The following is a 57,671-nucleotide window of genomic DNA, read 5'->3' on the forward strand; positions in this document are numbered from 1 at the left end:
TCCGGCATGCGAGCGGTCATTTTCGACTTCTTCGGTACGCTCAGCGACCCCTCCGCCGAGGCCGAGCGGCTCGGCACGTTCGCCGTCACCGCGGCCGCCCTGGGGGTGCCGGCCGACCGGTTCGGCGCGGTGATGGCGGCGACCTTCCGGCGCCGGGCGACCGGCGAGCACGGCGGGACCCGGGACACCCTGCTGGCGATGGCCCGGGCGTGCGGGGTGGAACCGGGCGAGGCGCAGCTCGACGCGGCGCTGGCGAGCCACCGCGCGGGCGCTCAGATCGTCCGCAGGCCCCGTCCGGAGGCGCTGGCGGTACTGGACCGGGTACGCGAGCTCGGTTACGTCCTGGGGCTTCTCAGCGACTGTTCCAGTGAACTGTGCGAGGCGTGGGCGGAAACGCCGTACGCGGCCCGGATCGACGCCCCGGTCTTCTCCTGGCGCGAGGGCCGGCTCAAGCCCGACCCGCGGCTGTACGCCACGGTCGCCGAGCGGCTCGGCGTCGCCCCGGCGGAGTGCTGGTTCGTCGGCGACGGCGGCGGCCGGGAGCACCACGGCGCCCGGCAGGCCGGGATGCGGCCGGTGCTGATCACCAACGACGCCTACCCGGAGGTCCGGCACCTGCGCGCCGACCCGGACAGCTACCTGCCGCCGGACCGGCTGCCGGACCTGACCGGGCTGCCCGCACTGCTCGGACCGGCCTGACCACTCTCGGTCAACGGTGACTCACCGTCGTCGATCCACTGCGTGGCGCACCGGACCGGAGACGCGCGAAAGCCCCGCTCCGGCTCGCGGAGCGGGGCTTTCACCGATCGTCAGGCGGGCGCTACCGCGCGCGTGCGACGCATCGTCAGCACATACTCGACGAGCGAGATGAGGACGTTTTTCGTCGACTCACGGTTGCGGGCGTCGCAGCTCACCACCGGCACGTCGCTCGAGATCGCCAGCGCGTCCCGGACGTCCTGCGGGTTGTGGTACTGCATGCCGTCGAAGCAGTTGATCGCCACCAGGTACGGCAGGCGACGGTGTTCGAAGAAGTCGATGGCGGCGAAGCAGTCGGCGAGCCGACGCGTGTCCACCATGACCACCGCACCGATCGCGCCCCGCACCAGCTCGTCCCACATGAACCAGAACCGGGTCTGGCCGGGGGTGCCGAACAGGTACAGGATCAGATCGCGATCGATGCTGATCCGGCCGAAGTCCATGGCGACGGTGGTGGTCATCTTGCCCGGCACCTGCCGGTTGTCATCGACGCCCACACCGGCCGAGGTCATGATCGCCTCGGTCGTCAGTGGGGTGATCTCCGAGACCGAGCCCACCAGCGTCGTCTTACCGACGCCGAAGCCACCGGCGATGACAATCTTCGCCGATGTCACGCGTCCGCCCGCAGCGGGACGTTGCGACATGTCAGAGCCTGCGAAGTCCACTCAGCACCCTTTCCAGCAGTTCCGTGCCTACCGCGTCGGTCTCGTCCTCTAGCGAGGTGGGCTCGTACACCGCGAGCAGGCCGTCAGAGGCCATGTCGGCGACGATCACACGTGCCACACCGAGCGGCAGTTGCATGCGTGCGGCGATCTCGGCCAGCGACTGAACTCGGCCGCCGTCGCACATCGCCGCGATGTACTGATGCTCGCTTCCACCCTGCCCGCCGCGGATCATTCCCGATCGCCCGCGCACGGTTGTCTCGACCAGCGCTTCCAGCGCTATCTCAAGTTTGGGCCGGGTTCGACCACGGGTCACGGCATACGGCCTGACCAGCGCGCCGGTCGGCTCATCGCGTTCAGGCATTGTCACCGTCAACCCCTCCCTCGGCCACTCGAAGTGTATTGGTTCTCAAGTTTTTGGACAGTAGCCGGATGGGCCGGCTCACCGCGCCTTCAGCCCAGCACCCCGGCCGCGGAACGCGGCGCGGGAGTCAGCGCCTCGCCGACGCGGTCGACCAGCAGGGCCATCTCGTAGCCCACCTGCCCGACGTCGCAGCTGCGAGCCGCGAGCACCGCGAACGAGGAGCCGTCAGAAATGGACATCAGGAACAGGAACCCATTGTCCATCTCCACGACCGTCTGGAGAACAGCACCGCCCTCGAAGCACCGGGCCGCGCCCTGGGTCAGGCTGACCAGGCCGGACGCGATCGCCGCGAGCTGGTCCGCACGGTCCCGGGGGAGGTCCCGCGAGGCCGCCAGGAGCAGGCCGTCGGCGGAGACCGCGATCGCGTGCGCGACCCCGGGAACGCGGTCAGCAAAGTTGGCGAGAAGCCAACCGAGATCCTGCGTAGATGTCATGCCTCATGCTCCTTGCCAGCCTGCGAGGGCTGCTGCCCTCCCGGAGTCTCCTCCAGGTTGGTCGATTGTTCCTTGGTGCGACCGCGCTGCACACCCCGGTGGTACGCGGACAGCAGACCGCGGACCCCCTCGGGCGTACGGCGCTGGACGGAGTTACCGCCCCGGTCAACACCGCCGGGGACGAGTTGCGCCATCGGCGTGCGCTTCGGAAGGCCCGCCGTGGTGGTCGTGTCGATGGCGACTTCGGACGCCTTGCGCGCGGCCGACCAGCCTTCGTCGGCCGCGGTGTGCCACGGGTTGGAGGCCGGGGCCCCGCCACCGTAGGAACCGGCACCGGCCGCCGCGGGGGCGCCGACCGTGGCCGTGTCGAACTCCCGGGCCTCCGGGGAGGCCGCCTGCTGCGGCACGCCCGCGGTCCGAGCCGGCTCGCCGGTCGGGATCCGCTGCGAGACCACCGCCTCGTCCCCGCTGCCGGAGACGGACGGCTTGCCGCTGGTCGCCTGGGTCGTGGTGAACCAGGCCGACTCGAGCTCCCGGAAGATCGGCAGCTCCATGGTCTCGTCGGCGAACGGCACCGCGCCCTCCCGGGCCGGGGCCTGCGCCGCCGCGATCTGAGCCGCCGCGGCGGCCTGCGCGTCGGCGGCCGGAGCGCTCACCGGAGCGACCGCGTCGTAGGCCGGCGGGGCCGACGCGGGCAACGCCGCCATCGGCGGGTTGACCGGACGGGCCACCTCGGGCTGCGGCTCGGCGTTCTCCGGACGGTACCGCGGGATCTCGGCGGTCATGTCGAGCGCCGCGGCGAGGTTCTCCGGGACGTGCGGGGTGGCGCTCTCCCGGTCACCGGCGACCGGCGGCCAGGCCGGCGGCGCCGAGGCGAACGGGTTCGCCGAGACCGGGTCGACCGGGGCCGCGGAGACCGGCGGCGCGGACGGGACCGGCGGGGCCGAGGTCACCGGCGGCGCCGAGGTGACCGGCGGGGCCGACGGCACCGGCGGCGCGGACACCGGCGGCATGAACGGGGTCCGGCCCTGGCTCTCCGGGTTGGCCGGGAGCTGGCGCGGAATGGTCGCGCCGAAGCCGTTCATCTCCCCGTCGGGACGCTGGTAGTCGTTGCCGTTGCGGCGCTGGGCCAGCTCGTCCAGCCCGGCGAAGCCCTGCGGGCCGGTGCTGATCGGGCCGGACGGGAGCGGCGGCAGCGGCTCGTTGCTGCGCGGGCCGAAGCCGTTCGCGCCACCGAAGCCGTTGGCGCCACCGAACCCGTTGGCCGAGCCGTTGAAGCCGTTGGAGCCGTTCGACCCGTTCAGCCCGCCGCCACCGAAACCGTTGGACGGCGCGGCGCCGGTCAGGTCGGACCAGGCCGGGACGCCACCGTTGGTGCCGTTCGCGGCGGGGTCGTACGGCCGGTTGCCGGGGAAGCCGCCGCGGCCGCTCTCCAGGGCCAGCGGCTCGCCGAACGACGGCATCGCGGCCGGCGGCGGCGCGTCGTAACCACCCGGGATGCGAGCGGAGCCGGCGCTGGCCAGGACGGAGACGGGCAGGCCCACCTCGGCGACGGTGCCACGCTCGCGGTCGGCCGGGCGGAGCTCGACCCGGACCGCGTGCCGGTTCGCCAGCCGGGCGACCACGACCAGGCCCATCATCCGGGAGACGGCGACGTCCACGGTCGGCGGGTTGGCCAGCCGCTCGTTCAGGTCGCGCAGCTGCTCGCGGCTGATGCCGATGCCGTGGTCCTCCACGGTGAGCACCGCGTTGTCGCCGACCCGGCGGGCCTCGACGAGCACGTTCGAGTTCGGCGGGGAGAAGGCGGTGGCGTTGTCGAAGAGCTCGGCGACCAGGTGGACCATGTCGTTGACGGCGTGCGCCGCCACCTCGATCTCCCGGTCGATGACGCCGAACTCGATCCGGGTGTAGTGCTCGACCTCGGACTGCGCGGCGCGCAGCACGTCGATCAGAGCGGCCGGCTCGCGCTGCACACGGGTGGAGTCGGCGCCGGCGAGGACCAGGAGGTTCTCGTCGTTGCGCCGCATCCGGGTGGCCAGGTGGTCGAGCTGGAAGAGCTCGGCCAGCCGGTCCGGGTCCTCCTCGCCGCGCTCCAGCCGGTCCAGGTGACCGATCAGCCGGTCGACCAGGATCTGCGAACGGCGGGCGAGGTTGACGAACATGGTCGCGACCGAGGCCCGCAGGGCGGCCTGCTCGGCCGCGGTCCGGACCGCCTCCAGGTGGACCGCGTTGAACGCCTCGGTCACCTGCCCGAACTCGTCCCGGCTGCGCACCGGGAGGGGCTCGGCGATCTGGTCGGCGACCTGGGCCGGCGTGAGCGACGCGGAGAGCGCCGGGTCACGCAGCCGGGACACCGCGTGCGGCAGGCCGAACTGGGCCACCGCGAGCGCGCCCTGCCGCAGCTCCCGCAGCGAGCGGGCCATCGACCGGGCGACCAGCCAGGCGAACAGGATGGCCAGCAGCAGCATGCCGAGCAGGATGCTGGTCTCGACGAAGACCCGGCGGTTCGTGGTGTTCCGCAGCTCGGTGGCCTTGGCCACGATGTCCTTGTCGAGCTTCGACTCGACCTGGCGGAACGTGTTGTTGTAGCCGGTCATCGCCTTCTCGTACTCATCCGTGGTGAGCACGTTGCGGTCGATGGTGGTGCCGGTGCTGCCGAGCAGCGGGCCGGTGAGGTTGGTGGCCTCCCGCTGCGCCGCGTTGTGGTCGGTGGTGTTGGTGAAGTACTCGAACTCGCCCTCGGCGGAGACCGACTCCAGCGTGCTCTTGGCCAGCTTGAAACCGGTGTCCGCGCTCAGGAACGCCTGACGCAGCGTCGGGGTGAATTCCTGGGCGCCGATCACCTGGTGACCGAGGTAGCGCTCGATGGAGATGTACTCCTTGGCGCGGGCCACCTCGGCGACCGCGCGGAGCCGGTCGCTCAGCGTGGTGTCGCTGGCCTGCTGGGCGGCCACGTCCCGGACCGCGAGCAGGTCGTCGATCAGCTTGGTGTACGTCCCGTCGACGCTGGTCGTGCTCTGCGTCTTGTTGGCCACCTGGCTGCGGAACGCGGCGAGGTCGGCCAGGTTGTGGTCCAGACGGGTGAGCAGGATGTCGACCCGGTCCGGCACGTCCTCCAGGGCGGCGCGCTGCTGCGCGTACGGCTGGTTGGCGGCCTCGACCTTGGGGTGCTCCTCGTTGTACTTCGCGATCCCGTACTTGAGGAGCTCGTCGTCGGGCTTGCCGCCGCGGAACTTCTTGTTCAGGTTGTCGTCGGTCGCGACGGCGATCATCATCGCGTAGGACCGCTCGGATTGAAGCTGGTCGACCAGCCCGCCGGCCGCCTCGGACAGTGCAGCGAGCGTCCGGGCGTTCTCGGCGTTGTCAGCCTCCTCGATGTGGTCGACCAGGCCGTTGACGCCGACGATGATCGTCGCCACGGTCGGGACCAGCATGATGAGGCCCAGCTTGGACCAGATGGGTAGGTCTCGCAGCCGACCCGTGGGTCGACGCAGACGCGACATGACGCCGTCCGCCTCACTAGGGCGCTTGCTCACGTCACCGTCCTCCTGATTCGGACCCGGCATTCGGCTCGCCGGGCACCGCGCACGACCGACTCGCCGGGTCGGGCCCCCGAGATTCCATCACGACGAGTGTCAAAGAGAAAGACCAGGCGGACACGGACCGGTTGTGTGACGCGATGTTGCAACGTCGCAGTTGGACATCGCCGGTCTGAAATCACTACCTGTAGAGGTGCAGGTCTCTCAAGGTCACTCACGATGTCGGCGCGGCGTTGGGGGGTGGGCGCAGGCCGACGGGTCAGATCGTAGTCGATCGCGACAGGAACGACGATGGCTCGGTGCCCCGCGATCGGCAAGGCAAGATGCCGGATTATGCCGAGTTTGTAGGCGGGAGTGTAGCCGAACGGTGGACCCGGAGAACCGGACAGGCAATTTCGACCGACGTACGTTCGCCCGTATCCCGGAAAAGCGGAATACGGGGAAAGTCGGATTTTACGCGAGCAACTTGGCGTACGCCGGCTTGATCACCTCGTTGATCAGCACCAGTCGCTCGTCGTACGGGATGAACGCCGACTTCATCGCGTTGATGGTCAGCCACTGCAGTTCCGCCCAGCCCCACCCGAACGACTCGGCGAGCAGGCTCATCTCCCGGCTCATCGAGGTCCCGCTCATCAGCCGGTTGTCGGTGTTCACGGTGACCCGGAAGCGCAGGTCGTGCAGCAGCTTGATGGGGTGCTCGGCGATCGACGCGGCCGCGCCGGTCTGCACGTTCGACGACGGGCAGAGCTCCAGCGGGATCCGCTTGTCCCGGACGTAGGCGGCGAGCCGGCCGAGCACCGGCGGGGCGGCCTGGGTTCCCCCGGTCGGGGTCACCGAACTGGGGCCGGAGGCCGCCACGGTGATGTCGTCGACCAGCCGCACGCCGTGCCCGAGCCGGTCGGCGCCGCACCACTGGATCGCCTCCCAGATCGACGGCAGGCCGAACGCCTCGCCGGCGTGGATGGTGAAGTGGAAGTTCTCCCGCTGCAGGTACTCGAAGGCGTCCAGGTGCCGGGTGGGCGGGAACCCGGCCTCGGCGCCGGCGATGTCGAAACCGACCACCCCGGTGTCCCGGAACCGGACCGCCAGCTCGGCGATCTCCTGGGACCGGGCGGCGTGCCGCATCGCGGTCAACAGGGTGCCGATCCGGATCGGGCGGCCCTGCGCGGCTGCCTCGGCGCAGCCGTCGCGGAACCCGGCGTGCACCGCCTCGACCACCTGGTCCAGCGTCAGACCGCGCTCCAGGTGCTGCTCCGGGGCATACCGCACCTCGGCGTACACCACGCCGTCGGCGGCCAGGTCGAGCGCGCACTCCCTGGCCACCCGGTGCAGGCCCTCCTCGGTCTGCATCACCGCGACCGTGTGCGCGAAGGTCTCCAGGTACCGTTCCAGCGAGCCGGAGTCGGCGGCCGCGACGAACCAGTCGCCCAGCCGGGCCGGATCGGTCTCCGGCAGCTCGTGGCCCACCGCCGCGGCCAGCTCCACGATCGTCGCCGGGCGCAGCCCGCCGTCCAGATGATCGTGGAGGAGAACCTTGGGAGCCTTGACGATGTCCGAGTGTGCGATGCCTGCCATCAGCGAAGCCTAGAGGGAACCGACCGATGATCGATGGCGCATTGCCGTACTTGTCGTGCCCGGTGTGTCGACAACCACTGGATCGACACGACCGGGCCCTGCGTTGCGCCCGCGGGCACAGCTTCGACATGGCCAAGCAGGGTTACGCCGACCTGAGCGCCGGCCGCCTCCCGCACACCGGCGACAGCGCCGAGATGATCGCGGACCGCGCCGCCTTCCTGTCCGCCGGCCACTACCGGTTCATCGCCGACGCGCTGGCGCGCGAATCAAGCCCCTTGACGGTACGCCCGGAGCCGTCCCTGATCGTCGACGCCGGCACCGGCACCGGGGACTACCTGGCCCACGTGCTCGACGCCTGCCCGGCGGCCACCGGCCTGGGCCTGGACGTGTCGAAACCGGGCCTGCGCCGGGCCGCCCGGGCGCACCCGCGGGCCGCGGCCGTGCTCACCGACCTGTGGCGCCCGCTGCCGATCGTGGACCGGGCGGCCACCGTGATCCTGAACGTCTTCGCCCCGCGCAACGGCCCGGAGTTCCACCGCGTGCTGCGCCCGGACGGCGTGCTGCTGGTGGTCACCCCGGCCGCCGACCACCTGGCCGAGCTGGTCGCCGCGCACGGCCTGATCCAGGTCGACCCGGACAAGGCGGCCCGGGTCAGCGGCGCCCTGGAGGACCACTTCCAGCCGGTCGCCACCGGCACCCACCGGCACGTGATGCGACTGACCGCCGCCGAGGTCCGCACGCTGGTCGGGATGACGCCGAGCGCCCGGCACGTCCCGGTGGCCGACCTGCCCGCCACCGACCTGACGGTGACCGCGGCGGTGGAGCTCACCGCGTACCGAAAGAAGGGTGTGGCCTAGACCGACAGGTCGACCTCTTCCCATTCCGGGGGTTTCTCGTGGTAGGGGCCGTGGAAGATGACCGCCCACTCGAGCGCCCACCGGCGCTGCCCGATCGCGTTGCTGTCCACCTCGCCGGGCAGCGGCAGGCCGGCCTGCTCGGCCTCCTGGAAGGCCCAGTCCAGGCAGTAGTAGAGATCGAGCAGCACCGCCGCCTCGGCCGCGTCCCGGACCGCGACCAGCGACCGGGACCGCCAGCGGCCGAAGGTCTCCCCGGCCGGCAGATCCGGCATCTGCGCCATCAGCTGGTCGTCCGGCGGCACCGTCGGGTCCAGGTGCCGGCCCAGGCCGAGCAGCCAGGCCAGCGCGAACACCGCGTCGTGGTGCAGCACGAACGAGCGGTGGTCACCCTTGGCCCCGATCACGAACTGCCACTCCGGCGGGGTGACCAGCTCCACCAGGTGCGACGCGAGCAGCCAGCTCATCGCCGCCTCGGTGGGCATCCCGAAGCAGCGCGCGACGACCACGTGCAGCACCGCGGCACGCGCCTCCAGCTCGGCGACCGGCCGCAGCTCGACCGTGTCGCCGAGCTCCCAGACCAGCGGGAAGCTGGGCGGCGGCAGGGGCAGCGCGAGCCGGGACAGTTCGTCCAGGCTGGCCTCGCGAACCGCGCGTGGGTCGGGGGCGGCCTTCGTCATGGTGCGTCAGGCTATGCGGTCCAGCAGGAGGCCGGCCGAGGCGGGTGCCGCCGTCCCGATCTTGATCGCGGCGGCCGCGTCGGCCCGGGCCGCCTCGATCCGGGAGGCGTCGTCGGTCCGCAGTTCGAGCAGCACGTCCCCGGCCGCCACCCGGTCCCCCGGCTTGACCTTGAGCTGCACCCCGGCGCCGAAGCTGACCGGGTCCTCCTTGCGGGCCCGGCCGGCGCCGAGCCGCCAGGCGGCCACGCCGATCCCGTACGCGTCCATCGTGGTGACCACCCCGGCGGACTCGGCGCGCAGCACCTCGGTGTGCGCCGCGGTGGGCAGCGCCGCGTCCGGATCCCCGCCCTGCGCCCGGATCATCGCCTTCCAGCTGTCCATCGCCGCGCCCGAGGCCAGCACCTTCTCCGGGTCGGCGTCCACACCGGCGGCGGCCAGCATCTCCCGCGCCAGGGCGAGGGTGAGTTCCACCACATCGGACGGTCCGCCGCCGGCCAGCACCTCGACCGACTCGGCCACCTCGTTGGCGTTGCCCACGGCCAGGCCCAGCGGCGTGCTCATGTCGGTGAGCAGCGCGACCGTGGTGACCCCGCTGTCCTTGCCGAGCCGCACCATGGTCCGGGCCAGTTCCCGCGCCTGCTCCAGGTCCTTCATGAACGCGCCGGAGCCGACCTTGACGTCCAGCACCAGCGCGCCGGTGCCCTCGGCGATCTTCTTGCTCATGATCGAGCTGGCGATCAGCGGGATCGCCTCGACCGTGCCGGTGACGTCGCGCAGCGCGTAGAGCTTGCGGTCGGCCGGGGCCAGGCCCTCACCGGCCGCGCAGATCACCCCGCCGACGTCCTGGAGCTGGGCGAGGAACTCCTGGTTGCTCAGCCGGGCCCGCCAGCCGGGAATCGACTCCAGCTTGTCCAGCGTGCCACCGGTGTGCCCGAGGCCCCGGCCGGACAGCTGCGGGACGGCCACCCCGCACGCCGCGACCAGCGGGGTCAGCGGCAGCGTGATCTTGTCGCCGACGCCGCCGGTGGAGTGCTTGTCGGCGGTCGGCCGGGACACCGCGGACAGGTCCAGCCGCTCGCCGCTGGCGATCATCGCGGCGGTCCACCGGGCGATCTCGGCGGGGCTCATGCCGCGCAGCAGGATCGCCATCGCCAGGGCGGACATCTGCTCGTCGGCGACCACGCCCTTGGTGTACGCGTCGACCACCCAGTCGATCTGCGCGTCGGACAGCGCGTGCCCGTCCCGCTTCGCCCGGATGACGTCTACGGCCGCGATGCCGCTCATGAATCCTCTTTCCAGCGCTGCGGGAACCCGCTCACGCCTGTTCCTGTTTTTTCCAGCGCTGCGGGAGCCCGCTCACGCCTGTTCCTCTTTTTTCCAGCGCTGCGGGATACCCTCCGGCAGCTCGCCCTCGCCTGCCCAGGACAGTCCGCCCTCGGCGTCCACCACCACGATCCGCGGAGTGCGGACCAGACCCCAGGCCACCGCGGCGGAGGCGGTCGGGAAGTTCGGCCCCTCCTCCAGGATGCCCTTGTCCTCGCCGGTGCCCGGGGCGCCGGACGAGCGCTCCCAGTACCCGGTCCAGATCGTCGCGCCGCCGGACAGGTCCGGGTGCACGAAGACGGTGCCGCGGCCGCGCCACTTGGCCAGCTCGGCGGGGACCTCCGGGCCGCCGGCCGGGCCGGTGACCTTCTCCATGTCCACCCAGCCGAACGCGTGCGGCAGCAGCTCGTCCATCCGCAGCGGCCGGGGCAGCGCCTCGACCAGCATGTCCGGGCCGCCGTGCTCCCAGAGCAGCTGACGGCAGCGCCCGCACGGCATCAGCGGCGCCCCGGTGGCATCCACGCAGGACATCGCCACCAGCTTGCCGCCGCCGCTCGCGTGCAGCGCGCTGACCAGACCGCACTCGGCGCACAGGGTCATCCCGAGCGAGGCGTTCTCGACGTTGCAGCCGACGATCACCCGGCCGTCGTCGACCAGGCCGGCGACGCCGACCGGGAAGTCGGATGCGGGCACGTAGGCACGACGCATCACCTCGATGGCGGCTGCTCGTAGAGCCGCCCAGTCGATCTCCATGATCTCGATTCTGCCCCACTGTCCGGTCCGTCAACGACGGATGCCCGGGCCAGGCCCGGGCATCCGTGGAGAAAAGCTCAGCTCTTGATGTACGGGATGCCGTCCGCGGCGGGCGCCCGCACCCGGCCGACCAGACCGGCCACCGCGATGATCGTGGCGATGTACGGCAGCATGCTGAGGAACTGGTTCGGCACCGGGCTGCCGATCGCGGCCAGGTAGAACGCCAGCTTCTGGGCGAACCCGAAGAACAGCGCCGCGCCGAACGCCCCGATCGGCGAATACCGCCCGAAGATCAGCGCGGCGAGCGCGATGAAGCCGGCGCCGGCCGTCATGTTCTTGGTGAAGCTGCCGGTCGCCACCAGCGTGAAGTACGCCCCGCCGAGACCGGCCACCACGCCGCCGAGCAGCACGTTCAGGTAGCGCAGGCCGCGCACCCGGATGCCCACCGTGTCAGCCGCGGTGGGGTGCTCGCCGACCGCCCGGGTCCGCAGGCCCCACCGGGTCCGGTTGAGCCCGAAGTGAATCACCACGACCAGCGCCAGGGCGATCCAGAGCAGCAGCGTGGCGTGGAAGAACACCGGGCCGAGCACCGGGATGTCGGCCAGCCCCGGGATGCGCCAGCTGGGCATCTGCGGCGGGGTGTTGTACTTCGCCGCGTCGGGCTGCATCAGCCGCTCGTAGAGGAAGCCGGTGACCCCGAGCGCGAACAGGTTCAGCACGATGCCGACCACGGTCTGGTCGACCAGGTAGCGGATCGACAGCACGGCCAGGATCGCCGCGATGATCACACCGCCGACCGCGGCGCTGATCAGGCCGGCCCAGACGCTGCCGGCCATGGTGCCGATCAGGGCGCCGCCGAACGCGCCCATCAGGAACTGGCCCTCGATCGCGACGTTCACCACGCCGGACCGCTCGCCCAGGACACCGGCCAGGGCGCCGAGGATCAGCGGCAGGGCGAGGTCCATGGTGCCGCTGAGGGTGTCCTCCAGGGCCAGGAACTGACCGGCCACCTGCCAGCACAGGAACGACAGCACGAAGGTCACGATGCCGATCACCAGCAGCGCGTTCGACCAGCGTTTGAGCAGGCCGGACACCAGCAGGCCGCCGGCCACCACGGTCAGCACGCCGAACAGCACCGCGCCGAACTGGCCGTTGATCGAGAGTGCGGCCCCGGTGGCGTCCTCGGTGAGCGTGAACCGGGCGTCCTCGCTCGGCGCGAGCGAGCCGAACAACAGCGCGGCGACGACGCCGAGCAGGGTCAGGGCCACCCCGAGGCGGCGCTGCCGGGTCCAGAACGGCTCCGGCGCGGCGACCTCGGCCAGCTCCTCCACAGTCGTGGTCGACATGTCCTCAGCCCTTCGCCGTGGTGCGCGCGGCACGGAGTTGGAAGATCGCCTTCACCAGTGCGGGGGCGGCGATGAAGATGACGATCAGGGCCTGCAGCACGGTGACCAGTTCCAGGGAGATACCGGTGAACGACTGCATCCGGTTGCCACCGGCCCGCAGCGCGCCGAACAGGATCGCGGCGAGCAGGGTGCCCCACGGGCGGTTGCGGCCGAGCAGCGCGACCAGCAGGCCGTCGAAGCCGATGTTGCCGGCCACCGACGGGGTCAGCGCGTACGCCGTGCCCAGCACCTGGGTCGCCCCGCCGAGCCCGGCCAGGCCACCGGCCACCGCCATGAGCAGGGTGTACGTCTTGGCCACGCTGATCCCGGCGGTCTTCGCGGCGTGCGCGTTGGAGCCCACCGCGCGCAGCTCGAAGCCGAACGCCGACCGGTTCAGCAGCCAGGCCACCCCGGCGGTGACCAGCACCGCCAGCACGATGCCCAGGTGCACCCGGAGCACGCCGCCGAACGACGGCAGCTGGGCCGACTCGGCGACCGCCTTGCTGATCGCGTCGCTGCGGCCGGGCTGCTGGATGCCCTTCTGGATGACCAGCCAGGACAGGAAGAGCCCGGCGATGTAGTTGAGCATGATCGTGGTGATCACCTCGTGCGCGCCGGTCCGGGCCTTGAGCAGGCCGGGCAGGAAACCCCACAGGGCGCCGCCGAGCGCGCCGGCGACCAGCGCCACGATCAGGTTGAGCACGATCGGCAGGCCGAAGCTGAACCCGGCGACCCCGGCCGCGATGCAACCGAGCACCGCCTGACCCTGCGCGCCGATGTTGAACAGGCCGCCGCGGAAGGCGAGCGAGACCGACAGGCCGGTGAAGACCAGCGGGGCGGCGTAGGTCAGCGTCTCGGAGATCGGCGAGAACGCGTCCTGCCAGGAGCCGGAGCCGGAGAGCCAGGCGCTGATCGCCTCCGGGTCACCGAGCGCGCCCTTGAGCAGGTCGGCGTAGGCCGAGCTGATCAGCGCCCAGCTGGCCTCGATCGCGTCACCCGGGCGGGCGGTGAAGTAGCCGAACTTCGCCAGCACCGCCGCGTCCGAGATGACCACCAGCACCGCGCCGATCAGCACGGCCAGGAAGATCGACAGGACGGTGACCGTGACGCTGTTCGACGCCCAGAGGTTGCGCAGGAAGGCGTTGAGGAACGTCTCCTTCCCGGCCGGCGCCTCGTCCTTCTTCGGTGTGGTCGTCTCGGCGGTCACTTCTTCTCCTCGTTGCCGCCGGTGATGCCGGCCATCAGCAGGCCGATCTCCTCGCGCGGGGTGTCCGGCGAGACGATCGCCAGGATCCGGCCGCGGTACATCACCGCGATCCGGTCGGCCAGCCCGACCACCTCGTCGAGCTCGCTGGAGACCACCAGCACCGCGGTGCCCTGGTCCCGCTCGTGGATGATCTGGCCGTGGATGAACTCGATCGAGCCGACGTCCACGCCGCGGGTCGGCTGGGACGCGATGAACAGGCGCAGCGGCCGGGACATCTCCCGGGCGATGACGACCTTCTGCTGGTTGCCGCCGGAGAGGGTGCCGACCGCGGACTCCGGTGACTGGCACCGGATGTCGAACTGCGTGACCCGCTCCTTGGCGTTCCCGCCGATCTTCGTGAGGTCCAGCCGGAACGCGTTGCCGAACGGCTCCCGGTCGTACATGTCCAGGATCAGGTTCTCGGCGACGCTGAACTCCTTGACCACGCCGTCGTGGCTGCGGTCCTCGGGGACGTAGCCGACGCCGGAGCGCAGGATCTTCTTGGTGCTCTGCCCGGCCAGGTCCTCGCTGTCCAGCTCGATCGTGCCGGCGCGCACCTCGCGCAGCCCCATGATCGCCTCGACCAGCTCGGTCTGCCCGTTGCCCTGCACCCCGGCGATGCCCATCACCTCGCCGGCACGGACCTCCAGGTCGACGCCGTCGACCGCGCGGATCCCCCGGTCGTCGTCGACGACCAGGCCGGCCACCTGGAGCACGGCGCGGCCCGGCTCGGCCGGCTGCTTGTCCACCTCGAGGCTGACCGCGCGGCCGACCATCAGGGCGGCCAGCTCGTCCTCACTGGTGTCCGGGCTGGCGGTGCCGACGATCTTGCCGCGGCGGACCACGGTGATCCGGTCGGCGATCGCCTTGACCTCTTTGAGCTTGTGGGTGATGAAGACGATCGACTTGCCCATCTCGGTGAGCGAGCGCATCACCGCGAGCAGTTCCTCGGTCTCCTGCGGGGTGAGCACCGCGGTCGGCTCGTCCAGGATCAGCAGGTCGACGTCGCGGGTCAGCGCCTTGACGATCTCCACCCGCTGCTGGGCGCCGACCGGCAGGTCCTCGACCAGCGCGTCCGGGTCGACCGGCAGGCCGAACTTCTTCGAGGTCTCCAGCACGTCCCGGCGGGCGCGGCGGCGGTCCAGCCAGCCGAGCGGGCCGCCGCGGGTCTCCTCGGCGCCGAGCGCGATGTTCTCCGCCACGGTGAAGACCGGGACCAGCATGAAGTGCTGGTGCACCATGCCGATGCCGGCCGCGATCGCGTCGCGGGGGCTGCGGAAGACCGTGGGCTCGTCGTTCACGACGATCTGGCCCTCGTCCGGCTGCAGCAGGCCGTACAACTGGTTCATCAGGGTGGACTTGCCGGCGCCGTTCTCGCCCAGCAGGGCGTGCACCTCGCCGGGCTCGACGGTGATGTCGATGTGGTCGTTGGCCACCAGGTCGCCGAAGCGCTTGGTGATGCCGCGCAGTTCCAGTTTCAGCGGAATCTCCCGAGTCTCGGTGCTGGTCCTGGTGGGGGGTGGTCTAACGCGAGCCGCCGCCGGTCACGAGCTGGGAACCCGTGGCCGAGCGGCGGCCGACATGCTACTACTGCAAGGTCACTTCGGGGCGCTGGCCGACTCGGCCTTGACCGTACCGGCGACGATGTCCTTCTTCAGCTGCTCCAGCTCCGACTTCAGGGTCGCGTCGACCTTGCTCTCGAACTGGTTGAACGGGGCCAGGCTGACGCCGTCGTTCTCCAGGGTGCCGATGTAGCCCGGGGTGGCCTCGAGCTTCTCGCCCTTGGCGCCCTTGACCACGGACTCCTTGACCGCCTCCTGGACGTTCTTCACCACGGTGCTGAGGAACACGTCGCAGTACTGCGCGGCCGACTTGCAGCCGTCCTGGTCGACCCAGATGACCGAGACCTTGCCGGCCGAGTCCTTGGCGACCTGGGCGGTGCCCAGACCGGTGCCGCCGGCGACCGGCATGACCACGTCGGCGCCCTGCGAGACCAGGGTCTGGGTGATCGTCTTGCCCTTGTTCTGGTCGATGAAGCTGTCGGCGAAGGTGCCGTTCTGCTTCGCCTTGTCCCAGCCGAGGACCTGGACGGTCTTGCCCTTCTTCTGGTTGTAGTAGGCGACGCCGTCGGCGAAGCCGTCCATGAAGATGGTGACCGGCGGGATCTTCAGGCCGCCGTAGGTGCCGACCTTGCCCGACTTCGAGTAGCCCGCGGCCAGGTAGCCGGCCAGGAAGGCGGCCTGCTGGGTGGCGAACTGCATCGGGTAGACGTTGGCGCCGGAGCTGCTGCTGTCCACGATGGCGAACTGCGAGCTGGTGCTCTCGCCGGCGACCTTCTTGGTCGAGTCGCCCATCAGGCCGCCGACCGCGAGGATGTAGTCACACTTCTGCGAGACGAAGTTGCGCAGGTTCGGCTCGTAGTCGGCCTCGGAGGACGAGGCGACGTACTTCGGGTCCACGTTGCTGGCCTCGGCCTTGGCGGCCTGGATGCCGGCCCACGCGGAGGCGTTGAACGACTTGTCGTCGATGCCGCCGGTGTCGGTCACCATGCAGGCCTTGTAAGCGGCGGCCGCGCTGGAGCTGGCGCTGCCGGACGAGGTCTCCTCCGGAGCGTCACCACAAGCCGCGGCTGCGAGCGTCAGCCCACCTGCCGCGAGAATCGCCACGATCCGCTTCCCACGTACTGGGCGCAAGACGCCCTCCTTCCACTGCTCACCGCACTGTCGGCAAGTCTCAGGTCGGCAGCGTATCCGGGGGTCATGGGGTCGGCAGGCGTTCGGTACGGACTGTTGGCGCACCGTTATCGCGCCGCAATCACCAGGGATTTTGCCTGCCGCTTTCGGTGGGATCCCAGCGGAATTGCCCGGCGGCCGCGTAACCGGGGATTAATCTTCGCCGTCGGCAACCCCATGCGATCACGATTCGCTTCGGTTGCGGTCACTTTTCGGTCACGGCCGCGTTCTCTGTCAAGACCCTTTTCGGTACGGCCCGCCACGCGCGCACGCCGAGCACGCCCACCACCGTCCCGATCGTCAGCGACGCCGCGATCAGCAGGGCGTGCACCCAGAGGAACGAGGTCGGCGACCCGCCGTCGAAGGACCGGTCGTCCCGGTAGATCGCCAGAGCGAACCGGGGCCAGATCACCCAGGTCCAGACGCCGACCGCCATCAGGAACGCCGCCCACCGTCGCGTGATCACCACCGGGTCAGTATCGCAGCGCGGCTAACCGGTCAGCCGGGCGGCTATCCGGCGCCACCCGGCGCGGACCAGCTCCGGATCCGGCTCGTCCGGCGGCGGACCGGACCCGGCCGGCTCGGCCAGCAGGTCGTCGGCCGGGTCGGTGTCGTCCTGCGCCTGCGCCCGGATCAGCGCGATCTCCTCGCGGATGGCGTCCGCCCCGGCCAGCGGCAGCATCGGCTCGACCACCGCCATCAGGTCGGCGTCGGCCACCACGGCACGGGCCAGCGCCACCGCGTGCTCCCGCTCGTACGGCCCGCAGACCACCGGGTCCCAGTCCTCCCGGTCACCGAGCGAGCCGATGGTGATCACCCAGGGCTGGTCGGCCAGCGGCGAGCCGGGCGGCAGGTGCAGCGTGACGAGAGTCCCCACGCAGCACATCATCGCGGCCGGGCGTCCCGGATCCACAGGTTTTGGCCCACCGGAGCGGTTTTGTCGTCGGCGGACAGATCCACCACCCGGCCGTGCGGGCTGGTCGCCGCCCAGGCCGCGCCGAACAGCAGCAGCTGGTGGAAGACGTAGAGGTAGACCAGCGCGCCGACGGCCGAGCCGACCAGGCCGTACGCCGGGTTGCGCTGGACCATCGCGACGAACGACTTGCCCACCGTGTTGAGCAGCATCAGCCCGATCCCGACCTGCAGCACCGGCGGCGTCATCCGCCGCGCGGTCATCCGCAGCCGGGGCACCGCGGTCAGCAGGGCCGCGGCCAGCAGCATGTTCACGCCCAGCGTGAGGATCAGGCTGACCACCGTGAGAGTGTTCTGGAAGCCGCCGTCGGCCATCCAGACCAGCACCTTCTCCAGGCCGTAGACGGCCAGCTGGGTGAGCGCCAGCAGGATCAGGATGCCGACCAGCACCAGCAGGTCCAGCCCCTGCCGGATGCCGAAGTAGCCGGGCTGCTCGCGCAGCTGCCAGATGTGCCGCTGCGAGGAGCGGATCGCCTCCACCCAGCCGATGCCGGTGAAGGTCAGGCCGACGATGCCGACGATGCCGACGGTCTTCTTGCTGTCCAGGATCGCCTGCACGTCGAGGAACGGCAGGTTCTGCCGGAGGAAGTCGTGCACCGCGTGGAACAGCTCGGGATTGCTGGTGAGCAGGAACCCGAAGACCGAGTAGCCGATCAGCAGCAGCGCGAAGACGGCGAAGAACGCGTAGTAGGCGCTCGCGGCGGCCAGCCGGCCGCCCTGCACACCGTCGTACCGCAGCAGCGTCCGGCACAGGTGGTCGAAGTAGCGGGAGCGGTACCGCACCTTCATGATCCGGGCCGCCACCGCGTCGTAGGCCCGATCGATGGGGTTCACCGCGCGACCGTAACCGACGGATCAGCCGCCGAGCGGGAAGTCACGCCGCGGCCGCCAGGGTCCCTCGCCACCGTGCGAGAAGAGCGTGAACGACGACACCGGGAATCGCGCCGAGAACCCGGCGAGATCGTCGAAGACCGCGTCCAGCGCGTCCGGCGCCACGTCCTGCGCCACGGTGACGTGCGGGTGGTAGGGGAACCGGCTGTCCCGGCGGATGTCCTCGGACCGGGTGATCGCCTCGGCGAGCAGCTCACACTCGCTGATGCCCATCGCCAGGCTGACGAAAACCACCTCGGTGACCGGCCGGAACGTGCCGGTCCCGCGCAGGTGGATGGTGAACGGCGGCTGGGCCGAGGCGACCGACTCCAGGTGTTTCTCCACCGCCGGCAGCACGTCGGTGTCCACCTCGGTCGGGCCGAGCAGGGTGACGTGCGCCGGCGTCCAGGCGGCCTGCGGGTCGCCGGCCTCCGCGCGCCGGCGGGTCAGCATCGCGCCCCAGGGCTCCGGGATGTCGATGGCCACGCCGATCCGGGTGCGGGCGGGGTCGGACACCGGGGTCAGGCCCCGCGGGCGGGGCTGAGGAAACCCACGTTCTGGTACGTCTTGGCGAGCGTGCGGGCGGACACCGCGCGAGCCTTCTCCGCGCCGATCGCCAGCAGCTTGTCCAGCTGCGCCTTGTCGTCCAGGTACGCCTTGGTCTTCTCCTGGATCGGCTTGACGAACTCGACCAGCACCTCGGCCAGGTCCTTCTTCAGGTCGCCGTAGCCGCGGCCGTCGTACTGCTCGAGCAGGTCGTCGATGGTGCGGGTGGTGAGCGCCGCGTACATGGTCAGCAGGTTGCTGATGCCGGGCTTGTTCACCTCGTCGTACAGGATCTCGCGGCCGGTGTCGGTGACCGCCGACTTGATCTTCTTGGCCGAGCGGGCCGGGTCCTCCAGCAGCTCGATGATCCCGTTCGGCGAGGAGGCCGACTTGGACATCTTGATCGTCGGGTCCTGCAGGTCGGTGATCTTCGCGGTGTCCTTGACGATGAACGCCGACGGCATCGTGAAGGTCTGGCCGAACCGGGTGTTGAACCGCTGCGCCAGGTCCCGGGTCAGCTCCAGGTGCTGCCGCTGGTCCTCGCCGACCGGGACCTGGTCGGCCTGGTAGAGCAGGATGTCCGCGGCCTGCAGGATCGGGTAGGTGAACAGGCCGACGCTGGTGCTGTCCTGCCCGGCCTTGGCCGACTTGTCCTTGAACTGGACCATCCGGCCGGCCTCGCCGAACCCGGTGATGCAGCTGAGCACCCAGCCGAGCTGGGCGTGCTCCGGCACGTGCGACTGGACGAAGAGGGTGCACCGCTCCGGGTCGAGCCCGAGCGCGAGCAGCTGGGCCACCGAGATCCGGGTACGGTTACGGAGCGTCGCCGGGTCGTGCCCCATGGTGATCGCGTGCAGATCGACCACCATGTAGAACGCGTCGTGGGTCTCCTGCATCGCGACCCAGTTGCGCACCGCGCCGAGGTAGTTGCCGAGGTGGAAGGAGTCGGCGGTCGGCTGGATGCCGGAGAGCACTCGCGGGCGGCGGGCAACGTCGGACATGGGGGTCATTGTGTCAGTCCCGGCCCGGATCCCGCGAACCCCCTCACCACCCTCGCGTCATGTTCGAACCTGTTGACTTATGAGCGTTTCTGGACGATTCTAAGATCGCGTCCGCGAAGCTTGCCCGCGGCAGAAGAACACCAGGACACCCGCACCTTTCAGAAAGGTCCCTGAGCCGTGAAATTGCTCGTCACCGGCGGCGCCGGTTACGTCGGCAGCGTGACCAGCCGGCTGCTGCTCGACGCCGGCCACGAGGTCGTGGTGCTGGACAGCCTGCGGACCGGGTTCCGCGAGGCGGTCGCCCCGGACGCCACCTTCGTCGAGGCGGACATCGCCGACGCCGGCCGGGTGCTCACGCGGGCGGCCGGCTTCGACGCGGTGCTGCACTTCGCCGGGCTGATCGCGGCCGGCGAGTCGATGGCCAGGCCCGAGCTGTACTGGCACGAGAACGTGGTGAAGTCGCTCGCCCTGCTGGACGCGGTCCGCGCCGCCCAGGTGCCCCGGGTGATCTTCTCGTCCACCGCCGCGGTCTACGGCAACCCGGTCGAGATCCCGATCAGCGAGACCGCCGCCAAGGCCCCGACCAGCACCTACGGGTCCACCAAGCTGGCCTTCGACCTGGCCCTGACCTCGGAGACGTTCGCGCACCGGCTGGCCGCCGTCTCGCTGCGCTACTTCAACGTGGCCGGGGCGTACATCGCCGGCGGGCACGAGATCGGCGAGCGGCACGACCCGGAGACCCACCTGATCCCGATCACCCTGCAGGTGGCCGCCGGCAAGCGGGACAAGCTGCAACTGTTCGGCGACGACTACCCGACCGGCGACGGCACCTGCGTGCGCGACTACATCCACGTCGAGGACCTGGCCCGGGCGCACCTGCTGGCGCTGGAGGCGGCCACCCCCGGCGCGCACAAGATCTACAACCTGGGCAACGGGAACGGCTTCTCCAACCGGCAGGTCGTCGAGGCGGCCCGCGAGGTGACCGGCGCCGCCATCCCGGTGGAGATCGCCCCGCGCCGGGACGGCGACCCGGCCACCCTGGTGGCCTCCTCCGACCGGGCCTGCGCCGAGCTGGGCTGGGTACCCCGGAAGAACACCCTGCAGGCGATGATCGGTGACGCTTGGACCTTCTACCGGAAGCACGTGGCATGAGCATTCGCGACGAGGCCGTCAAGGCCTTCACCGAGGCGTACGGCGCGGACCCCGCCGGATTGTGGGCCGCCCCCGGCCGGGTCAACCTGATCGGCGAGCACACCGACTACAACGACGGCTTCGTGCTGCCCTTCGCGCTGCCGCAGCGCACCGTCGCGGCGGCCGGCCCGGCCCCGGACGGCGTCTTCTCGATCTGCTCCACGCTGGCGCCCGAGCCGGTGACCTTCGGCCCGGAGACCGCGCCCGGCGAGGTGACCGGCTGGGGGGCCTACGTGGCCGGGGTGGTGTGGGCGCTGCGCGAGGCCGGCTTCGAGCCGCCCGCCGCGCGCATCGCGATCGCCTCGGACGTGCCGCTCGGCTCCGGCCTGTCGTCGTCGGCCGCGCTCGAATCGGCGGTGCTCACCGCGCTGGCCGACCTGGGCGGGCTGGACGTGCCGCTGGAGCGGCGCCCGGCGATCGCCCAGCGCGCCGAGAACCTCTACGTCGGCGCGCCCACCGGCATCCTCGACCAGTCCGCGTCGATCCGCTGCGAGGCCGGCCGGGCGCTGTTCCTGGACTGCCGGTCGTACGCCATCGAGCAGATCCCGTTCGACCTGGCCGCCGCCGGCCTGGCCATCCTGGTGATCAACAGCAACGCCCCGCATCAGCACGTCGACGGCGAGTACGGCGCCCGCCGCAAGAGCTGCGAGGAGTCCGCCGCCGTCCTGGGCGTGCCCGCGCTGCGCGACGTCGGCGTCCCCGAGCTGCCCGCCGCCCTGGACCGGCTCGGCGACGAGGTGCTACGCAAACGCACCCGGCACATCGTCACCGAGAACCAGCGGGTACTGGACACGGTGGCGCTGCTGCGCGCCGGCCGGGTCCGCGAGATCGGCCCGCTGCTGACCGCCTCCCACACCTCGATGCGCGACGACTTCGAGATCACCGTGGCCCAGGTCGACGTGGCCGTGGAGGCGGCCCTGGCCGCCGGCGCCCACGGAGCCCGGATGACCGGCGGCGGCTTCGGCGGCTGCGTCCTGGCCCTGATCGACGCCGGCCGAGCCGAGGAGACCGCCGCCGCGGTCGCCGCCGCCTACGCCGACCACGGCTTCACCGCCCCGACGAGCTGGGTCGCGGTAGCCGGCCCCGGCGCCACCAAACTCCCCTGATCCACACGCGGCCGCCCCGGCCGCTTTTCGAAGCTTCCTGGGCGGCCGGCAGTATCCCGCCACCCCACGAAGTTGCTGAGGCGGCCGGCACCACCCGGCCACCCCACGAAGCTACTGAGGCGACCGGCACCACCCGGCCACCCCACGAAGCTGCCGAGGCAACCGGCACCACCCGGCCACCCCTCCAAGTTGCTGGGGTGGCCGGACACCGTCCGGCCACTCCACGAGGCTCCTGGGGCAACCGGCACCACCCGGCCACCCCTCCGAGTTGCTGAGGCGGCCGGCCGGACACCATCCGGCCGCCCGTCGGCGCTGCTGCGCGGCCGCCCACCATCTGGCCGCCCGTCGGCGTTGCTGCGCGGCCGCCCACCATCCGGCCGCCCGTCGGCGCTGCTGCGCGGCCGGACACCATCCGGCCGCCCGTCGGCGCTGCTGCGCGGCCGGACACTACCCGGCCGTCCCTCGGAAGTGCTGGCGGCCGGGCTCCACCCGGCCGTCCAGTCGCGCACGACGGCCCAGCCGAACCGGCGCGCACCCTGTCACCAGCACAAACGAAAGATCGCGGACCCCGCCCTTCCCTGGGGGAGCCCCCGCTGAACAGTGTGGCGGACAAGTGGGGCGGCCTGTGGGTGGGCTGTGGACAACGGCGCACTGTGGGTTTCCTGTTCGGCGACCGGAGACCGGCGATGACGTTCGGCGACCGGGGACCGGCGATGCGACGGGGCACGGGCAATGACGTTCGGTGACCGACCGCGGACAATGAAGAGGGTGGCGATCGCTTTGGACGCGCAGCGGCCAGATCGCCGCCCTCGGCCCGCGCTACTTAAAGAGAATTTGGTGTACGACCGCGGCCCGGCCAGGCTTGGTCGAGGTGATCGGTAGGGTGCTCAGGCCCGCGCTGCCCACTCATATGGCGGGGTGTGGCTCTCTCCCGGCTTGGACCCTGCCGGTCACCGTGGCGCGGAGTGGCTGAAGAGGGGTTTGCCCAGCTGTAAGTAGCGTTGCCCTCCCGCTGGTGTGGTTCTGCCGCGACGACGGGAAGGTCAACGGGTACATGGGTCAGCTGATCATTGGAGTCGATCCGCACAAGCGGTCCGCGACGATCGAGATCATCAACGAGCGTGAACAGGTGCTGGCCCGTGGCAGGTACGGCACCGACACCGGTGGCTACCAGCAGATGCTCGCCGCCGGCCGCCGTCACGCCGGCCGGGTGTGGGCGGTCGAGGGCTGTAACGGCATCGGCCGGCACCTGGCCCAGCGGCTGGTCGCCGACGGCGAAACCGTGCTGGACGTCCCGGCGAAACTCGCCGCGAAAGCCCGCAACTTTGACACCGGGCACGGCCGTAAAACCGACGGTCACGACGCGCACCACATCGCGGTGACCGCCCTGCGCACCCCGGGCCTGCGCCGCGTTCACGCCGACGGCGCCACCGTCGCGCTGCGGCTGCTGGCCGACCGCCGCGACCAGCTCGGCGCCACCCGCACCGAGACCATCAACCGGCTGCACCAGCTACTGCTCGAACTGATCCCCGGCGGCGCGAAGAAGAACCTGACCACCGACCAGGCCCGCACCCTGCTCGAACGCGTCAGCGTCCCGGCCGGCGACATCGTCACCGCCACCCGCTATCAGCTGGCCGGCGACCTGGCCGACGAGCTCACCACCCTGGACACCAAGATCAAAGCAGCCAACCGGCAGCTGAAGACCGTGCTGGCCGCCACCGGCACCCAGCTGACCAGCCTCAACGGCATCGGCCCCTCCGGCGCCGCCCGCCTGCTCGGCGACATCGGCGACATCAGCCGCTTCCCGACCCGCGGGCACTTCGCCACCTGGAACGGCACCGCCCCCATCGACGTGTCCTCCGGCGACAACCATCATCACCGGCTCAACCGGGCCGGGAACCGGCGCATCAACCGGGTCCTGCACATCATGGCCATCACCCAGCTCCGCTTCGACACCCCCGGCCGCGCCTACTACCAGCGCAAACGCGCCGAAGGCAAAACCGCGATGGAAGCCATGCGAGCGTTGAAACGACGCCTGTCCGACACCGTCTACCGCCAAATGATCAAAGACGACCACACGGCACAACAGACAGCGACGGGTCCGGGAGGACACACGGGGGCGACTCTGAACTCCAGCGCGGCCGACCCAAACCCCAAGATCGACACTTCGGAAAAGTCACAACCCGGACCCGCCAACCACCACCCTAAAACACCCCTCACACCAACCCCTTGACAGAGGGGTGCCGGGAGCATGCGATCCGCACCCCGGCGGACGTGCGCACATCAAGATTTTGATCTTGGGGTTGATCGGGTATGGCTCAGGCATGACGACTGAGCCCACCGCGCGTGACGAAGAGAACGAGCCGAACGAGTTCGGCTTCTCCGGCGAGCCGAGCCTGCCCGAGCCGCACCAGGTGCCGCATCTGGCGGAGGGTGAGGGCGAGCGGATCGCGGTGCCCTCCGGCGACCTCACCGGGGCGATCACCGAGGCGATCGAAGAGGTCTCCGAGCAGCGGCGCGACGACAAAAACTGAACGACCGGCAGGGCGACCCGCCGACGTGAACAGTGCACGCCGGATCGGCTCGGCCCGCTTGAGCAGAGGCTGGACCGGGACGGCCCGGCTGAGCAGGGACTGACCGGGCGACCCGGTTGAGCAAAGGCTGAACCGAAGCGGCCCGGCTTGACCGCGGCACGGTTGAGCAAAGGCTGGACCGAAGCGGCCCGGCTTGACCGCGGCACGGTTGAGCAAAGGCTGGACCGGGATGGCCCGGCTGGGCACGGACTGACCGCGGCGGCTCGGCTGAGCGGAGGCGACGCAGCCGAGCCGCCCGCCCACGCGCGGACCCGGCTGAGCGATACCGGAACGGCCGGGTGCGGGAGCCGGGGCGACCCGAGCGGACGACCCCGGGCGACTGCGGCCAAGAGCGGGCGACAACCCCGCTGAGCAGCGCCGGATCGACGGGACGAGGGCCCGCCGGCGCATCCGGCCGAGCCATTCGGGCCTCCCCCACCTGGCCTTTCGCCCGATCACCCGCAGGAGCGAGACCAGGGGGACCCCGGCCGACCGGCGGTTATGGTGTGGGCATGGGGGTCAGCCCACCGTATCTTCACGATGACACCGAGCAAGGTGTCTCCGTCCGCGTCGACATCGCCGCCGACGCTGCCGTCTCGCTGCTCACGGTTCGCGGGCCCTGGGACGACCGGCTCCGGCAGAACACGTCGGTCTCGCTGCGCCGCTGCTTCACCGAGCATCCGGACGCGCTGATCGTCGACCTGAGCCGGCTGCGCGACCCGCGCAGCGAGAGCGTGCCGACCTGGACCACGGCCCGGACCGTGGCGGCCGGCCTGCAACCGCCGGTGCACCTGGCCCTCTGCGTGCCGCCGGACCTGCCGCTGGCCGACCGGATGCAGGGTCTGGGCGCCGGGCGGTTCCTGCCGGTCTACGCGAAGGTGCGGCAGGCCCGGGTGGCCGTCGCCGGCCGGATCCCGGACGCCGAGCGGCTGGTGGTCACGCTCCGGCCGGACACCGACGCGCCGAGCCTGGCCCGGAACCTGGTCAGTGACGCCTGCCTGGGCTGGGGTCTGACCGGGCTGCTGCACCGCAGCCGGCTGGTGATGTCCGAGCTGGTGACGAACGCGGTCGAGCACGCCGGCACGGAGATCCGGGTGGTGGTGACCCGGCGCGGCGCCGGGCTGCACCTGTCGGTCGGTGACGGCGATCCGCGGATGCCGCGAATGCTGCGCCCGGCCCGGCCGCGCAAGGGGATGCCGCTGGACGAGCGGGGCCGCGGCCTGCAGACCGTGCACGAGACGGCCGAGCTGTGGGGTGCGGTGCCGACCCCGAGCGGGAAAGTGGTGTGGGCGACGGTCCGGGAGCGCCGGACCGCCGCCTGAGGTGACGCTAGGACGCCTCGATGATCATGCCGGCGGCGACCGTACGGTTGGTCGCCTCGTCGATCAGGATGAAGCCGCCGGTGGTGCGGTTGCGCCGGTACTCGTCGGCGAGCAGCGGCACCGTGGTGCGCAGCCGGACCCGGCCGATCTCGTTGAGCGCCAGCGCCTGGGCCGACTCGTCGCGGTGCAGCGTGTTCACGTCCAGCCGGTACTGCAGGCCGCGGACCACGGTCCGGGCGGTCCGGGTGGTGTGCTTGATCGTGTACTTGCCGCCGACCCGGAGCGGGGCGGTCTCGTCCATCCAGCAGACCATCGCCTCGATGTCCTGCGCGGGGGTCGGGGCGTTGTGCGGCCGGCAGATCATGTCGCCGCGCGAGATGTCGATCTCGTCGGTCAGCCGGACCGTCACCGACATCGGCGGGAACGCCTCGTCGACCGGGCCGTCGGCGGTGTCGATCGACGCGATCTTGCTGGTCAGGCCGGACGGCAGGACCATCACGTCGTCGCCGGGCTTGAGCACGCCGGAGGCGACCTGACCGGCGTAACCCCGGTAGTCGGTGACCGTGGTCGACTGCGGACGGATCACGTACTGCACCGGGAAGCGGACGTCGACCAGGTTGCGGTCGCTGGCGATGTGCACGTGCTCCAGGTGGTGCAGCAGGGACGGGCCCTCGTACCACGGGCTCTTGTCCGAGCGGGAGGCGATGTTGTCGCCGTTGAGCGCGGAGATCGGGATGATCGTCAGGTCGGGGGCGTCGAGCTTGGCCGCGAACGAGGTGAACTCGTCGGCGATCCGGTCGTACACCTCCTTGTCCCAGTCGACCAGGTCCATCTTGTTGATGCAGAGCACCAGGTGCGGGACCCGCAGCAGGCTGGTCAGGAACGCGTGCCGGCGGGACTGCTCGACCAGGCCCTTGCGGGCGTCGACCAGGATCAGCGCCAGGTCGGCGGTGGAGGCGCCGGTGACCATGTTCCGGGTGTACTGGATGTGCCCGGGCGTGTCCGCGATGATGAACTTGCGCTTGGGCGTGGCGAAGTACCGGTACGCCACGTCGATCGTGATGCCCTGCTCCCGCTCGGCACGCAGGCCGTCGGTGAGCAGTGCCAGGTTGGTGTACTCGTCGCCGCGGGACGCGCTGGCCGCCTCGACCGCCTCGAGCTGATCCGCGAAGATCGTCTTGGTGTCGTAGAGCAACCGCCCGATGAGCGTGGACTTGCCGTCGTCGACGCTGCCCGCGGTGGCGAAGCGGAGCAGGTCCATGGTGCGGGCGGCGCCGGCCTCAGGCTCGAGAATCGCCTGGCTCATCAGAAGTAACCCTCTCGCTTACGGTCTTCCATCGCGGCCTCGCTGACCTTGTCGTCGCCGCGGGTCGCGCCCCGCTCGGTGATCCGGGTGGCGGCCACCTCGTCGATCACCTTGTCCACGGTGTCGGCGTCGGAGAGCACCGCCGCGGTCTGCGACGCGTCGCCGACGGTGCGGTAGCGCACCTGGCGGACCTGCGAGGTCTCGCCGTCGCGCAGCCGGATGAACTCGTTGACCGCGTAGAACATCCCGTCCCGCTCGACCACCTCGCGGTCGTGGGCGTAGTAGATGCTCGGCAGCGGGATCTGCTCCTTGGCGATGTAGTGCCAGACGTCCAGCTCGGTCCAGTTGGACAGCGGGAACACCCGGATCGACTCGCCCGGGTGGTGCCGGCCGTTGTAGAGCGCCCAGAGCTCGGGACGCTGGTTCTTCGGGTCCCACTGGCCGAACTCGTCGCGGAAGCTGAACATCCGCTCCTTGGCCCGCGCCTTCTCCTCGTCGCGGCGGGCGCCGCCGAAGAGGGCGTCGAACCGGTATTTCTCCACCGCGTTGAGCAGCACCGGGGTCTGGATCCGGTTGCGGGTGCCGTCCGGCAGCTCGCGGACCAGGCCGGTGTCGATCGCCTCCTGCACGCTGGCGATCACCAGGTTCAGCCCGAGGGCGGCGACCCGGCGGTCCCGGTATTCGAGGACCTCGGGGAAGTTGTGCCCGGTGTCGACGTGCATCACCGGGAACGGGATGCGCCCGGGGGCGAACGCCTTCTCCGCGAGGCGGAGCATGACGATCGAGTCCTTGCCGCCGGAGAAGAGCAGCACGGGGCGCTCGAACTCGGCCATGACCTCCCGCATGACGAAGATGCTCTCCGCTTCGAGAGCATCCAGATGCGAGACGCGATAGTCCTTCGTCTGGCTCATCAGTTCAAACCCCAGCTCATTCTGCGATTTTCCACGGCCGCGGCCGGATCGTCATTGTGGCGGAAGATGCTTGCTGATCGCAGCAAGCAACCGAGGAGCGAGATCTTTGCGACAGACGACCAGGTCAGGCAACTTCGGATCGGCCTGGTTATAACTCAGCGGCGTGCCGTCGATGCGTGACGCGTGCAATCCCGTGGCCAACGCCACAGCGACCGGCGCCGCCGAGTCCCACTCGTACTGCCCGCCGGCGTGCACGTAGGCGTCCGCCTCGCCGCTGATCACCGCGGCGATCTTCACCCCGGCCGAGCCCATCGGCACCAGCTCGGCGCCCAGCTCCTCGGCGAGCGCGGTGACGAAGGCCGGCGGGCGGGTGCGGCTGGCGGCGATCCGGATCGCGCCACCGGTGGCCGACTCGAGCGGCATCGGCGGGTAGGCCGGCGGGTTGTCGGTGGCGATGGTGCGGTGCCGGGCCGGCATCGCGACCGCGCCGGCGGAGAGGCACGAGGCATCCGACTTGCAGGCGTCGGCGGTCCAGAGCGCCACGTGCACCGCCCAGTCGGTACGGCCCTCCTCCGAGTACTCCCGGGTGCCGTCCAGCGGGTCGACGATCCAGACCCGGGAGGCGCTCAGCCGGTCCGGCCGGACCATGCCCGGCTCGCCGTCACGCCACGCGACCCGGGCGTGCTCGTCCTCCTCGGACAGCACCGCGTCGGCCGGGCGCCAGCGGGCCAGCTCGGCCCGCAGCAGGTCGTGCGCGGCCTTGTCGCCGGCCGCCTTGAGCGCCTTGCCGTCCGCATGGCCCAGCTCGGCGCGGACCCGCAGCAGCTCCTGGCCGGCCCGCTCGGCGAGCCAACGAGCGAACGCGGCGTCGATGACGGGTGGGGCGCCGCCCTCGGCACCGTCCCGGGGCCCGGCCACGCGTGCGGACGCCTTCGTCTGCTCGCCCATTCGTCTGCTCCTTCGTCCAGCCGACCGTCAATACGCCCCTGACGAGCGCACCACTGCAGTCATCGTCCTCAGCAGGATCACCAGATCCAAACTGAGCGACCAGTTCTCGACATAACGCAGGTCGAGACGGACCGCTTCCTCCCAGGAGAGGTCTGACCTGCCGGACACCTGCCACAACCCGGTCATCCCCGGTTTGACAGCCAACCGGCGCCGCACGTCGTCGGCGTAGGCGGCAACCTCCGTCGGCAACGGCGGCCGCGGTCCGACCAGCGACATCTGCCCGGACAGCACGTTCAGCAGCTGCGGGAGCTCGTCCAGCGAGAACCGGCGCAACCACCGACCGACCGGGGTCACCCGCGGGTCGTCGCGGATCTTGAAGAGCACACCGTCGTGCTCGTTCAGATGCCGCAGCTCGGCGAGCCGGGCCTCGGCATCCAGGTACATGCTGCGGAACTTGAAAATCCGGAACATCTGCCCATCGCGTCCCACACGCACCTGGCGAAAGAGTACCGGTCCGCGTGACGTGAGTCGCACCCAGAGCGCCACCCCGAGCAGCAGCGGGGCGAACAGGATCAGCAGCAGGAGCGCGCCGACCCGGTCGACCACGTCCTTCACCAGGCGCGATCCGCCGTGCAGCCGGGGATGCTCGACGTGCAGCATGGGCAGCCCGTCGAACGGCCGGATCGTGGTGCGTGCCCCGGCGACGTCGACCAGCGCGCTGGCCACCACCAGGTCCACCTCGTCGCGTTCCAGCCGCCAGGCCAGCCGGCGCACCGCCGCTCCGTCCAGCTCCGGGCAGCTCAGCACCACCACGGTGTCCGCGTCGGCCTGCTCGACCGCGGCCGCCACGTCCTCGAAGGTGCCGTAGACCGGCAGGCCGACCTCCAGCCCGTCGGCGCCCGGCGGCAGGCAGGCGCCGACCACCTCGAGCCCGTGATAGCGCTCGCGGCGCAGCTGCCGGGTGATCCCGATCACCGACAGCTCATGACCGACCACGATCACCCGGCGCAGCGCCTCGCCCCGGGCCCGGGCCAGGTGCAGCCGCTTGCGCAGCGCGAATCGCAGCACCAGGACCGCGGCGACCGCGGCCGGCAGCGCGGCCAGCACATAGGACCGGGCCAGATCGAGATTCAAGGCGTACGACAGCAGCGCCACCCCGGCGATCAGCCCGACCCCGCCACGGATCACCCGCTGGTACTCGTCCGTGCCGACGAAGAGGTAGCGGCGCTCGTAGGCGCGGGAGACCGCGAGCACGGCCAGCAGCACCACCGGGAGCAGCGCGGAGAGCAGCAGATAGGACCGGTGGTAGCCGGCCACCCCGGCGCCGACGCCGGCGGTCAGGTCGGCCAGCACCAGGGAGCGGACGTAGCGCCGTTCCCAGCGCTGCCGCCGGGACAGGGCGGCGTGCCGGCCTCGCGGCCGGATGAACGACCGGGTGGCCGACGACCGGTTGCGTCGCTGCGACCAGTGCCGGTCCATGGCCTGGTTGTGCGCCCGCCCGGCGGGGTCCGGCACCGACGGGCCGAGCGGCGCCGGGATCCGCGCGTTGCGCCCGGAGGCGTGCCGCAGCGGCGGGTGCTGCGGGCCCTGATTGACCGGCGGCTCGGTCCGGATGGTGGGCAGATCGAGGGTGGGACCAGTCAACGCGTCCGCCCGGCTTTCGGACACGTCCTGCGACATCCCACGAACCCCCCGTCACGTCGGCGGCGCGCCGGAAAGCGGGCGCCTGTGGTGACCAACGGACGGACGGCGGAGCCGTCACGGTATGACTAGGCGGACAAATCGACCCAATAGGTCACGGCGTTCCGGCCCGAACCATCAGCTTCCGTGGTATTTGTTCTGCGCCCACTCGACACCCTCGAGCACGATCGCCTCCACCACGTCGGCCGCCCGGTCCACCAGGAAGTCCAGCTCCTTGCGCTCCGCCGAGGAGAAGTCGGAGAGCACGTAGTCCGCCGGATCCTGCCGCCCCGGAGGCCGCCCGATGCCGAACCGCACCCGCGCGTAGTCCTTGCTGCCCAGCGACTTCGACATCGAACGCAGCCCGTTGTGGCCACCCTCACCGCCGCCGAGCTTCGCCCGAACCTGACCGAACGGCACATCCAGCTCATCATGCACCGCGATCACATGAGCCACGGGCACTTTGAAGAACTGCGCCAGCGACACCACCGGGGCGCCGGACAGGTTCATGTAGGTCAGCGGCTTCACCAGCACCAGCTTGGGCCCGCCGAACCCCAGCCTGCCCTCACCGGCCTCGGCCTGCGCGCGCTTCGCCCGGCCCAGCTTCGTCCCCAGCCGGGACGCCAGCAGGTCGGCCACCATGAAGCCCACGTTGTGCCGGTTGCCGGCGTACTCCCGGCCCGGGTTACCCAGGCCCACCACCAGCCACGGCGACTCGACGTCACTCACCCTGCAAACCTCTCCGGAATACACATCAGGGAAAGTGCCGGTCGGCACTTTCCCTGATGACTGGTCTACCGCGTTGACTCGACGCGCGCGAGCGCCGGAATTACTCCGCCGCGGCCGCCTCGGCGGCCTCCGCGTCAGCGGCGTCCTCCTCGGCGGTCTGGACGCTCTGCGCGGCGTTGATGATCGCCAGCACGGTGTCCGCGTCGACCGCGAGCTCCACGCCCTGCGGCAGCTTCACGTCACCGGCGGTCAGCTGGGTGCCGGCCTCCAGGCCGTCGATCGGCAGCTCCAGCTCGGCCGGCAGGTGCAGCGCCTCGGCGACCACCGCGACGGTGTTCGACTCGTGCACGATCAGGGTGTTCTTCGCGGCCTCACCGGTCAGGCTGACCGGGATGTCCACCTGGACCTTCTCGCCCCGCTTCACGATCAGCAGGTCGACGTGCTCGTAGGTGTCCTTGATCGGGTCACGCTGGATCGCCTTCGGCAGGGCCAGGGTGGCGGCCGCGTTGCCGGCGATGTCGATGGTGAAAATCTGGTTCAGACCGCCGTGCCGGATGGCAGCGGCGAACTCACGGGCCGGGAGCGCGATGTGCTGCGGCGCCTCGCCGTGGCCGTACAGCACGGCGGGCACCAGGCCAGCCCGGCGCGTGCGGCGGGCACCACCCTTGCCGAACTCGGTGCGGGGCTCGGCGCTGATCTTTACCTCGGACACGGGGAAACTCCTGAAACTCTTCGATGCGGGCTGCGTCTAAGTCTGCGGCTGCGGTATTCCGGCAGTGCTTCAGTGGTGATCTGCGACGGCTCAGAGCCGACGCCGGCGCTGCCGGGCAAGGGGGCGCGCTGGGCACAGGCCCGGAGCACCGCGTCGATCACGGAGCCTCGAGCGGACTGCGAACCTCAGCAGACCGCGGGGCACCCTCGCCGTGGCAACCGCACTAGCTTACCTGCTCCGAACCCGCAGAAATCAGCGGGTCCGGTACGTGCGGGGAGAAACCTGAAAACACACGGAGAGCGCCCGCCACCGGGCGAACCGGCGGACGGGCGCTCTCACCCCTCGTGAACTAGCTCAGGCCACCGAACAGCGTGGTCACGGAACCGTCGTCGAACACCTCACGGATCGCCCGCGCCAGCAGCGGCGCGATGGACAACACCGTGATCTTGTCGAGCCGCTTCTCCGGGGCCAGCGGCAACGTGTTCGTCACCACGAGCTCGGAGATCCGGCTGTTCTTCAACCGCTCGGTGGCCGGGTCGGAGAGCAGCGCGTGGGTGGAGGCCACGATCACGTCCGCGGCGCCCTCGTCGAAGAGGATGTCGGCGGCCTTGGCGATCGTGCCGCCGGTGTCGATCATGTCGTCCACGATCAGGCAGACCCGGCCCTCGACCTCGCCCACCACCCGGTTCGCCACCACCTGGTTCGGCTTCAGCGGGTCGCGGGTCTTGTGGATGAAGGCCAGCGGGCAGCCGCCCAGCCGGTCGGTCCAGCGCTCGGCCACCCGGACCCGGCCGGAGTCCGGCGCCACCACGGTCATCGGCCGGCCGGCGAACTTCTTCTCCACGTACTCCGCGAGGATGTCCATCGCGAACAGGTGGTCCACCGGGCCGTCGAAGAAGCCCTGGATCTGCGCGGTGTGCAGGTCGACCGTGAGGATCCGGTTGGCGCCCGCGGTCTTCAGCAGGTCGGCGATCAGCCGGGCCGAGATCGGCTCCCGGCCGCGGTGCTTCTTGTCCTGCCGCGAGTACGGATAGAACGGCAGCACCACGGTGATCCGCTTGGCCGAGCCACGCTTCAGCGCGTCGATCATGATGAGGGTTTCCATCACCCAGCGGTTCACCCCCTCGGTGACCGACTGCACCACGAAGGCGTCCGAGCCGCGCACCGACTCCTTGAACCGAACGAAAAGTTCACCGTTGGCGAACTCGTAGGAGTCCGACGGCGTCGGCGCCACGCCGAGCACCTGACCGATCTCCTCGGCCAGCTCCGGGAAGCCCTGGCCGGAAAAGAGCATCAGACTCTTACGGTTCTCCGCGACGATGCTGCCCATCGGATCGCTGCTCCCGTGGATTAGGGGGTGGGGTTCCCGTGAAGTATCCCTGCCGGACACGTAACCGCCATGTTTCCAGGGCACTACGTGGGATGCCTCACCCCCGCTGGATTAGTCCTGATCAGGGGTGATATCCCGGGCCCGCTCGGCGGCCTCGGCGGACACCGTGCCGGCCCGTTTCATCGCCACCCAGCCCTCGATGTTGCGCTGCTGCGCGCGGGTCACCCCGAGGTTGCCGGCCGGGACGTCCTTCACCACCGCGGAACCGGCCGCGACGTAGGCGCCCGGGCCGATCTCCACCGGCGCGATCAGCACCGAGTCGGACCCGACGAACGCCGCCTCGCCGACCACGGTCCGGCTCTTCCGCACCCCGTCGTAGTTGGCGAAGATGGTGCCGGCGCCGATGTTCGCCTTCGCGCCGATCTCGGCATCGCCCACGTAGGACAGGTGCGGCACCTTGGCGCCCTCGCCGAGCACCGCGTTCTTGGTCTCGACGAACCCGCCGACCTTCGCCTTGCGGGCCAGCCGGGTGCCCGGCCGCAGGTAGGAGAACGGGCCGACCGAGGCGTCCGGGCCGATCTCGGCGCCGATCGCGTGGGTCCGCAGCACCGTCGCGCCCTCGGCCACCACGGTGTCGACCAGAGTGGAGTCCGGGCCGACCACGGCGCCGGTGGCCACCGACGAAGTGCCGAGGATCTGGCAGTTCTGGTCCACCACGGCGTCCGGCTCCAGGGTGGCGGTCACGTCGATCCAGGTGGTCGCCGGGTCGAGCAGCAGCACGCCGGCGCGCATCCAGGCGTCGTTCACCCGGTCGCGCATCAGCACCCGCAGGTGGGACAGCTCGGCACGGTCGTTGCAGCCGAGCGTCTCGTACGCGAACTCGGCCACCTCGATCGCGACCGGGTGCCCCTGGCCGGCCAGGATGCCGAAGACGTCGGTCAGGTACTCCTCGCCCTGCGCGTTGTCGGTGGACAGCTTGCCCAGCGCCTCGCGCAGCAGGGCGGCGTCGAACGCGTAGATCCCCGAGTTGATCTCCTTGATCGCCAGCTCGGCCGGCGACGCGTCCTTCGCCTCGACGATCCGCTCCAGGTTCCCGGCCGCGTCCCGGACGATCCGGCCCAGCCCGGCCGGCGCCTCCACCTCGGCGCTCAGCACGGTCGCCGCCGCGCCGGTGCGCTCGTGGGTGGCCAGCAGCGCCTCGACCGTCTCCGGCCGCAACAGCGGCACGTCGCCGCTGAGCACCACCACGGTGCCGGTCAGCTCGGGGGCGGCGTCCAGCGCGATGCGCACCGCGTGGCCGGTGCCGTTCTGCTCGGCCTGCAGCACCGGGGTGGCGGCCGGCGCGGCCTCGGCCAGGAACGCGCCGACCTGGTCGGCCTTGTGCCCGACCACCACCAGGGTGCGGTCGGTCTTGATCGCGGCGGAGACGGCCAGCACGTGGCCGAGCAGGGTGCGCCCGAGCAGCGGCTGCAGGACCTTGGGCGTCGCGGACTTCATCCGCTTGCCCTCCCCCGCGGCGAGGACGACAACGGTACGGCTGGGGGCCTGGCTCACGCGGCAACTCCATCGTTCGCAGTGGCATGTTGTCGGCGGCCGCGCGGATCTCGGCGCGGCTCGCCCGATGAGCCGCAGGTCACAGGGCTCATACCACAGAAGTTGCTCGGCCGCCAGGACTCGAACCCGGAAAGCTAGGACCAAAACCTAGAGTGTTGCCAATTACACCACGGCCGAATGTTGCTGAGCACAGCCTAGCGAACCTCGCCGCTCTCCGAGAAAGCGGACGATGCCCGACGAGTGAACCCTGACAGGATGGCGTGGTGACCGAGGAGATCAAGCGCCGGCAACGGATGTCCGGGGCGCAGCGCCGCGAGCAGCTGATCGCGATCGGGCGTCAGCTCTTCGCCGAGCGTGGCTTCGACGGCACCACGGTCGAGGAGGTCGCGGCCCGGGCCAAGGTGTCGAAACCGGTGATCTACGAGCACTTCGGCGGCAAGGAAGGGCTCTACGCCGTGGTCGTCGACCGGGAGGTGCGCGCCCTGCTGGACCGGATCACCGCGGCGCTCACCGCCGGTCATCCGCGCGAGCTGCTGGAACAGGCCGCGCTGGCGCTGCTGGACTACATCGAGGAGGAGCCGCACGGCTTCCAGGTGCTGACCGCGCGGCAGGCGCCGGTGCTCGCCCCGGCCGGCACCTTCTCCAGCGTGATGAACGACGTGGCGCACCAGGTCGAGCACATCCTGGGCGCCGAGTTCACCCGCCGCGGCCTGGACCCGAAATTCGCCGAGCTCTACTCGCAGGCGCTGGTCGGGATGGTCGCGCTGGTCGGCCAGTGGTGGCGGGAGGCCCGCAAGCCACGGAAGGAGATGGTCGCCGCCCACCTGGTGAACCTGGCCTGGAACGGCCTGTCGCACCTGGAGGCGCGACCCGAACTGATCACCCGGAAGAAGCGATGACCGCCGCGCAGGCGGCGGTCATCGCATCGGAACCGGCAGCTCTCAGGCGGGGCGGCCCTCACGGACCTGGCGCGGCGCGCCGGCCTTCTCGGGGGCGGCCACCTTGCTGTAAAGGCTGATCGTGATCAGCAGCAGACCGACCAGGTAGGTCACCACCACGGTCGAGATGCTGTACCCGAAGAAGTTCGCGTCGGTGCGGATGGTGGCCAGCGCGTAGCTGCCCACCACCAGCAGGCCCCAGCCGACCAGCTTGTCGACCTGCACGTCGACGTTGCGGCCGACCGCGGTGCCGAGCAGGACCAGGCCGCCGGCGACCAGCGAGACGATCGAACCCAGCAGGTTCACGCCCTGGCCGAGCACGCGGTCGGCGGGCTCGCCGAGGAAGCCGTCGCTCGCGGTGGCGATCAGGCCGAGGACGCCGAAGACCACCAGGTACGCGCCGGCGACAAAACCGGCCAAGCGGTACATCGGCCGAAGGGGGTGGTTGACCGGAATATGCGCCATGCTGTCCGTCTCCAAGGTCAGGTGTTGTCGTCCCGATTCTCGCGTATCCGCGACAAGCGGCGCAGGTACACCCCCCGGATCAGTTTCCGGGCACCTGCTCGGCCAGTTCCAGCCAGGCCATCTCCACCTCTTCCCGCTCCTGGCGGACGGCCTTGAGCTGGGCTTCCAGCTCTACGATTTTGTCGTAGTCGCTGCCGTGTTCGGCGAGGCTCTCGTTGATCCTGGCTTCCTTCTCGGTGAGCTTGTCCAGCTGGCGCTCCATCCGGGCGAGATCTTTTTTCGCCTGGCGGAGCTCACCGGAGGAGAGCCCGGTCGCGGCCGCGGCCGCTTGCGGCGCCACATTTCCCGGTACGGCCGGAGCCGCCCCGTGGATCCGCGAAAGGTACTCGTCGATGCCACCGGGCAGGTGGACGAGCCGCCCGTCGCCGAACATCGCGTAGACCTGGTCGGTGACCCGCTCGACCAGGTACCGGTCGTGACTGGCCACGATCATCGTGCCCGGCCAGGAGTCGAGCAGATCCTCCAGCGACGCCAGGGTGTCGGTGTCCAGGTCGTTGGTCGGCTCGTCGAGCAGCAACACGTTCGGCTCGGTGGCGAGCAGGCGCAGCATCTGCAGCCGGCGGCGCTCACCACCGGACAGGTCGCTGACCGGCGTCCAGATCCGCTTGTCGGTGAACCCGAACACCTCGGCCAGCTGGCCGGCCGAGAGCTCCCGGTCGCCGAGCTGGACCCGCTTGGCCACCTCCTCGACGGCCTCCAGCAGGCGCAGGTGCCCGGGCAGCTCCTTGAGCTCCTGGGAGAGGAAGGCCGGGCGCACGGTGGAGCCGGTGACCAGCCGGCCGCCGTCCGGCTTGGTGACCCCGGCCAGCATCCGCAGCAGGGTGGTCTTGCCGGCCCCGTTGGCGCCCAGGACGGCGATCCGGTCGCCCGGGCCGACCTGGAAGGTCAGGTCCCGGAAGATCGGCTTGGGCCCGGCGTTGAGGGTGACCTGCTCCAGGTCGTAGACCTGCTTGCCGAGCCGGGTGGTGGCCAGCCGCTGCAGGCTGACCGTGTCCCGGACCGGCGGCACGTCGGCGATCAGCTCGTTGGCCGCGTCGATCCGGAATTTCGGCTTCGACGTCCGGGCCGGCGGGCCGCGGCGCAGCCAGGCGATCTCCTTGCGGAGCAGGTTCTGCCGGCGGGCCTCGACGGCGGCGGCGACCCGCTGGCGCTCGGCGCGGGCCAGGATCCAGGCGGCGTACCCACCCTCGTAGGTGTGCACCTGCTCGTCCACGACCTCCCAGGTCATGGTGCAGACCGCGTCCAGGAACCAGCGGTCGTGGGTGACCACGGCGAGCGCGCCCTTGCGGGTGAGCAGGTGCTTGGCCAGCCAGTCGACGCCGGCCACGTCCAGATGGTTGGTGGGCTCGTCGAGGATCAGCAGGTCGCTCTCGCGGACCAGCAGGGCGGCCAGCGCGACCCGGCGGCGCTCGCCACCGGACATCGGGCCGACCGGGCTGTCCAGCCCGAGATGGCCCATGCCGAGGCCGTCGAGGATGGTGCGCACGCCGGCGTCACCGGCCCACTCGTGCTCGGCGCCCATGCCCTCGGCGAGCCAGGCGGTGCCCAGCACGACGTCGCGCACGGTGGCGTCGGCGGCGAGGTTGAGCGCCTGCGGAAGGGTGGCGACCCGCAGGTCACGGCGGTGCGTCACGCGCCCCGAGTCCGGCTCCTCGATTTTCGCCAGCATGCGCAGGAGGGTGGACTTGCCGGCCCCGTTGAGGCCGACGATGCCGACGCGGGCGTCGTCGTCCAGCCCGAGCGAGACGTCGGTGAGCAGCTGACCGGCGGCGCCATAGCCCTTGTTGACCCGGTCCAGGTTGATGATGTTGGCCACGATGGTCCTAGATTACCCGCGCTCCGGGCTGCGGGCCGCGCGCGGTGACCGCCGCCCGGCAGACCCCCGCCTCGGTGAGCCCGTCGGCGATCCGCTGCGCGTGCGCCGCGTCGGCGGCCAGGAAGACGCAGGTCGGGCCGGAGCCGGAGACCAGCCCGGCCAGCGACCCGGCCTCCGCGCCGGCTTTCAGCACGTCGGCGAGCTGCGGGCGGAGCGCGAGGGCGGCCGCCTGCAGGTCGTTGCCGAGGGCGGCGGCGAGCACCGCCGGGTCGCGCTGGCGCAGCGCCGCCATCAGCTGGTCGGCACTGCCCAGCGCCGGTGGCGGCCAGGAGCCGTCGCGCAGCGCGTCCAGCTCGCGGTAGACCGCCGGGGTGGACAGGCCGCCGTCGGCGACCGCGACCACCCAGTGCCAGATGGTCGGGCGGGCCAGGATCGGGCTGACCGTCTCGCCGTGCCCGGTGCCCAGCGCGGTGCCGCCGTGCAGCAGGAACGGCACGTCCGAGCCGAGCTGGGCGCCCACCTCGGCGAGGTCGTCCCGGGACATGCCGAGACCCCAGAGCAGATCGCAGGCGATCAGCGTGGCGGCCGCGTCGGCGCTGCCCCCGGCCAGGCCGCCGGCCAGCGGGATCGACTTGCGCAGGTGCAACCTCGCGTACGCCGGGACGCGCGCCTGGGCGGCCAGCGCCCGGGCGGCCCGGATGATCAGGTTGGTCTCGTCCAGCGCCAGCTCGCCGGTGCCCTCGCCCTCCATGGTGAGCGTGAGGGTGTCACCGTGCCGGGCGGTGATCTCGTCGAACAGGCTGATCGCGTGATAGACCGTGTTCAGCTCGTGGTAGCCGTCCGGCCGCAGCGGCCCGACCCCGAGGTGCAGGTTGATCTTGGCCGGCACGCGGACCCGGACCGGGCCACTGTGCGGCCGGGGCTCGTCGTCGTCCGGACCCCACGCCTCGGTCACGGAGCGATGTCCAGGATCAGCGGCTCGACCTCAAACGGCTTCCTCAACCGCATCACCCCATCGGCGTCACCGGCCGGCCCGGAACGGGCCGCCACCAGGTCATGAGCATGAATGTGCACGCGCTCGGCGGTGGCGGTCACGAGTCCACCTCCTCGGGCTGTGCGCCGGACGCGCTGAGCTTACCGCCGGACTCCGACGTTTTCGCCGCCGCGGCGATCGCGGCGAACTCGCCCACGGTCAGCGATTCTCCCCTGGCCTGCGGGCTCACCCCGGCCGCCAGCAAGACCTGTTCCGCCTTCCCGGGTCCGCCGGCCCAGCCGGCCAGCGCCGCCCGCAACGTCTTGCGCCGCTGCGCGAAGGCCGCGTCCACCACCGCGAAGACGTCCCGGCGGACCGCCCCGGCCGGCGGCTCCCGCCGGGTGAAGGCGACCAGGCCGGAGTCCACGTTGGGCACCGGCCAGAACACCGCGGGCGGGACCTTGCCGGCCGGCTTGGCCTCGGCGTACCAGGCGAGCTTGACCGACGGGACGCCGTACACCTTGGAGCCGGGACCGGCGGTGAGCCGGTCAGCGACCTCCTTCTGCACCATCACCAGGCCGCCGCGCAGCGTCGGCAGCTCGGCGAGCAGGTGCAGCACGACCGGGACGGCCACGTTGTACGGCAGGTTGGCGACCAGCATGGTGGGCGCCGGGTCGAACCGGTCGCCGCTGACCTTGAGCGCGTCGGCCGGGTGCACGGTGAGGTGCGCCGCGGTGACCGTGCCGGGCAGCGCGGCGGCCAGCACCGGGTCGATCTCCACGGCGTGCACGTGCCGGACCGCGCCGGCCAGGCCCAGGGTGAGCGAGCCGAGCCCGGGGCCGACCTCCAGCGCGACGTCGTCCGGGCGCAGCCCGGCCGCGGCCACGATCCGGCGGATCGTGTTCGGGTCGTGCAGGAAGTTCTGGCCGAGCTTCTTGGTCGGCGCGACGCCGAGACGCGCGGCGAGTTCCCGGATCTCCGCCGGGCCGAGAAGTGCGTCAGCCATGGGAGCAGCCTAGGCGGCCGACTACTCCGCCACCCGGGCGGGCAGTCACTTCCAGGCGCCGAAGACCCGCTCGCCGTTCGCCGAGATGCGGGCGCAGAGCTCGTCGAGGTCGGTGCCGCCGGCCGCGGCGAGGGCCCGCACGGTGATCGGGATCAGGTAGGAGGCGTTCGGCCGCCCCCGGTGCGGGGCGGGCGTGAGATAGGGCGCGTCGGTCTCCACCATCATCAGCTCGGGCGGGGTGATCGCGGCCGCCGCGCGCAGGTTCCCGGCGCTGGCGAAGGTGACCGTCCCGGCGAAGCTCAGGTGGTACCCCCGGCGCACGCACTCGGCGGCGAACTCGGCGTCACCGGAGAAGCAGTGCAGCACCACGGTGTCCGGGGCGCCCTCCGAGTCCAGGACGCGCAGCACGTCCTGGTGCGCGTCCCGGTCATGGATGATCAGCGCCTTGCCGTGCCGCTTGGCGATCTGGATGTGCGCCCGGAAGCTCTCCTCCTGCGCGGCCCGGCCGTCGTCCCCGGTCCGGAAGGTGTCCATCCCGGTCTCGCCGATGCCGCGCACCCGCGGCCGGGCGGCCAGCGCGTCGATCTCGCGCAGCGCCTCGTCCAGGTCGGCCAGGCGGGGCGCCTCGTTCGGGTGCAGGGCGACCGCGGCGAGCACCGCGTCGGTGCGCTCGGCCAGCTCGGCTCCCCAGCGCGAGGAGTCCACGTCGACGCCGACCTGGACCAGCCGGTCGACGCCGTTCTTGGCGGCGGCGGCGATCAGCGCCTGCACCGGGTCGGCGACGCCCTCGGCGCCGCCGGGCACCCCGGCCTCCTGCACGGTCAGGTCGAGGTGGGTGTGGCTGTCGAAGACCGGGACCGCGAGCGGCTCCGGGGCGGGCGGGAACTCACCCGCCCGGCGCGCGGCCTTGTCCCGGCGTTTCTGTGATGGACTGGGCGACGCGGGGGGCGTGGAAGGCATGTGAGACATTCTGCACGGCGCATGTCCCGGTAACCGCACGTTCATCCGGTATCCACCATCGTCACTTAAGTTCCGCCGGTGACCGTGATCGGTGAGGACAGCGAGCTGGGCGCCGACCCGCTCGACCCACCCCTGATGGCACCGTTGCGCCGCGAGTTGACCTGGCAGCAGGTGCAGGCGATGAGCCAGTCCGCGGTGCACCGGGACGATGCCACGCTGCGCCGGATCCGGGAGACCGCGGCCGTGCGGCGCGGCACCCGGATGACCAAGATCCTGTCGCCGGCCCAGGTCGCCGGCCATCTCGGCGGCTGGCTGCCGTACGGGTTCTGCTACCGCGCCTGCGACATCGCGCATCTGACCGACCCGGAGCGGCTGGCCCTGCTGCGCACCGACGGCGCCACCGACGGCCGGGTGGCGTTCGCGCTGCGCTGGCGGGCCACCGACCCGAGCGACTACGAGCTGCCGGCCGGACCGGCCCAGCCCGGGCTGGCCGCGCTGCCGGCGCACTCCCGGATCGGCGCGATGGTGCTCGGCACCGGGTTCACCCCGAGCACCGACGACCTGATCCCGGAGTTCGTCACGGCCGGGTTCGCCGACCTGCCGCTGCCGGCCAACGCCCAGCTGCTGGCGTACGGGCCGGGCGGCGACGAGGTGGTGCTCTACACCTACCAGCCGGAGCAGCACGGCTGGCTGCGGCTGGCCGGGCCGCGCTGGCGCGGGCTGCTGGGCGAGCTGCCCGGGGTGAGCCCGGACCGGGAGTACGTGCCGTGCACCGCCGCCGGCACCGCCCGGCTGGTCGGCACGATCGACGGCAAGGAGTACGAGGCGGTCGCCGACCCGCCCGGCGAGTTCCGGGTGCGGGCGCTGACCCGGGCCGCGCGCTACCCGGTGCAGAGCCTGAGCCGGCGGGCCGAGCAGGCGCTGTGGCGCGGGGTGCCGTGCTGGGTGCTGCAGCGGGACGACTCGTGGGCCCGGCTGCGGCTGCTCCGCCCGGACGCCGAGGCGCTCGGCGCCACCGGGGCGCGCTGCTACGAGCGCGGCGTCTACGAGGCCTGGGCGCCGGTCGACGAGCTGGCCGACCACCACATCGCGGAGCTGGCCTACCAGCTCTGAGGGAACGCGAAAGCGGGGCCGGATCACTCCGGCCCCGCTTCGCGTGTCTGGTCCTCGATCAGCTACGCGTGATCTTGGCCGAGACGGTCTTCCACTTGCTGCGGTGGTCCGCCCAGTCCACGGCGTAGGCGCTGGCCCAGAAGTAACCCTTGCCCAGGCCGGCCGGAACCTTGAACTTCCACTTGCCCTTGGTGACCGGAGCCCACCACGAGTAGCAGGTGGCGTCCCAGGTGGAGTCGTAGACCCGCTGCCACTTCTTGTTCTTGTTGAGGCAGTAGTCCTTGCCGTTGCTGTACTTCTCCAGGAAGACCCAGACGCCCGGGGCGCCGGAGCCCTTGTCCGAGGCGGTCCCGGTGACGTACTTCCAGGACTTCAGCCGGTTCGGGCTGGACGGCTTGTTGACCTTGACGGTCGGCTTCCAGCTGTCCTTCTTCACCTTGATCCAGGCGCCGGTGACCGGGGTGCTGAGGCCGTTGGCGTTCCGGTACGCGATCTGGGTCGGGCGGTACCCGGTGACCACCGAGTTGCTGCCCTTGTAGTGGTAGTAGTAGCCCGGGAAGGTGCGGGCCTTGCCGTACCACTTGTACTCGTTGTAGAAGCCGTCGCCCCAGAAGATGACGTACGAGGTGGTGCCGGCCGGCACCGCCTTGACGGTCACGTTGTAGCGCTCGCCGTTCCACACGCTCTTCTTGCTGAGCGAGATCGCGGTGGGCGCGTTCTTCACGTAGACGGTCGCGGTGAGCTTGGTCTCGTTGCCCGCGGCGTCGGTCAGCGTCTCGGTGACGACGTAGGTGCCGGCGCTCTTGTAGTTGTGCTGGAGCCAGGTGGCGGAGGCCGACGAGAACTCGCTCGTGGTGCCGTCCTTCCAGTCGACGACCCGCTTGATGGTCGAGTCGTCGTTGTCGCCGTCGGCGTAGTCGGCGTTGTTCTGGTAGAGCACGACCTGCTGGCCGGTCCAGATCGAGAGGGCCGACAGCCGGTAGGTGCCGGTCGGCGCCGTGGTGTCCGGAACCGGCTCGGGGTCGGTGGTGCCCGGGTCGGTGGTGCCGCCGCCGGTGTTCCCGCCGGTGTCGCCGCCCCCGGTGCTGCCGCCGGTGTCGCCACCGCCAGTGCTGCCGCCGGTGTCGCCACCGCCAGTGCTACCGCCGGTGTCGCCACCGCCAGTGCTGCCACCCGTGTCACCGCCACCAGTGCTGCCGCCGGTGTCGCCACCGCCAGTGCTACCGCCGGTGTCGCCACCGCCAGTGCTGCCACCCGTGTCACCGCCACCAGTGCTGCCGCCGGTGTCGCCACCGCCAGTGCTACCGCCGGTGTCACCGCCACCAGTGCTGCCGCCGGTGTCGCCACCGCCGGTGCTGCCACCCGTGTCGCCGGTGCCGGTGCCGGTGTCGCCACCGCCGGTGCCCGGGTCGACCGGAGTGGTGGGCGGGTCGGTCGGCTCGTCAGCCGTGGTCGCGGCGATGCGCGCCGGGCTGACACCCGCGTAGGCCGGAGACGCCGCGACTGCGCCGCCCGCGACCAGCGCGCCGCCGACGAGGGCCGCGAGCAGCGGCCGTGCCAGGCGTGGTTTCAAGGAAGTCCAACTCCTTCGAGGGGTGAGAAGACCACATGAAGGGCAGTTGGACGACGCGGTCACGTCAGGACGCATCCGTATCGACAAAACGCCAACGTTCCCCCGTGGCGCGGATCAATGTAACCGGCGGGTAGCTGTCTGATCAATGGAAAATCTGTGAAGAATCCGTGGTGATTCAGCCAACCGTGGCGGCCCACGCGAAAGGCCCGGCCGAAGCCGGGCCTTTCGGACGAAACCCCAGGTCAGGACACTTCGCCCAGACGGGCCAGCTCCTCCTCGACCACCGACGGCTCGAGCTTGCGGAAGACCGGTTTCGGCGCGTTCAACGGGGTGCCGGCCACCAGCGGCACCGACTCCCAGCGGGCACCGACCGTGTAGTCACCCATCAGCACCGGGTACCCCGGCCCGCCGTCCAGGTCCTCGACCTCGACGATCTCCGGCATCGGGGCGTGCACCCCGGTGCCGCCGAGCAGCTCGTGCACCTTCTGCGCGGAGTGCGGCAGGAACGGGGTGAGCAGCGTGTTCGCGTCGCTGACCACCTGCAGCGCGACGTGCAGGACGGTACCCTGCCGCTCCTTCTGCGACTCGTCCTTGAGCTTCCACGGGGCCTGCTCGGAGAGGTACTTGTTCGCCTCGGCGACCACCCGCATCGCCTCGCCGATCGCGGCTTTCTGCCGGTGCTTGCCGATCAGCTCGCCGACCGTGGCGAAACCGGCCCTGGCGACCTCCAGCAGCGCGCGGTCCTCGGCGGTCAGGTCGACCGCCGGCGGGATCGCGCCGAAGTTCTTCGCGGCCATCGAGATCGACCGGTTCACCAGGTTGCCCCAGCCGGCGACCAGCTCGTCGTTGTTACGCCGGACGAACTCGGCCCAGGTGAAGTCGGTGTCGTTGGACTCCGGGCCGGCCGCGGCGATGAAGTAGCGCAGCGCGTCGGCGTCGTAGCGCTCCAGGAAGTCGCGCACGTAGATGACCACGCGCCGGGACGAGGAGAACTTCTTGCCCTCCATCGTCAGGTACTCACTGGAGACCACCTCGGTGGGCAGGTTCAGCTTGCCCAGCGGGCCGGCCTGGCCGCCCTTGTCGCCCTCGCCGGAGTAGCCGAGCAGCAGCGCCGGCCAGATCACCGAGTGGAAGACGATGTTGTCCTTGCCCATGAAGTAGTAGCCGAGCGCGTCCTTGCCCTGCGCGTCGGCCGACCACCACTGCCGCCACGCCTCCGGGTCGCCGGTGCGCCGGGCCCACTCGATCGACGCCGAGAGGTAACCGATGACCGCGTCGAACCAGACGTAGATCCGCTTGTCGGCGCGGTCCCGCCAGCCGTCCAGCGGGATCGGCACGCCCCACTCCAGGTCCCGGGTGATCGCCCGGGGCTGCAGGTCGTCGAGCAGGTTGCGGGAGAACTTCAGCACGTTGGGCCGCCAGTTCTCCCGGCGGTCCAGCCAGCCGCCGATCGCCTCGGCGAAGGCCGGCAGGTCGAGGAAGAAGTGCTCGGTCTCGACGAACTGCGGGGTCTCCCCGTTGATCCGGGACTTCGGGTTGATCAGCTGCTCGGGGTCGAGCTGGTTGCCGCAGTTGTCGCACTGGTCGCCGCGGGCGCTGTCGTAACCGCAGATCGGGCAGGTGCCCTCGATGTAGCGGTCCGGCAGGGTGCGGCCGGTGGACGGGGAGATCGCGCCGAGCGTGGTGCGGGCGACGATGTACCCGTTCTCGTGCAGGCCCTCGAAGAGCTGCTGCACCACGGCGTAGTGGTTGCGGGTGGTGGTGCGGGTGAACAGGTCGTAGGACAGGCCCAGGCCGTGCAGGTCCTCGACGATCACCCGGTTGTACCGATCGGCCAGCTCGCGCGGGGTGACCCCGTCGGCGTCCGCCTGGACCTGGATCGGGGTGCCGTGCTCGTCGGTGCCGGAGACCATGAGCACGTCGTGGCCGGCCATCCGCATGTACCGGCTGAACACGTCGGACGGCACCCCGAAGCCGGAAACATGACCGATGTGGCGCGGGCCGTTGGCGTAGGGCCAGGCGACCGCGGCGAGAACGTGACTCATGACGTACAAGCGTAGTGACCGTCCCGGGGCCGCTGCGAACGGATTGCCGCCCCGCGTGCCAGCCGACCGATTTGTCCCGACACGCCCTATCATTGCCGGTCCCCCCGGTGCGCCGCGTAGTTGACTGGATCAGTGACGGGAAACGCGCCGCAGCCAGGGGAAACACCGACCGGGAACGCGTGGGCCGAGGTGGCTCCGGAGGCCGGGTGGTGGCAGGGCGAGACCGATCGGGAGCCGACCTCCCGGGAGTGGGCGGACCGGGCGGCCGACCAGGCCCGGGCGGCCGGGGCGAGCGACGTGACGCGGCAGCTGAACCCGTCCGGGGACGGCGAGCGGCTGGCCACGGCGGACGAGCTGATGATCATCGAGCCCGGCCGGACCGGCGAGGCGGAGGAGGCCGGCGAGGTCGTACCGGAGATCATGGTCCTCCCGGAGCCCAGCGACCTGAACCGGCCCACGGTCGTCCTGGAGACGCGCCGCCCGCTCCCGCCGCTGCCGGAGGGCGGCGTCTCGCCGGCCACCGCGACCCGGCTGGAGCGGATGGAGAACTCGCCGTTCTGGGAGACCGACGAGGCCCGGATCGCCGCCGAGGCGCGCCGCGACCGGCGGGCCGGCAGCCGCCGCCGGCCACCGGCCACCAACCCGGTCGGCGCGCTGGTCGCGCTGATCGGCCTGAGCCTGCTCGCGGCGTTCTTCGCCTGGGTCAGCGCGGAGCCGTTCTGGCTGGCCACCGGGCACGGCGACATCGGGTACGCGACCACCACCCGCTGCCACGGCGCCGGTCTCACCCAGCGCTGCACCGGCCGGTTCACCGCCGCGGACGGCACCTTCAGCGCCCGCCGGGTGACCCTGCTCGGCATCACCGGCGAGGCCCGCGAGCCGGGCGCGGTCTCCGGCGCCCGGATGGTCAGCGCGGACAGCCGGCAGGCCTACGCCGCGCCGCCCGGCGTGCTCATGCACCTGCGCTGGACGCTCGGTTTCCTGCTGGTGCTGATCTGTGGGTACGGCATCGCCGGAGCGACCGGCGCACGGCGGCTGGAGTCCCCGCGCGCCCGCCGGTACGCCCTGCTGGCCAGCGTCGCCGGCCCGCTCGTGCTGCTGGCCGGCTTCCTGGCCGCCGCCTACTAGCGCCTGTTTCGGAGGCCGACCGGGGCTGCGGCGTGGCCTCCGAAACAGGCGCTATGACGCGTGCACCAGGCTGTAGACGTCGCGCTTCTTCAGCCCGTACTGATCGGCCACCGCCTGGATGGCATCGCGCCGCGAGTCGCCGGCCGCCTCCCGCCGGGCCACCGCGGCGCGCAGCTCGTCGTCGTCCGGCCGCTCCGCCGGCCCGGCCGGCGCGCCGCCCACCACCAGGGTGATCTCGCCGCGCGGTTCCCCGGCGGCGGCCCACTCGGCCAGCTCGGCCAGGGTGCCGCGGCGGATCTCCTCGTAGGTCTTGGTCAGCTCCCGGCAGACCGCCCCGGGCCGGTCCGCGCCGAACGTGGCGGCCAGGTCGGCGAGCGCCCCGGTGATCCGGTGCGGCGCCTCGAAGAAGACCAGCGTCCGTGGCTCGGCGGCCAGCTCGCGCAGCCGGGAGCGGCGGTTCGAGCCGGTCCGCGGCAGGAACCCCTCGAAGACGAACCGGTCGCTGGGCAGCCCGGACAGCGCCAGCGCGGTGGTCACCGCGCTCGGGCCGGGCGCCGCGGTCACCGGGTGGCCGGCGTCCAGGGCGGCCCGGACCAGCCGATATCCGGGGTCGGAGACGCTCGGCATGCCGCCGTCGGTGATCACCGCGACGGTGGCGCCGCCGGCCAGTGCCTCGACCAGCTCCGGGGTGCGCCGGTCGTCGTTGCCCTCGAAGTAGGAGACGACCCGCCCGCGCACGGCGACGTCCAGGTCCTTGACGAGCCGGGCCAGCCGGCGGGTGTCCTCGGCCGCGATCACGTCCGCGGTGGCGAGCACCTCCCGCAGCCGCGCCGAGGCGTCACCGATGTTGCCGAGCGGGGCGCCGACCAGGATCACGCGGCCGGCGCCGGAAGTTTCACGAGACACCGGAAAAGTCCATCACACGCCCGGACGTCAGTTCAAAGCCGCGCAGCCTACGATCGCGGAGTGACCACGGCGACAGCTGAGACAGAACTCACCCCCGCGGACTCCCCCGCCGAGGCGGAGTCGTCCCGAGGGGTGCGGGCCGTTCCCGACCTCGTCCGGCGACGCCTGTCGACGCTGGACGCCCGCCTCGACCCGTACTCCTGGCTGGTCACCCTGGTGATCGTGACCGCCGCGGCGATCCTGCGGCTGGCCGGGGTGGACAAGCCCAAGGGCTACATCTTCGACGAGGTCTACTACCCGACCGACGCCTGGGACATGCTCCAGCACGGCGTCGAGTGGGACGAGAAGACCAACGGCCCGGCGTACGTGGTGCATCCGCCGCTCGGCAAGTGGCTGATCGCCCTGGGCGAGCAGGTCTACGGCAACCGCGAGCTGGGCTGGCGGATCTCGGCGGCGATCGCCGGCACGCTGATGATCCTGATCCTGATCCGGGTCGCCTACCGGATGTTCCACTCGATCGTGCTGGCCGGGATGGCCGGCCTGCTGATGACCCTGGACGGGTTCCAGCTGGTGCTCTCCCGCACCTCGCTGCTGGACATCTTCCTCGGGCTGTTCATCCTGCTGACCTTCGCCTGCATGGTGCTGGACCGCGACCACTACCGGCGGCGCTGGAAGCGGGCGCTGGCCGACGGCTTCGACCCGGCGGCCACCTACAAGATCCCGCGGATCGTCCCGTGGTGGCTGCTGGCCAGCGGCGTCTTCTTCGGCCTGGCCTGCGGGGTGAAGTGGAGCGCGCTGTTCTTCGCGCCGTTCTTCGCCGTCCTGGTGGTGGCCTGGCGCTGGCAGGCGCGGCGGTCGGCCCGGGTGCGCGGCCCGTTCGTGGCCGGCCTGCTCGGCGACTTCGGCTACCTGATCCTCAGCTTCGTCCTGAGCATCGTCTTCTACCTGGCCACCTGGACCGGCTGGTTCGTCACCGACACCGGCTACTTCCGGCACTACCGGGAGGCGAACGGGATGAGCGAGCCGCCGATCCTGGGCGCGCTGCTGAACCTGATGCACTACCACTCCGAGGCGTACAACTTCCACAGCGGACTGACCGAGAAGCACACGTACCAGTCCTGGCCGTGGCAGTGGCTGCTGCTCGGCCGGCCGGTCGCGTTCTACTGGAACGGCAACGGCAACTGCGGGGCGCCCAGCTGCGCCGCCGAGATCCTGCTGCTCGGCACGCCGATCCTGTGGTGGTCGTTCCTGCCCGCGCTGATCGCGCTGATCTGGTTCGGCATCGCGCGGCGGGACTGGCGGGCCTACGCGATCTTCGCCGGCGCGGCCGCCAGCATGCTGCCCTGGTACTGGTACGCGGTCGCCGACGGGCGCACGATGTTCTCCTTCTACCTGCTGCCCGGCCTGCCGTTCCTGATCCTGGCGGTGGTCTACGTGCTCGGCGCGATCATGACCCCGCCCGGCGGGATGGCCAGCGGCGCGGCCCGCACCGACCGGCAACTGATCGGCACGGTGGTGGCGGCGACCTACATGGTGCTGGTGGCGCTCTGCTTCGCCTACTTCTATCCGGTCTTCATCGGCTCGACCATGCCCTACGACGACTGGTCGGTCCGGATGTGGCTGGGCGGCAGGTGGATCTAGACCGGCTGGACGTGACGCTCAGGCCCCGCCTCCGGCCACCCGGCCGGAGCGGGCGCCCCACGGCGGATCCGGCCGCCCGCTCTGCCCGCTCGGGGACGTTCCGGACGTACCGGGAAATGGCGGATCGAAGCGGAAGCGGACCGCACCGGGGAGATGGCCCCAGATGCGATGAAGCCCGGCGGTATCGCCGGGCTTCATCGGTTTGGAGACTTTTCGCTGATCATGACCGGGGCAGGTCCGAAAAATAGGGCGCGCCCCGATCGCCTGCCACGGGGGAAGCGGGCGATAGGGGCGCGCAAGATGCAGCTTAACGAGCCTGGATGAGCGGCACAACGGGTGTCGGGCACGGATTGCCGTGTCGATCCCAGCATCCCAGCGATTCGGACATTATGCTCTTTTAGTCTTTACTACGCATACCGTCTCATGAATACGATTCAACTTGACGGTCGGGAATGCGACACGAATTAGATGCCGATTCTGGCGTAACGTATTCGGGCCACCGGCCGCACCGCAGCTCAGCGGTTTCCGCCTCGGCCGCGGACACATCGCCTTCCATCGGTCAAATCTCGGTGGTCATCATTTCGTCCCTTTTCGGCGGATCAGTCGGCCATCCCCCGACAAGGTGACAAGTGCCAAGATCGCGGTAAATGTTCTTAAGCTCGCCGCGTGACAACGCAGGAGCACCACCACCCGCAGACCGCCGACCAGCGAATTCCGGACACGGAAATCATCGCCGTGGCGACGCCGGCCCCGGTGTTCGTCGACTCCACCGGGCGACGGAGCCGATTGCTCCGCCGGATCGCTCTGGCGTTCGGCATCCTCGTCGTCTCCTACGGCGGGCTGCTCGGCGTCAGCCTGGCCGGCGGTCCGGTGAACTCCAGTGCCGTGCTGCCGCTGCCCGGCCTGGACGACGGGGACGAGAAGACCGTGGCGCCGCCCCAGCCCGGCCCGGCCCCGGAGGCGACGACCCCGTCGAGCGCCCCGGCCCGGCACCCGCTGATCGAGTCGGTGAACCAGCCGCGCCGGGCCCCGGTCCGGCAGCCCACCACGACCGCGCCGAAGCCGGCCGCCAGCAGCAAGCCGGCGAAGACCACGACCAAGGCGACGACCGCGCCCACCAAGCCGGCGCCCGCGGCGACCACCCCGAAGCCCTCGGTCAGCACCACGAAACCGACCGAGTCGACCACCACCACGCCGGCGCCCGGCCCGACCGGCACCACGGTGGCGCCGAAGCCGCCGACGCAGCAGCCGCCCGCCCCGAAGCCGCCGGCCGAGGAACCGAAGTCGGGGCCGACCGCGCTGCCCACGCTGGCCCCGGCCACCGGGGACGACCCGGCTGACAACGACACCCCGACGGCCGCCCCGTCCGCCTCCGGGGAGCCGGCGTGAGCAGCCGCGCCAAGGGCCGCAACCGGGGCCGCAGCCGCCGGCGGATCCTGCCCCGGCCGCGGGTCATGCTCGGCACGCTGGTGCTCGGCTTCTTCGTCGCGGTGCTGGTGGTGCAGGCGTACATCAACGCCGAGTTCACCGCCGACCACAAGGAGACCGAGGTCGGTGACCAGGACGGCGTGCCGCTGTCGATCCGCGGCGGGGGGCCGATCGTCAACACCACCGGCGGGCAGGAGACCACCAGCCGGCTGCCGGACCGCACCATCGCGCTCACCTTCGACGACGGGCCGGACCCGACCTGGACCCCGCGGGTCCTGAAGGTGCTCCGGGAGAACGACGCGCACGGCACGTTCTTCGTCGTCGGCTCCCAGGTGGCCCGCCACCCGGCGCTCACCAAGGACATCGTCGCCGACGGCAACGAGCTGGGCCTGCACACCTTCACCCACCCCAACATGCAGCTGCTCGCGCCGTGGCGGCGGCATCTGGAGCTGTCCCAGAACCAGGTGGCGATCGCCAAGGCCACCGGGGTGCACACCAACCTGGCCCGGTTCCCGTACTCCTCGAAGACCGAGGCGATCGACGAGACCAACTGGAAGATCGTCAAGGAGGCCGGCCGGGCCGGCTACCTGGTCGTCGTCAACGACACGGACAGCGAGGACTGGCAGCGCCCCGGCGTCGACCGGATCATCCAGAACGCGACGCCGGTCGGCGACAGCTCGGCGATCATCCTGTTCCACGACGCCGGTGGCGACCGCTCGCAGACGATCGAGGCGCTGGCCAAGTTCATCCCGCTGATGAAGGCCCGCGGCTACCGGTTCACCACGGTCACCGAGGGCCTGAACCTGGGCATCGAGGAGCAGGCCGCCGCGGTCAAGTCCGGCCGGGCGCCGGAGAGCGCCTCGGTCATCCCCACCCTGCCGCTCAACCCGGCCGCCGCGCCCGGCGACGAGTGGCGCGGATCGGCGCTGATCTGGACGGTACGCCTGGCCGACGGCCTGGTCGCCGTGGTGGCCGCGCTGTTCGTGGTGGTCGGCGTGCTGACCATCGGCCGGACCGCGCTGTTGCTGCTGCTGGCCGGCCGGCACGCCCGGCAACGGCGGAAACCGGGCTGGCGCTGGGGTGAGCCGGTCACCGACCCGGTGTCGGTGATCGTGCCCGCCTACAACGAGAAGGAAGGCATCGAGGCCGCCGTCCGGTCGCTGGCCGGCGGCGACTACCCGGAGATCGAGGTGGTGGTGGTCGACGACGGCTCCACCGACAACACCGCCGAGATCGCCGAGGGGCTGCGGCTGCCCAACGTCCGGGTGGTCCGGGTGCCCAACGGCGGCAAGTCGAACGCCCTGAACACCGGGATCGCGCTGGCCAAGCACGACCTGATCGTCACGGTCGACGGCGACACCGTCTTCGAGCGGGACTCGATCCAGAAGCTGGTGCAGCCGTTCGGCGACCCCACGGTCGGGGCGGTGGCCGGCAACGTCAAGGTCGGCAACCGGGGCACCCTGGTCTCCACCTGGCAGCACATCGAGTACGTGATCGGCTTCAACCTGGACCGCCGGCTCTACGAGACGCTCAACTGCATGCCCACCGTGCCCGGCGCGATCGGCGCGTTCCGCCGTGAGGCGCTGGCCCAGGTCGGCGGGATCAGCGACGAGACCCTGGCCGAGGACACCGACGTCACCATGGCGCTGTGCCGGCAGGGCTGGCGGGTGGTCTACGAGGAGCACGCCAAGGCGTGGACCGAGGCGCCGACCACCCTGGAGCAGCTCTACCGGCAGCGGTACCGGTGGAGTTACGGGACCATGCAGGCGATGTGGAAGCACCGCCGGGCGCTGTTCGACAAGGGCCCGTCCGGGCGCTTCGGCCGGGTCGGCCTGCCGTTCCTCGCGCTGTTCGGGGTGGCGCTGCCGATGCTCGCCCCGGTGGTCGACATCATGCTGGTCTACGGCCTGGTCTTCTGGGAGCTGAAGGAGACCCTGGTCGCCTGGCTCGGCATGCTGGCCCTGCAGGTGTTCACCGCGCTGGTCGCGTTCCGCTTCGACCGGGAGCCGATCAAGGCGCTCTGGCGGCTGCCGCTGCAACAGTTCGCCTACCGGCAGCTGATGTACCTGGTGCTGATCCAGTCGGCGACCACCGCGCTGACCGGTGGCCGGCTGCGCTGGCACAAGCTGAACCGAGCCGGGCTGGCCCCACGCTCGGCGACCCCGCCGCCCCCGCCGCCCCCACCGAGCGGATCGGTGGCGCCGGCCGTCGACAGCTGGCCGCCGACCGTGCCGGAACTGCCCCGCCAGCAGCAGCCGATCGGGCGGGCGGTGGCCCCGCCGACCACGCCCGCGGTGCCCTCCCCGGTCTACCGGGATTGAGAGACGGACCCGCGTCCCACCGAACTGCAGCCGGTGGGACGCGGGTTTTCCCGTCTCAGGCCAGCGCCAGGTCGCGAATCAGCTCGTCCGGCGTCAGATCGGCGTACGGGAACACCACGTGCAGCGAGGTGCCGTCGCCGGGCCGGTCGGAGAGCGCCACGGTGGCGTGGTGGGCGTCCAGGATCCGTTTCGCCACGGCCAGCCCGCGGTCCGGGCCGGGCACGTCCGCCAGGTTCGCGATCGCCCCGTAGTACAGGTGCGGGAACAGATCCGGGCGCATCCCGTCGGGCAGGTCCATGTCGTCGAGCCGGACGGTCGGGCCGGACTCCATCTCGGTGCCGACCCGTACCCGGCCGCCCTCCGGCGTGTACTTCACCGCGGCGAACAGCAGGTGGGTCAGCACCTGCTCCAGCCGCACCGGGTCGGCGATGATCGGCAGCGACGGGCCGCCGGCCTGGTTCAGGATCCAGATGTGCTTGCTGGCCGCGATCGGGCGGACCGCCTCGACCGCCCGCTGGGTCACCCGGGTCAGGTCCACCTGCCGCATGTGCAGGCTGTCCCCGCCCAGCCCGGCGTCGGCCATCTGGGTCAGGTGGTCGATCAGCTCACGGAACCCGCGCACGTGCGCCGCGGTGGCCCGGCCGACCAGATCGGCCAGCTCAAAGTCGTGGTAACCGGTGTCGCCCAGGCTCTCCAGGTAGGTCGACATCAGCCGCAGCGACGACCGCAGCTCGCCGCCGACCAGGCCGGCCAGGTCGTCCTTGCGGCGTTCCAGCTCCTGCAGCCGGGCCGTGGTGTTGGCCAGCGCGTAGGCGTACCGGCGCAGCTCCAGCTGAGCGGTCACCTGCCGGGCCAGCGCCCGCAACGCCTGCTGCTGCTCCATCTCCAGCCGGCGCGGCTCGGTGTCCATCACGCACAGCGTGCCGAGCGCGAACCCGTCGGTGGTCATCAGCGGTGCCCCGGCGTAGAACCGGGTGCCGTCGATCGCGGTCACCGCCGGGTTGTCGGCGAACCGCGCGTCCTGGCTGGCGTCCGGCACCACGAGCAGGTCCCGGCCGAGGATCGCGTGCGCGCAGAAGGACAGGTCCCGCGGCGTCTCCACCAGGTCCGGCCCGGTGCTGGCCTTGGCCCACTGCCGGTCCGCGTCGACCAGGCTGACCATGGACATCGGCGTCTCACAGACCCCGGCGGCCAGCGCGACGATGTCGTCGAAGTCCTTCTCCGGCGGGCTGTCCAGGATGTCGAGCGAGTAGAGCGCGGCCAGCCGCTCGATCTCGTTGTCGGGCAGGGGTGCTTTCATGGCGGTCACCTCCGAGACTTGCTTCAGAGATACCAGGCAAAAGTAGCCACCTTCGCATTTCGCCCAGATCCGGCGCGCGGTTCGGCTCGTTTCCCCGAACAGCCGGTGTGACTTCCCCGGCGTGCCGCTGATCACCGCCGCTCACGGCCGTATGCTTCGCGGCCATGAACACCGACGAGTTCGCGTGCGGCACCTGCGGCTCGACACACAGCGGTCCGCCGCTGAGCTTCGCCGCGCCGGCCCCGGACTTCTGGCTGCCGGAGATGGCCGAGACCGAGGGTTGCCTGCTCGACTCCGACCTGTGCGTGATCAACGGCGAGCGTTTCTTCATCCGCGGCCTGATCGAACTACCGGTCTGGGACACCGGCGACGTCTTCACCTACAGCATGTGGGTGTCCCTGAGCCGCCCGAACTTCACCCGCGCCGTCGACATCTGGGAACAGCCCGGCCGGGAGAACGAGCCGCCGTACTTCGGCTGGCTGTCCAACGAGATCGCCGGCTACACCCCGACCACCCTGAACCTGAAGACCAACGTCCACACCCGCCCGGTCGGCCAGCCCCCTTACATCGAGCTGGAACCCACCGGCCACCCGCTGGCCATCGAACAGCGAGCCGGCATCTTCCGCTCCCGCGTCGAAGAGATCGCCAGCGTCCACCTGCACCGCTGACCGGCCCGCGAGCCGGAAGCACCAGGACGGCCGTAAGTGTCGGAGCGGACCGCGGCCACCGTAACGCGGGGTTTCCGGGGCTCGGCCCCGGAGCAGAAATGCGAAACACCTCCCGATCCGCGCTTTCCGCGGACAGGAGGTGCCCAGGTGTGGAGCTGTGGGGATTTGAACCCCAGACCCCCTCGATGCGAACGAGGTGCGCTACCAGACTGCGCCACAGCCCCTGGTCGGCTCTCCGGTGAGGCCTTCACCGTGGAACCTCCGAAAGGCTAACAGGTCCCCCGGCAACCCCGCGAACCACCCCTCCCCCTTCCCCTGCCTCCGGTGTTGATTCGGGGTTCTGGCACGTCGCGACCACCCGCGGACGCCGCCCCGGAGGGTCTCGCGCTCTGGACGCGCCAGCGGCCAGCGAGGCCCGCAGGGGTCCCCGCGGGAGCGGCGATCAGTGATCAGCGCGGACCGTGGCAATGAAGAAGTTGATCGTGATCTTCGACGGCCCGGATCCGGGCGCGCCGGAAGCCGGCAACAGGACCGCTTCAGACGGCCTGGCAGCGGCGGGTCAGGCGGTGTGGTGGCGGCCGCCGGCCTCGTAGGGACGGCCGCGCAGGCCACCCCGGCGGCGGTAGGAGACCGATCCGCCGTTGGCGGCGACCGGCAGGTCGGACGGCTCCCGGTCGAGGCCCATCGCCGCGCGCCGGACCGCCTCCTTCTGGGCGGCCAGGCGGCGCTGGGCCTCGCGGCGCGCCGCGGCCCGGCGGGCCTGCTCCCGTCGCACCTCGGCCTGGCGGGCGGCCAGCCACGCCGCCTCGCGGGCCTGGATGCGGCGGCGGCGCCGGTCGGCGAGGGCCCGGTTGCGCAGGTGGACCAGGTAGAGGCCGAGCAGCGTGCCGGTCACCGCGAAGCTGATCCAGAAGCCCGGGCCGACGGCCAGCACGCCGATCAGCTCGATCACGTTGAGCAGCACCAGCGCGGCGAAGACCCGGCGGCGGCGGACGACCGCGGGGGCGCCCCGGCGGCGCGGCGCGCGGCGGACCGGGCGACGGCCGGTGACCAGGCGCAACCGGCGCTGCGGGGGTGGGGTGGATTCACCCGATGGGGCGGGCAGCGTAACCGTAACCTGGCGCGCGGGGTTGATCGGTCGGCGTCCGGGCACGGTGCGGCGACGACGCCGGCGCTGGAGCACCCGCGCCGTCGACGACGCCCGCTCCGCGGCGAGGCGCTCGGTGGCGTCGTACCGGCGGACCAGCGCCGGGGCGAGGGCGAGCAGCCCAGCCGCGGCGAGGACGGCGAGGAGCACCGAGGTCGGCACCCTCACCCCTTTCGTTCCGCCACGACGGATGACACGACAGACGACATGCCGAATGACACGACGAATGCGAGGTTACGGGCGGTAGCGGTGATATTTCGCGCGCCGCGCCGACGGCACTCACGCGCTCAAGATCATTTAGTCGTGCGAACCCGTTTCCAGCGGGACAGCAGACCGCCCTCGGCGGCCACCTCCTCGCTGGTCATGGCATAGCCCAGATGGTCCCGCCAGCCGCCGTCGATGTGCATGTAGCGCTGGTGGTACGCCTCCTCGCGGAACCCCAGCTTCTCCACCACCCGGCGGCTCGGCCCGTTCTCCGGCCGGATGTTGACCTCGATCCGGTGCAGCCCACCCGGCCCGAACGCGTGGTCCACGGCCAGCGCCAGCGCGGTCGGGATCACCCCGCGGCCGGCCACCCGGTGGTCGATCCAGTAGCCCGCGTAGGCCGACGCGAACGCCCGCCGCACGATGTTGCCCAGGTTCACGTGCCCGACCAGGCGCTCCCGGCCGCCCTCCACCAGGCAGACGGCGAACGGCATGCTGTCCCCGCGCCGCGCCGCCCGTTTCATGTCCCGGTAGACGTAGGAGTAGGCGCGGATCGAGTTCATCTCCGCCCACGGCCCGGGCGGCGCCGACTCCCACGGCGCCAGCCAGGCCTGATTGGCGATCCGCACCTCGGACCAGGCCCGGGCGTCACCGCGCTGGTACGGCCGCAGCAACACCGGCCCGTCCGCGAGCACAGCGGGCCAGCCGGGGGTCGCCCCGAGCATTCATCGCCTCCGGTCGAGCAGCAACACGTCCACGGTCGAACCGGCCGCCGCCGTGGTGACCCGCTCCCCGAGCACCAGCAGGCCGTTGGCCTCGGCCAAACCGGAGAGAGTGTACGGCCCCCCGGCGAGCGGCTGCACAG

At 71.2% G+C, this 57,671-nt stretch carries 52 protein-coding genes and 2 tRNA genes (1 of these 54 cut by a window edge); 14 read left to right on the forward strand and 40 right to left on the reverse strand.

The features are described from left to right. The first annotated feature begins 6 nt into the window (after positions 1-6). On the forward strand, positions 7-699 hold the full coding sequence (locus BJY16_RS04730; RefSeq protein ID WP_185037897.1) for an HAD family hydrolase: 693 nt from the start codon (positions 7-9) through the stop codon (positions 697-699). A gap of 110 nt (positions 700-809) precedes the next feature. Here the strand turns inward: BJY16_RS04730 and BJY16_RS04735 are convergent, their stop codons facing one another. From BJY16_RS04735 to BJY16_RS04755, 5 genes are all read right to left on the reverse strand, one after another. Next, the gene (locus BJY16_RS04735) at positions 810-1,400 is read right to left on the reverse strand and encodes a GTP-binding protein (protein WP_043512997.1); all 591 of its coding nucleotides are present in this window, start codon (positions 1,398-1,400) and stop codon (positions 810-812) included. 1 nt (position 1,401) lies between these two features. Then, positions 1,402-1,782: a DUF742 domain-containing protein gene (locus BJY16_RS04740; RefSeq protein WP_185046269.1), complete on the reverse strand. Its 381-nt coding sequence runs from the start codon at positions 1,780-1,782 to the stop codon at positions 1,402-1,404. An 89-nt stretch (positions 1,783-1,871) separates the two neighbouring features. Next, positions 1,872-2,276 (reverse strand): roadblock/LC7 domain-containing protein, encoded by a 405-nt coding sequence (locus BJY16_RS04745; RefSeq protein WP_014447580.1) that lies wholly within the window; start codon positions 2,274-2,276, stop codon positions 1,872-1,874. Next, positions 2,273-5,812, reverse strand: coding sequence for a sensor histidine kinase (locus tag BJY16_RS04750; protein WP_185037898.1), 3,540 nt, complete (start codon positions 5,810-5,812; stop codon positions 2,273-2,275). The genes BJY16_RS04745 and BJY16_RS04750 overlap by 4 nt, the downstream gene beginning before the upstream one ends. 456 nt (positions 5,813-6,268) lie before the next feature. Continuing rightward, positions 6,269-7,390: an adenosine deaminase gene (locus BJY16_RS04755; protein ID WP_185037899.1), complete on the reverse strand. Its 1,122-nt coding sequence runs from the start codon at positions 7,388-7,390 to the stop codon at positions 6,269-6,271. A 26-nt stretch (positions 7,391-7,416) separates the two neighbouring features. On the opposite strand from BJY16_RS04755, the gene BJY16_RS04760 reads away from it, so the two are divergent. Then, positions 7,417-8,247: a putative RNA methyltransferase gene (locus BJY16_RS04760; RefSeq protein ID WP_185037900.1), complete on the forward strand. Its 831-nt coding sequence runs from the start codon at positions 7,417-7,419 to the stop codon at positions 8,245-8,247. Here the strand turns inward: BJY16_RS04760 and BJY16_RS04765 are convergent. The 12 genes from BJY16_RS04765 to trpS all read right to left on the reverse strand — a co-directional run bounded on the left by BJY16_RS04765 (position 8,244) and on the right by trpS (position 19,752). Next, a complete protein-coding gene (locus tag BJY16_RS04765) occupies positions 8,244-8,924 on the reverse strand; it encodes a DUF4272 domain-containing protein (RefSeq protein WP_185037901.1) in 681 nt (226 codons plus the stop codon). The genes BJY16_RS04760 and BJY16_RS04765 overlap by 4 nt on opposite strands. A gap of 6 nt (positions 8,925-8,930) precedes the next feature. Continuing rightward, positions 8,931-10,208 carry a thymidine phosphorylase gene (locus tag BJY16_RS04770; protein WP_185037902.1) on the reverse strand — a complete coding sequence of 426 codons (1,278 nt, stop codon included), beginning with the start codon at positions 10,206-10,208 and terminating at the stop codon, positions 8,931-8,933. Between the two features lie 72 nt (positions 10,209-10,280). Continuing rightward, the gene (locus tag BJY16_RS04775) at positions 10,281-11,000 is read right to left on the reverse strand and encodes a cytidine deaminase (protein WP_185037903.1); all 720 of its coding nucleotides are present in this window, start codon (positions 10,998-11,000) and stop codon (positions 10,281-10,283) included. Between the two features lie 77 nt (positions 11,001-11,077). After that, the gene (locus BJY16_RS04780; protein ID WP_185037904.1) at positions 11,078-12,346 is read right to left on the reverse strand and encodes an ABC transporter permease; all 1,269 of its coding nucleotides are present in this window, start codon (positions 12,344-12,346) and stop codon (positions 11,078-11,080) included. 4 nt (positions 12,347-12,350) lie between these two features. After that, complete coding sequence (locus tag BJY16_RS04785) at positions 12,351-13,592, reverse strand: ABC transporter permease (protein WP_185037905.1); 1,242 nt, start codon at positions 13,590-13,592, stop codon at positions 12,351-12,353. Further along, on the reverse strand, positions 13,589-15,067 hold the full coding sequence (locus BJY16_RS04790; RefSeq protein WP_307835716.1) for an ABC transporter ATP-binding protein: 1,479 nt from the start codon (positions 15,065-15,067) through the stop codon (positions 13,589-13,591). The genes BJY16_RS04785 and BJY16_RS04790 overlap by 4 nt, the downstream gene beginning before the upstream one ends. 162 nt (positions 15,068-15,229) lie before the next feature. Continuing rightward, on the reverse strand, positions 15,230-16,324 hold the full coding sequence (locus tag BJY16_RS04795) for a BMP family lipoprotein (RefSeq protein WP_185037906.1): 1,095 nt from the start codon (positions 16,322-16,324) through the stop codon (positions 15,230-15,232). 244 nt (positions 16,325-16,568) lie between these two features. Beyond that, on the reverse strand, positions 16,569-16,832 hold the full coding sequence (locus BJY16_RS04800; RefSeq protein WP_185037907.1) for an SCO4848 family membrane protein: 264 nt from the start codon (positions 16,830-16,832) through the stop codon (positions 16,569-16,571). Between the two features lie 21 nt (positions 16,833-16,853). Then, positions 16,854-17,240 carry a hypothetical protein gene (locus BJY16_RS04805; RefSeq protein ID WP_185037908.1) on the reverse strand — a complete coding sequence of 129 codons (387 nt, stop codon included), beginning with the start codon at positions 17,238-17,240 and terminating at the stop codon, positions 16,854-16,856. 8 nt (positions 17,241-17,248) lie between these two features. Beyond that, a complete protein-coding gene (locus tag BJY16_RS04810) occupies positions 17,249-18,169 on the reverse strand; it encodes a YhjD/YihY/BrkB family envelope integrity protein (protein WP_185037909.1) in 921 nt (306 codons plus the stop codon). Between the two features lie 21 nt (positions 18,170-18,190). Next, positions 18,191-18,721 carry a 2'-5' RNA ligase family protein gene (locus BJY16_RS04815; protein ID WP_185037910.1) on the reverse strand — a complete coding sequence of 177 codons (531 nt, stop codon included), beginning with the start codon at positions 18,719-18,721 and terminating at the stop codon, positions 18,191-18,193. A gap of 5 nt (positions 18,722-18,726) precedes the next feature. Continuing rightward, positions 18,727-19,752, reverse strand: a complete 1,026-nt coding sequence (gene trpS / locus BJY16_RS04820; protein ID WP_185037911.1) for a tryptophan--tRNA ligase — start codon at positions 19,750-19,752, stop codon at positions 18,727-18,729. Positions 19,753-19,929: 177 nt separating this feature from the next. Here trpS and galE point away from each other — a divergent pair, with 177 nt between their 5' ends. The 5 genes from galE (at position 19,930) to BJY16_RS04845 (ending at position 25,944) form a co-directional block, all read left to right on the forward strand. After that, positions 19,930-20,904 carry a UDP-glucose 4-epimerase GalE gene (galE, locus tag BJY16_RS04825; RefSeq protein ID WP_185037912.1) on the forward strand — a complete coding sequence of 325 codons (975 nt, stop codon included), beginning with the start codon at positions 19,930-19,932 and terminating at the stop codon, positions 20,902-20,904. Next, a complete protein-coding gene (gene galK / locus BJY16_RS04830) occupies positions 20,901-22,049 on the forward strand; it encodes a galactokinase (RefSeq protein ID WP_185037913.1) in 1,149 nt (382 codons plus the stop codon). The genes galE and galK overlap by 4 nt, the downstream gene beginning before the upstream one ends. 1,015 nt (positions 22,050-23,064) lie before the next feature. Beyond that, the gene (locus tag BJY16_RS04835; protein WP_311775284.1) at positions 23,065-24,282 is read left to right on the forward strand and encodes an IS110 family RNA-guided transposase; all 1,218 of its coding nucleotides are present in this window, start codon (positions 23,065-23,067) and stop codon (positions 24,280-24,282) included. 91 nt (positions 24,283-24,373) lie between these two features. Beyond that, on the forward strand, positions 24,374-24,583 hold the full coding sequence (locus BJY16_RS04840) for a hypothetical protein (protein WP_185037914.1): 210 nt from the start codon (positions 24,374-24,376) through the stop codon (positions 24,581-24,583). 551 nt (positions 24,584-25,134) lie between these two features. Next, on the forward strand, positions 25,135-25,944 hold the full coding sequence (locus BJY16_RS04845; protein ID WP_185037915.1) for an ATP-binding protein: 810 nt from the start codon (positions 25,135-25,137) through the stop codon (positions 25,942-25,944). A 7-nt stretch (positions 25,945-25,951) separates the two neighbouring features. Here BJY16_RS04845 and cysN read toward each other — a convergent pair whose 3' ends face one another. The 9 genes from cysN to BJY16_RS04890 form a co-directional block, all read right to left on the reverse strand. After that, positions 25,952-27,250: a sulfate adenylyltransferase subunit CysN gene (cysN, locus tag BJY16_RS04850; protein ID WP_185037916.1), complete on the reverse strand. Its 1,299-nt coding sequence runs from the start codon at positions 27,248-27,250 to the stop codon at positions 25,952-25,954. Further along, complete coding sequence (gene cysD, locus BJY16_RS04855) at positions 27,250-28,161, reverse strand: sulfate adenylyltransferase subunit CysD (RefSeq protein ID WP_185037917.1); 912 nt, start codon at positions 28,159-28,161, stop codon at positions 27,250-27,252. The genes cysN and cysD overlap by 1 nt, the downstream gene beginning before the upstream one ends. 51 nt (positions 28,162-28,212) lie before the next feature. Further along, a complete protein-coding gene (locus tag BJY16_RS04860) occupies positions 28,213-29,109 on the reverse strand; it encodes a 3'(2'),5'-bisphosphate nucleotidase CysQ (protein ID WP_185037918.1) in 897 nt (298 codons plus the stop codon). A 27-nt stretch (positions 29,110-29,136) separates the two neighbouring features. Next, a complete protein-coding gene (locus BJY16_RS04865) occupies positions 29,137-30,789 on the reverse strand; it encodes a sugar transferase (protein ID WP_185037919.1) in 1,653 nt (550 codons plus the stop codon). A 138-nt stretch (positions 30,790-30,927) separates the two neighbouring features. Further along, positions 30,928-31,518, reverse strand: a complete 591-nt coding sequence (gene pth, locus BJY16_RS04870) for an aminoacyl-tRNA hydrolase (protein ID WP_185037920.1) — start codon at positions 31,516-31,518, stop codon at positions 30,928-30,930. A gap of 100 nt (positions 31,519-31,618) precedes the next feature. After that, positions 31,619-32,230 carry a 50S ribosomal protein L25/general stress protein Ctc gene (locus tag BJY16_RS04875; RefSeq protein ID WP_185037921.1) on the reverse strand — a complete coding sequence of 204 codons (612 nt, stop codon included), beginning with the start codon at positions 32,228-32,230 and terminating at the stop codon, positions 31,619-31,621. Between the two features lie 349 nt (positions 32,231-32,579). After that, positions 32,580-33,560: a ribose-phosphate diphosphokinase gene (locus BJY16_RS04880; RefSeq protein ID WP_185037922.1), complete on the reverse strand. Its 981-nt coding sequence runs from the start codon at positions 33,558-33,560 to the stop codon at positions 32,580-32,582. 111 nt (positions 33,561-33,671) lie between these two features. Next, positions 33,672-35,114, reverse strand: coding sequence for a bifunctional UDP-N-acetylglucosamine diphosphorylase/glucosamine-1-phosphate N-acetyltransferase GlmU (gene glmU, locus BJY16_RS04885; protein ID WP_185037923.1), 1,443 nt, complete (start codon positions 35,112-35,114; stop codon positions 33,672-33,674). Between the two features lie 105 nt (positions 35,115-35,219). Beyond that, a tRNA-Gln gene (locus BJY16_RS04890) sits at positions 35,220-35,291 on the reverse strand. Positions 35,292-35,407: 116 nt separating this feature from the next. On the opposite strand from BJY16_RS04890, the gene BJY16_RS04895 reads away from it, so the two are divergent. Beyond that, positions 35,408-36,013: a TetR/AcrR family transcriptional regulator gene (locus tag BJY16_RS04895; RefSeq protein WP_185046271.1), complete on the forward strand. Its 606-nt coding sequence runs from the start codon at positions 35,408-35,410 to the stop codon at positions 36,011-36,013. Positions 36,014-36,055: 42 nt separating this feature from the next. Here the strand turns inward: BJY16_RS04895 and BJY16_RS04900 are convergent, their stop codons facing one another. The 6 genes from BJY16_RS04900 to BJY16_RS04925 all read right to left on the reverse strand — a co-directional run bounded on the left by BJY16_RS04900 (position 36,056) and on the right by BJY16_RS04925 (position 41,341). Further along, positions 36,056-36,517 (reverse strand): DUF4383 domain-containing protein, encoded by a 462-nt coding sequence (locus tag BJY16_RS04900; protein WP_185037924.1) that lies wholly within the window; start codon positions 36,515-36,517, stop codon positions 36,056-36,058. A 79-nt stretch (positions 36,518-36,596) separates the two neighbouring features. Continuing rightward, a complete protein-coding gene (locus tag BJY16_RS04905; RefSeq protein WP_185037925.1) occupies positions 36,597-38,393 on the reverse strand; it encodes an ABC-F family ATP-binding cassette domain-containing protein in 1,797 nt (598 codons plus the stop codon). A gap of 7 nt (positions 38,394-38,400) precedes the next feature. Further along, the gene (locus tag BJY16_RS04910) at positions 38,401-39,348 is read right to left on the reverse strand and encodes a 4-(cytidine 5'-diphospho)-2-C-methyl-D-erythritol kinase (RefSeq protein WP_185037926.1); all 948 of its coding nucleotides are present in this window, start codon (positions 39,346-39,348) and stop codon (positions 38,401-38,403) included. Then, on the reverse strand, positions 39,345-39,488 hold the full coding sequence (locus tag BJY16_RS04915; protein ID WP_185037927.1) for a hypothetical protein: 144 nt from the start codon (positions 39,486-39,488) through the stop codon (positions 39,345-39,347). The genes BJY16_RS04910 and BJY16_RS04915 overlap by 4 nt, the downstream gene beginning before the upstream one ends. Beyond that, complete coding sequence (gene rsmA / locus BJY16_RS04920; protein ID WP_185037928.1) at positions 39,485-40,372, reverse strand: 16S rRNA (adenine(1518)-N(6)/adenine(1519)-N(6))-dimethyltransferase RsmA; 888 nt, start codon at positions 40,370-40,372, stop codon at positions 39,485-39,487. Before rsmA ends, BJY16_RS04915 begins: the two co-directional genes overlap by 4 nt. A 45-nt stretch (positions 40,373-40,417) precedes the next feature. Next, entirely contained in the window at positions 40,418-41,341 is a 924-nt protein-coding gene (locus BJY16_RS04925) for a TatD family hydrolase (RefSeq protein WP_185037929.1), read from the reverse strand. A gap of 69 nt (positions 41,342-41,410) precedes the next feature. On the opposite strand from BJY16_RS04925, the gene BJY16_RS04930 reads away from it, so the two are divergent. Next, complete coding sequence (locus BJY16_RS04930) at positions 41,411-42,445, forward strand: hypothetical protein (protein WP_185037930.1); 1,035 nt, start codon at positions 41,411-41,413, stop codon at positions 42,443-42,445. A gap of 58 nt (positions 42,446-42,503) precedes the next feature. Here the strand turns inward: BJY16_RS04930 and BJY16_RS04935 are convergent, their stop codons facing one another. Both BJY16_RS04935 and metG read right to left on the reverse strand, forming a co-directional pair. Further along, positions 42,504-44,018 carry a hypothetical protein gene (locus tag BJY16_RS04935; protein ID WP_185037931.1) on the reverse strand — a complete coding sequence of 505 codons (1,515 nt, stop codon included), beginning with the start codon at positions 44,016-44,018 and terminating at the stop codon, positions 42,504-42,506. 242 nt (positions 44,019-44,260) lie between these two features. Further along, positions 44,261-46,063 carry a methionine--tRNA ligase gene (metG, locus tag BJY16_RS04940; protein WP_185037932.1) on the reverse strand — a complete coding sequence of 601 codons (1,803 nt, stop codon included), beginning with the start codon at positions 46,061-46,063 and terminating at the stop codon, positions 44,261-44,263. 132 nt (positions 46,064-46,195) lie between these two features. Here metG and BJY16_RS04945 point away from each other — a divergent pair, with 132 nt between their 5' ends. Beyond that, positions 46,196-47,191 carry a hypothetical protein gene (locus BJY16_RS04945; RefSeq protein WP_185037933.1) on the forward strand — a complete coding sequence of 332 codons (996 nt, stop codon included), beginning with the start codon at positions 46,196-46,198 and terminating at the stop codon, positions 47,189-47,191. 51 nt (positions 47,192-47,242) lie between these two features. On the opposite strand, the gene rsmI is transcribed toward BJY16_RS04945, so the two are convergent. After that, entirely contained in the window at positions 47,243-48,097 is an 855-nt protein-coding gene (gene rsmI / locus BJY16_RS04950) for a 16S rRNA (cytidine(1402)-2'-O)-methyltransferase (RefSeq protein ID WP_185037934.1), read from the reverse strand. A 60-nt stretch (positions 48,098-48,157) separates the two neighbouring features. Between rsmI and BJY16_RS04955 the strand changes: the two genes are divergently transcribed. The 3 genes from BJY16_RS04955 to BJY16_RS04965 all read left to right on the forward strand — a co-directional run bounded on the left by BJY16_RS04955 (position 48,158) and on the right by BJY16_RS04965 (position 53,487). Then, on the forward strand, positions 48,158-49,738 hold the full coding sequence (locus BJY16_RS04955) for a dolichyl-phosphate-mannose--protein mannosyltransferase (protein WP_185037935.1): 1,581 nt from the start codon (positions 48,158-48,160) through the stop codon (positions 49,736-49,738). A gap of 666 nt (positions 49,739-50,404) precedes the next feature. Continuing rightward, complete coding sequence (locus BJY16_RS04960) at positions 50,405-51,127, forward strand: hypothetical protein (protein WP_185037936.1); 723 nt, start codon at positions 50,405-50,407, stop codon at positions 51,125-51,127. Next, complete coding sequence (locus BJY16_RS04965; RefSeq protein ID WP_444978776.1) at positions 51,124-53,487, forward strand: bifunctional polysaccharide deacetylase/glycosyltransferase family 2 protein; 2,364 nt, start codon at positions 51,124-51,126, stop codon at positions 53,485-53,487. Before BJY16_RS04960 ends, BJY16_RS04965 begins: the two co-directional genes overlap by 4 nt. Positions 53,488-53,542: 55 nt before the next feature. Here BJY16_RS04965 and BJY16_RS04970 read toward each other — a convergent pair whose 3' ends face one another. After that, complete coding sequence (locus BJY16_RS04970; protein WP_185037937.1) at positions 53,543-54,787, reverse strand: GAF domain-containing sensor histidine kinase; 1,245 nt, start codon at positions 54,785-54,787, stop codon at positions 53,543-53,545. 164 nt (positions 54,788-54,951) lie between these two features. Here BJY16_RS04970 and BJY16_RS04975 point away from each other — a divergent pair, with 164 nt between their 5' ends. Next, complete coding sequence (locus tag BJY16_RS04975; RefSeq protein ID WP_185037938.1) at positions 54,952-55,455, forward strand: DUF2199 domain-containing protein; 504 nt, start codon at positions 54,952-54,954, stop codon at positions 55,453-55,455. Between the two features lie 150 nt (positions 55,456-55,605). Here the strand turns inward: BJY16_RS04975 and BJY16_RS04980 are convergent. The 4 genes from BJY16_RS04980 to BJY16_RS04995 form a co-directional block, all read right to left on the reverse strand. After that, positions 55,606-55,679: transfer RNA gene (locus BJY16_RS04980), tRNA-Ala, on the reverse strand. A 335-nt stretch (positions 55,680-56,014) separates the two neighbouring features. Continuing rightward, positions 56,015-56,770, reverse strand: coding sequence for a divisome protein SepX/GlpR (gene sepX / locus BJY16_RS04985; RefSeq protein WP_185037939.1), 756 nt, complete (start codon positions 56,768-56,770; stop codon positions 56,015-56,017). Between the two features lie 125 nt (positions 56,771-56,895). Next, positions 56,896-57,531, reverse strand: coding sequence for a GNAT family N-acetyltransferase (locus BJY16_RS04990; protein WP_185037940.1), 636 nt, complete (start codon positions 57,529-57,531; stop codon positions 56,896-56,898). Continuing rightward, positions 57,532-57,671, reverse strand: partial view of a molybdopterin molybdotransferase MoeA gene (locus tag BJY16_RS04995; protein ID WP_185037941.1) — the end only. It continues 1,174 nt past the right edge of the window; the window shows 140 of its 1,314 coding nt (coding positions 1,175-1,314); its start codon lies beyond the right edge, outside the window; it ends in the stop codon at positions 57,532-57,534.

The organism is Actinoplanes octamycinicus (assembly GCF_014205225.1).
GTDB lineage: Bacteria > Actinomycetota > Actinomycetes > Mycobacteriales > Micromonosporaceae > Actinoplanes > Actinoplanes octamycinicus.

Bases quoted from the DNA above. Each gene is read 5' to 3' on its own strand.
- BJY16_RS04730 (WP_185037897.1), top strand. From the start codon at position 7: ATGCGAGCGGTCATTTTCGACTTCTTCGGTACGCTCAGCGACCCCTCC.
- BJY16_RS04735 (WP_043512997.1), bottom strand. From the start codon at position 1,400: ATGTCGCAACGTCCCGCTGCGGGCGGACGCGTGACATCGGCGAAGATT.
- BJY16_RS04740 (WP_185046269.1), bottom strand. From the start codon at position 1,782: ATGCCTGAACGCGATGAGCCGACCGGCGCGCTGGTCAGGCCGTATGCC.
- BJY16_RS04745 (WP_014447580.1), bottom strand. From the start codon at position 2,276: ATGACATCTACGCAGGATCTCGGTTGGCTTCTCGCCAACTTTGCTGAC.
- BJY16_RS04755 (WP_185037899.1), bottom strand. From the start codon at position 7,390: ATGGCAGGCATCGCACACTCGGACATCGTCAAGGCTCCCAAGGTTCTC.
- BJY16_RS04760 (WP_185037900.1), top strand. From the start codon at position 7,417: ATGATCGATGGCGCATTGCCGTACTTGTCGTGCCCGGTGTGTCGACAA.
- BJY16_RS04765 (WP_185037901.1), bottom strand. From the start codon at position 8,924: ATGACGAAGGCCGCCCCCGACCCACGCGCGGTTCGCGAGGCCAGCCTG.
- BJY16_RS04770 (WP_185037902.1), bottom strand. From the start codon at position 10,208: ATGAGCGGCATCGCGGCCGTAGACGTCATCCGGGCGAAGCGGGACGGG.
- BJY16_RS04775 (WP_185037903.1), bottom strand. From the start codon at position 11,000: ATGGAGATCGACTGGGCGGCTCTACGAGCAGCCGCCATCGAGGTGATG.
- BJY16_RS04780 (WP_185037904.1), bottom strand. From the start codon at position 12,346: ATGTCGACCACGACTGTGGAGGAGCTGGCCGAGGTCGCCGCGCCGGAG.
- trpS (WP_185037911.1), bottom strand. From the start codon at position 19,752: ATGTCCGACGTTGCCCGCCGCCCGCGAGTGCTCTCCGGCATCCAGCCG.
- galK (WP_185037913.1), top strand. From the start codon at position 20,901: ATGAGCATTCGCGACGAGGCCGTCAAGGCCTTCACCGAGGCGTACGGC.
- BJY16_RS04840 (WP_185037914.1), top strand. From the start codon at position 24,374: ATGACGACTGAGCCCACCGCGCGTGACGAAGAGAACGAGCCGAACGAG.
- BJY16_RS04845 (WP_185037915.1), top strand. From the start codon at position 25,135: ATGGGGGTCAGCCCACCGTATCTTCACGATGACACCGAGCAAGGTGTC.
- cysN (WP_185037916.1), bottom strand. From the start codon at position 27,250: ATGAGCCAGGCGATTCTCGAGCCTGAGGCCGGCGCCGCCCGCACCATG.
- cysD (WP_185037917.1), bottom strand. From the start codon at position 28,161: ATGAGCCAGACGAAGGACTATCGCGTCTCGCATCTGGATGCTCTCGAA.
- BJY16_RS04860 (WP_185037918.1), bottom strand. From the start codon at position 29,109: ATGGGCGAGCAGACGAAGGCGTCCGCACGCGTGGCCGGGCCCCGGGAC.
- BJY16_RS04865 (WP_185037919.1), bottom strand. From the start codon at position 30,789: ATGTCGCAGGACGTGTCCGAAAGCCGGGCGGACGCGTTGACTGGTCCC.
- BJY16_RS04880 (WP_185037922.1), bottom strand. From the start codon at position 33,560: ATGGGCAGCATCGTCGCGGAGAACCGTAAGAGTCTGATGCTCTTTTCC.
- BJY16_RS04895 (WP_185046271.1), top strand. From the start codon at position 35,408: ATGTCCGGGGCGCAGCGCCGCGAGCAGCTGATCGCGATCGGGCGTCAG.
- BJY16_RS04900 (WP_185037924.1), bottom strand. From the start codon at position 36,517: ATGGCGCATATTCCGGTCAACCACCCCCTTCGGCCGATGTACCGCTTG.
- rsmA (WP_185037928.1), bottom strand. From the start codon at position 40,372: ATGGCTGACGCACTTCTCGGCCCGGCGGAGATCCGGGAACTCGCCGCG.
- BJY16_RS04925 (WP_185037929.1), bottom strand. From the start codon at position 41,341: ATGTCTCACATGCCTTCCACGCCCCCCGCGTCGCCCAGTCCATCACAG.
- metG (WP_185037932.1), bottom strand. From the start codon at position 46,063: ATGAGTCACGTTCTCGCCGCGGTCGCCTGGCCCTACGCCAACGGCCCG.
- BJY16_RS04970 (WP_185037937.1), bottom strand. From the start codon at position 54,787: ATGAAAGCACCCCTGCCCGACAACGAGATCGAGCGGCTGGCCGCGCTC.
- BJY16_RS04975 (WP_185037938.1), top strand. From the start codon at position 54,952: ATGAACACCGACGAGTTCGCGTGCGGCACCTGCGGCTCGACACACAGC.
- BJY16_RS04990 (WP_185037940.1), bottom strand. From the start codon at position 57,531: ATGCTCGGGGCGACCCCCGGCTGGCCCGCTGTGCTCGCGGACGGGCCG.